Annotated in this window: 53 protein-coding genes and 1 pseudogene (2 of these 54 only partly in view); 28 read left to right on the forward strand and 26 right to left on the reverse strand. The window is 64.0% G+C overall.

The window, feature by feature from the left end; all coding sequences use genetic code 11:
- The 4 genes in view from MESAU_RS26050 to MESAU_RS26065 are tightly spaced (at most 1 nt apart) and all read right to left on the reverse strand, a layout consistent with a single transcriptional unit that may run on beyond the window.
- Positions 1–711, reverse strand: partial view of an aldo/keto reductase gene (locus tag MESAU_RS26050; protein WP_015319020.1) — the 5' portion only. Its footprint begins 345 nt before the window's first position; the window shows 711 of its 1,056 coding nt (coding positions 1–711); the start codon lies at positions 709–711; the stop codon falls past the left edge of the window.
- Positions 708–1,061 carry a TIGR04076 family protein gene (locus MESAU_RS26055; RefSeq protein ID WP_015319021.1) on the reverse strand — a complete coding sequence of 118 codons (354 nt, stop codon included), beginning with the start codon at positions 1,059–1,061 and terminating at the stop codon, positions 708–710. Before MESAU_RS26055 ends, MESAU_RS26050 begins: the two co-directional genes overlap by 4 nt.
- A gap of 1 nt (position 1,062) precedes the next feature.
- A complete protein-coding gene (locus tag MESAU_RS26060; protein WP_015319022.1) occupies positions 1,063–1,545 on the reverse strand; it encodes a DUF3830 family protein in 483 nt (160 codons plus the stop codon).
- Positions 1,542–2,276, reverse strand: coding sequence for a GntR family transcriptional regulator (locus tag MESAU_RS26065; protein ID WP_015319023.1), 735 nt, complete (start codon positions 2,274–2,276; stop codon positions 1,542–1,544). The genes MESAU_RS26060 and MESAU_RS26065 overlap by 4 nt, the downstream gene beginning before the upstream one ends.
- A gap of 126 nt (positions 2,277–2,402) precedes the next feature.
- Between MESAU_RS26065 and MESAU_RS26070 the strand changes: the two genes are divergently transcribed.
- Genes MESAU_RS26070 through MESAU_RS26090 form a run of 5 tightly spaced genes read left to right on the forward strand, consistent with a single transcriptional unit; the run spans position 2,403 to position 7,135 of the window.
- On the forward strand, positions 2,403–3,203 hold the full coding sequence (locus MESAU_RS26070; protein WP_015319024.1) for an ABC transporter ATP-binding protein: 801 nt from the start codon (positions 2,403–2,405) through the stop codon (positions 3,201–3,203).
- Positions 3,200–3,949, forward strand: coding sequence for an ABC transporter ATP-binding protein (locus tag MESAU_RS26075; protein WP_015319025.1), 750 nt, complete (start codon positions 3,200–3,202; stop codon positions 3,947–3,949). The genes MESAU_RS26070 and MESAU_RS26075 overlap by 4 nt, the downstream gene beginning before the upstream one ends.
- Entirely contained in the window at positions 3,946–4,854 is a 909-nt protein-coding gene (locus MESAU_RS26080; RefSeq protein WP_015319026.1) for a branched-chain amino acid ABC transporter permease, read from the forward strand. The genes MESAU_RS26075 and MESAU_RS26080 overlap by 4 nt, the downstream gene beginning before the upstream one ends.
- Positions 4,851–5,834, forward strand: a complete 984-nt coding sequence (locus MESAU_RS26085; RefSeq protein ID WP_015319027.1) for a branched-chain amino acid ABC transporter permease — start codon at positions 4,851–4,853, stop codon at positions 5,832–5,834. The genes MESAU_RS26080 and MESAU_RS26085 overlap by 4 nt, the downstream gene beginning before the upstream one ends.
- Positions 5,831–7,135 carry an NAD(P)/FAD-dependent oxidoreductase gene (locus MESAU_RS26090; RefSeq protein ID WP_015319028.1) on the forward strand — a complete coding sequence of 435 codons (1,305 nt, stop codon included), beginning with the start codon at positions 5,831–5,833 and terminating at the stop codon, positions 7,133–7,135. The genes MESAU_RS26085 and MESAU_RS26090 overlap by 4 nt, the downstream gene beginning before the upstream one ends.
- Before the next feature lie 17 nt (positions 7,136–7,152).
- Here the strand turns inward: MESAU_RS26090 and MESAU_RS26095 are convergent, their stop codons facing one another.
- Genes MESAU_RS26095 through MESAU_RS26110 form a run of 4 tightly spaced genes read right to left on the reverse strand, consistent with a single transcriptional unit; the run spans position 7,153 to position 11,488 of the window.
- Complete coding sequence (locus MESAU_RS26095) at positions 7,153–7,809, reverse strand: GntR family transcriptional regulator (RefSeq protein ID WP_015319029.1); 657 nt, start codon at positions 7,807–7,809, stop codon at positions 7,153–7,155.
- A 15-nt stretch (positions 7,810–7,824) separates the two neighbouring features.
- Positions 7,825–9,126 carry an aspartate aminotransferase family protein gene (locus MESAU_RS26100; protein ID WP_015319030.1) on the reverse strand — a complete coding sequence of 434 codons (1,302 nt, stop codon included), beginning with the start codon at positions 9,124–9,126 and terminating at the stop codon, positions 7,825–7,827.
- A gap of 5 nt (positions 9,127–9,131) precedes the next feature.
- Positions 9,132–10,190 carry a phosphotransferase gene (locus MESAU_RS26105; protein WP_015319031.1) on the reverse strand — a complete coding sequence of 353 codons (1,059 nt, stop codon included), beginning with the start codon at positions 10,188–10,190 and terminating at the stop codon, positions 9,132–9,134.
- Positions 10,187–11,488, reverse strand: a complete 1,302-nt coding sequence (locus MESAU_RS26110; RefSeq protein ID WP_015319032.1) for an ArgE/DapE family deacylase — start codon at positions 11,486–11,488, stop codon at positions 10,187–10,189. Before MESAU_RS26110 ends, MESAU_RS26105 begins: the two co-directional genes overlap by 4 nt.
- A gap of 178 nt (positions 11,489–11,666) precedes the next feature.
- Between MESAU_RS26110 and MESAU_RS26115 the strand changes: the two genes are divergently transcribed.
- The 8 genes from MESAU_RS26115 to MESAU_RS26150 all read left to right on the forward strand — a co-directional run bounded on the left by MESAU_RS26115 (position 11,667) and on the right by MESAU_RS26150 (position 20,688).
- Positions 11,667–12,314, forward strand: coding sequence for a GNAT family N-acetyltransferase (locus MESAU_RS26115; RefSeq protein ID WP_041163520.1), 648 nt, complete (start codon positions 11,667–11,669; stop codon positions 12,312–12,314).
- A 68-nt stretch (positions 12,315–12,382) separates the two neighbouring features.
- The gene (locus tag MESAU_RS26120; RefSeq protein WP_224523776.1) at positions 12,383–15,025 is read left to right on the forward strand and encodes a winged helix-turn-helix domain-containing protein; all 2,643 of its coding nucleotides are present in this window, start codon (positions 12,383–12,385) and stop codon (positions 15,023–15,025) included.
- An 80-nt stretch (positions 15,026–15,105) separates the two neighbouring features.
- Entirely contained in the window at positions 15,106–16,227 is a 1,122-nt protein-coding gene (locus tag MESAU_RS26125) for a class II histone deacetylase (protein WP_015319035.1), read from the forward strand.
- 4 nt (positions 16,228–16,231) lie between these two features.
- Positions 16,232–17,089: an urea ABC transporter permease subunit UrtB gene (gene urtB / locus MESAU_RS26130; RefSeq protein ID WP_015319036.1), complete on the forward strand. Its 858-nt coding sequence runs from the start codon at positions 16,232–16,234 to the stop codon at positions 17,087–17,089.
- Positions 17,086–18,069, forward strand: a complete 984-nt coding sequence (locus MESAU_RS26135; RefSeq protein WP_015319037.1) for a branched-chain amino acid ABC transporter permease — start codon at positions 17,086–17,088, stop codon at positions 18,067–18,069. The genes urtB and MESAU_RS26135 overlap by 4 nt, the downstream gene beginning before the upstream one ends.
- Positions 18,069–18,773: an ATP-binding cassette domain-containing protein gene (locus MESAU_RS26140; protein ID WP_015319038.1), complete on the forward strand. Its 705-nt coding sequence runs from the start codon at positions 18,069–18,071 to the stop codon at positions 18,771–18,773. Before MESAU_RS26135 ends, MESAU_RS26140 begins: the two co-directional genes overlap by 1 nt.
- 2 nt (positions 18,774–18,775) lie before the next feature.
- Positions 18,776–19,477, forward strand: a complete 702-nt coding sequence (locus tag MESAU_RS26145) for an ABC transporter ATP-binding protein (protein ID WP_015319039.1) — start codon at positions 18,776–18,778, stop codon at positions 19,475–19,477.
- A 41-nt stretch (positions 19,478–19,518) separates the two neighbouring features.
- Positions 19,519–20,688 carry a substrate-binding protein gene (locus MESAU_RS26150; RefSeq protein WP_015319040.1) on the forward strand — a complete coding sequence of 390 codons (1,170 nt, stop codon included), beginning with the start codon at positions 19,519–19,521 and terminating at the stop codon, positions 20,686–20,688.
- 37 nt (positions 20,689–20,725) lie between these two features.
- Here the strand turns inward: MESAU_RS26150 and MESAU_RS26155 are convergent, their stop codons facing one another.
- A complete protein-coding gene (locus MESAU_RS26155) occupies positions 20,726–22,372 on the reverse strand; it encodes an acetolactate synthase large subunit (RefSeq protein WP_015319041.1) in 1,647 nt (548 codons plus the stop codon).
- A gap of 93 nt (positions 22,373–22,465) precedes the next feature.
- The gene (locus tag MESAU_RS26160; RefSeq protein ID WP_041163521.1) at positions 22,466–23,368 is read right to left on the reverse strand and encodes a LysR family transcriptional regulator; all 903 of its coding nucleotides are present in this window, start codon (positions 23,366–23,368) and stop codon (positions 22,466–22,468) included.
- A gap of 103 nt (positions 23,369–23,471) precedes the next feature.
- Here MESAU_RS26160 and MESAU_RS26165 point away from each other — a divergent pair, with 103 nt between their 5' ends.
- The 3 genes from MESAU_RS26165 to MESAU_RS26175 all read left to right on the forward strand — a co-directional run bounded on the left by MESAU_RS26165 (position 23,472) and on the right by MESAU_RS26175 (position 26,014).
- On the forward strand, positions 23,472–24,461 hold the full coding sequence (locus MESAU_RS26165) for a zinc-dependent alcohol dehydrogenase family protein (protein ID WP_015319043.1): 990 nt from the start codon (positions 23,472–23,474) through the stop codon (positions 24,459–24,461).
- A 185-nt stretch (positions 24,462–24,646) separates the two neighbouring features.
- Positions 24,647–24,946, forward strand: a complete 300-nt coding sequence (locus MESAU_RS26170; protein ID WP_015319044.1) for a TFIIB-type zinc ribbon-containing protein — start codon at positions 24,647–24,649, stop codon at positions 24,944–24,946.
- Positions 24,947–25,021: 75 nt separating this feature from the next.
- Positions 25,022–26,014, forward strand: coding sequence for a Tim44 domain-containing protein (locus MESAU_RS26175; RefSeq protein WP_015319045.1), 993 nt, complete (start codon positions 25,022–25,024; stop codon positions 26,012–26,014).
- 25 nt (positions 26,015–26,039) lie between these two features.
- Here the strand turns inward: MESAU_RS26175 and MESAU_RS26180 are convergent, their stop codons facing one another.
- Complete coding sequence (locus MESAU_RS26180) at positions 26,040–27,137, reverse strand: lactonase family protein (protein WP_015319046.1); 1,098 nt, start codon at positions 27,135–27,137, stop codon at positions 26,040–26,042.
- Positions 27,138–27,335: 198 nt separating this feature from the next.
- Between MESAU_RS26180 and MESAU_RS26185 the strand changes: the two genes are divergently transcribed.
- Genes MESAU_RS26185 through MESAU_RS26195 form a run of 3 tightly spaced genes read left to right on the forward strand, consistent with a single transcriptional unit; the run spans position 27,336 to position 30,195 of the window.
- A complete protein-coding gene (locus tag MESAU_RS26185; protein ID WP_015319047.1) occupies positions 27,336–27,887 on the forward strand; it encodes a MaoC family dehydratase in 552 nt (183 codons plus the stop codon).
- 2 nt (positions 27,888–27,889) lie between these two features.
- Positions 27,890–29,050: a CaiB/BaiF CoA transferase family protein gene (locus tag MESAU_RS26190; RefSeq protein WP_015319048.1), complete on the forward strand. Its 1,161-nt coding sequence runs from the start codon at positions 27,890–27,892 to the stop codon at positions 29,048–29,050.
- Between the two features lie 17 nt (positions 29,051–29,067).
- Complete coding sequence (locus MESAU_RS26195; protein ID WP_083883112.1) at positions 29,068–30,195, forward strand: extracellular solute-binding protein; 1,128 nt, start codon at positions 29,068–29,070, stop codon at positions 30,193–30,195.
- Between the two features lie 9 nt (positions 30,196–30,204).
- Here MESAU_RS26195 and MESAU_RS26200 read toward each other — a convergent pair whose 3' ends face one another.
- Together MESAU_RS26200 and MESAU_RS26205 are read right to left on the reverse strand one after the other, a co-directional pair.
- Positions 30,205–31,044, reverse strand: a complete 840-nt coding sequence (locus MESAU_RS26200) for an amidohydrolase family protein (RefSeq protein ID WP_015319050.1) — start codon at positions 31,042–31,044, stop codon at positions 30,205–30,207.
- A gap of 63 nt (positions 31,045–31,107) precedes the next feature.
- Positions 31,108–31,893 (reverse strand): IclR family transcriptional regulator, encoded by a 786-nt coding sequence (locus tag MESAU_RS26205; protein ID WP_015319051.1) that lies wholly within the window; start codon positions 31,891–31,893, stop codon positions 31,108–31,110.
- A 168-nt stretch (positions 31,894–32,061) separates the two neighbouring features.
- On the opposite strand from MESAU_RS26205, the gene MESAU_RS26210 reads away from it, so the two are divergent.
- The 8 genes from MESAU_RS26210 (at position 32,062) to MESAU_RS26245 (ending at position 39,346) form a co-directional block, all read left to right on the forward strand.
- On the forward strand, positions 32,062–33,381 hold the full coding sequence (locus tag MESAU_RS26210) for an ABC transporter substrate-binding protein (protein WP_015319052.1): 1,320 nt from the start codon (positions 32,062–32,064) through the stop codon (positions 33,379–33,381).
- A 125-nt stretch (positions 33,382–33,506) separates the two neighbouring features.
- Positions 33,507–34,403, forward strand: a complete 897-nt coding sequence (locus tag MESAU_RS26215; RefSeq protein ID WP_015319053.1) for a carbohydrate ABC transporter permease — start codon at positions 33,507–33,509, stop codon at positions 34,401–34,403.
- A 2-nt stretch (positions 34,404–34,405) separates the two neighbouring features.
- Positions 34,406–35,272 (forward strand): carbohydrate ABC transporter permease, encoded by an 867-nt coding sequence (locus MESAU_RS26220; protein WP_015319054.1) that lies wholly within the window; start codon positions 34,406–34,408, stop codon positions 35,270–35,272.
- A gap of 4 nt (positions 35,273–35,276) precedes the next feature.
- On the forward strand, positions 35,277–36,374 hold the full coding sequence (locus MESAU_RS26225; protein WP_015319055.1) for an ABC transporter ATP-binding protein: 1,098 nt from the start codon (positions 35,277–35,279) through the stop codon (positions 36,372–36,374).
- Between the two features lie 5 nt (positions 36,375–36,379).
- Entirely contained in the window at positions 36,380–37,492 is a 1,113-nt protein-coding gene (locus MESAU_RS26230) for a mandelate racemase/muconate lactonizing enzyme family protein (protein ID WP_015319056.1), read from the forward strand.
- A 9-nt stretch (positions 37,493–37,501) separates the two neighbouring features.
- Complete coding sequence (locus MESAU_RS26235) at positions 37,502–37,831, forward strand: L-rhamnose mutarotase (protein ID WP_015319057.1); 330 nt, start codon at positions 37,502–37,504, stop codon at positions 37,829–37,831.
- A complete protein-coding gene (locus MESAU_RS26240) occupies positions 37,824–38,900 on the forward strand; it encodes a Gfo/Idh/MocA family protein (RefSeq protein WP_015319058.1) in 1,077 nt (358 codons plus the stop codon). The genes MESAU_RS26235 and MESAU_RS26240 overlap by 8 nt, the downstream gene beginning before the upstream one ends.
- Positions 38,897–39,346 carry a MaoC/PaaZ C-terminal domain-containing protein gene (locus MESAU_RS26245; protein ID WP_041163905.1) on the forward strand — a complete coding sequence of 150 codons (450 nt, stop codon included), beginning with the start codon at positions 38,897–38,899 and terminating at the stop codon, positions 39,344–39,346. Before MESAU_RS26240 ends, MESAU_RS26245 begins: the two co-directional genes overlap by 4 nt.
- An 11-nt stretch (positions 39,347–39,357) precedes the next feature.
- Here MESAU_RS26245 and MESAU_RS26250 read toward each other — a convergent pair whose 3' ends face one another.
- The 9 genes from MESAU_RS26250 to MESAU_RS26290 all read right to left on the reverse strand — a co-directional run bounded on the left by MESAU_RS26250 (position 39,358) and on the right by MESAU_RS26290 (position 50,121).
- A complete protein-coding gene (locus MESAU_RS26250; RefSeq protein WP_015319060.1) occupies positions 39,358–40,155 on the reverse strand; it encodes an ABC transporter permease subunit in 798 nt (265 codons plus the stop codon).
- A gap of 2 nt (positions 40,156–40,157) precedes the next feature.
- Positions 40,158–41,018 (reverse strand): 2-aminoethylphosphonate ABC transporter permease subunit, encoded by an 861-nt coding sequence (locus tag MESAU_RS26255; protein ID WP_015319061.1) that lies wholly within the window; start codon positions 41,016–41,018, stop codon positions 40,158–40,160.
- Positions 41,011–42,156, reverse strand: a complete 1,146-nt coding sequence (locus MESAU_RS26260; RefSeq protein ID WP_015319062.1) for an ABC transporter ATP-binding protein — start codon at positions 42,154–42,156, stop codon at positions 41,011–41,013. The genes MESAU_RS26255 and MESAU_RS26260 overlap by 8 nt, the downstream gene beginning before the upstream one ends.
- A gap of 32 nt (positions 42,157–42,188) precedes the next feature.
- Positions 42,189–43,217 (reverse strand): 2-aminoethylphosphonate ABC transporter substrate-binding protein, encoded by a 1,029-nt coding sequence (locus MESAU_RS26265; protein ID WP_083883114.1) that lies wholly within the window; start codon positions 43,215–43,217, stop codon positions 42,189–42,191.
- A 250-nt stretch (positions 43,218–43,467) separates the two neighbouring features.
- Positions 43,468–44,481 (reverse strand): 2-hydroxyacid dehydrogenase, encoded by a 1,014-nt coding sequence (locus MESAU_RS26270; RefSeq protein ID WP_015319064.1) that lies wholly within the window; start codon positions 44,479–44,481, stop codon positions 43,468–43,470.
- A gap of 2 nt (positions 44,482–44,483) precedes the next feature.
- Positions 44,484–45,842 (reverse strand): (R)-1-hydroxy-2-aminoethylphosphonate ammonia-lyase, encoded by a 1,359-nt coding sequence (gene pbfA, locus MESAU_RS26275; protein WP_015319065.1) that lies wholly within the window; start codon positions 45,840–45,842, stop codon positions 44,484–44,486.
- A 73-nt stretch (positions 45,843–45,915) separates the two neighbouring features.
- Positions 45,916–47,373: a phosphonoacetaldehyde dehydrogenase gene (gene phnY / locus MESAU_RS26280; RefSeq protein ID WP_015319066.1), complete on the reverse strand. Its 1,458-nt coding sequence runs from the start codon at positions 47,371–47,373 to the stop codon at positions 45,916–45,918.
- Between the two features lie 267 nt (positions 47,374–47,640).
- Complete coding sequence (phnA, locus tag MESAU_RS26285) at positions 47,641–48,897, reverse strand: phosphonoacetate hydrolase (RefSeq protein ID WP_015319067.1); 1,257 nt, start codon at positions 48,895–48,897, stop codon at positions 47,641–47,643.
- A gap of 24 nt (positions 48,898–48,921) precedes the next feature.
- Entirely contained in the window at positions 48,922–50,121 is a 1,200-nt protein-coding gene (locus tag MESAU_RS26290; protein ID WP_015319068.1) for a 2-aminoethylphosphonate--pyruvate transaminase, read from the reverse strand.
- Positions 50,122–50,385: 264 nt separating this feature from the next.
- On the opposite strand from MESAU_RS26290, the gene MESAU_RS26295 reads away from it, so the two are divergent.
- Positions 50,386–51,255, forward strand: coding sequence for a LysR substrate-binding domain-containing protein (locus tag MESAU_RS26295; RefSeq protein WP_015319069.1), 870 nt, complete (start codon positions 50,386–50,388; stop codon positions 51,253–51,255).
- Here the strand turns inward: MESAU_RS26295 and MESAU_RS26300 are convergent.
- The 4 genes and pseudogenes from MESAU_RS26300 to doeB form a co-directional block, all read right to left on the reverse strand.
- Positions 51,252–53,729, reverse strand: coding sequence for a GcvT family protein (locus MESAU_RS26300; protein ID WP_015319070.1), 2,478 nt, complete (start codon positions 53,727–53,729; stop codon positions 51,252–51,254). The genes MESAU_RS26295 and MESAU_RS26300 overlap by 4 nt on opposite strands.
- A gap of 82 nt (positions 53,730–53,811) precedes the next feature.
- Positions 53,812–54,600, reverse strand: a complete 789-nt coding sequence (locus tag MESAU_RS26305) for a DeoR/GlpR family DNA-binding transcription regulator (RefSeq protein ID WP_041163907.1) — start codon at positions 54,598–54,600, stop codon at positions 53,812–53,814.
- 171 nt (positions 54,601–54,771) lie between these two features.
- Positions 54,772–54,903, reverse strand: a pseudogene (locus MESAU_RS32410) (GntR family transcriptional regulator); the annotation flags it as partial.
- A gap of 20 nt (positions 54,904–54,923) precedes the next feature.
- A protein-coding gene (doeB, locus tag MESAU_RS26310) for a N(2)-acetyl-L-2,4-diaminobutanoate deacetylase DoeB (protein ID WP_015319072.1) crosses the window boundary here: on the reverse strand, positions 54,924–55,794 show its 3' portion. 131 nt of this gene lie beyond the right edge of the window; the window shows 871 of its 1,002 coding nt (coding positions 132–1,002); its start codon lies beyond the right edge, outside the window; its stop codon occupies positions 54,924–54,926.

Consider the following 55,794-nt stretch of genomic DNA (forward strand, 5'->3'; position numbering starts at 1 on the left):
CTTGTACTTGACCAGCGAGCGGTTTTCGAGCGGCGTGCCGGGTTCGGCGACACCAAGCCATTTGTCGCTGAGAAAGCCGCCGGCCACAGAACCGTAGCAGAGAAAGCTGACGCCGTTTTCCTCCGCAAGCCCGGCGAGGCTGTTCGCCGGACGCTGGTCGAGCACCGAATATTGCAGCTGCTGGCTGACCAGCGGGATGCCGGCTGACAGAATTTCGGCAAGCCGGGGCGTATCGAAATTGGTGGTGCCGAGATTGCGCAGCTTGCCCTCGCGCCGAAGCTCGTCGAGCCAACCCATCGCCTCGATATAGCGCGGCTGCGCATAATCCCACCAGTGAAACTGCACGAGGTCGAGCCGCTCGGTCTTAAGCCTGCGCAGCGACTGGTCGACGATGCCCCTGATATAGTCGCGGCTGATCGTAGCGAGCCGTTCAAGGTCGGGCACGAGCTTGGTGTGCACCTTCATTTTGGCGGCTGCATCGAGACCACGCTCATTGGCCAGCCGCAAGCGCGCGGCGCCGATCAATTCCTCGACGCCGGTGTAGATGTCAGCGCAGTCATAGGTCCAGATGCCGGCATCGAAGGTGGCGATCAGGTCGCTTACGGCCTGGCTGCGATCGATGGCGCCATGGCCGCCGGCCAGTTGCCAGCCACCGCGTATGACGCGCGAAATCGCGTAGCCCGGGCTGAGCTCGAAGGTTTTGACACTCATCTCTCGTCATTCCCCTTCGGCAACGGCACGGCCGTGGTTTCGGCATGGCTGAACCGCCGCTTGGCCAGCCTGACGATCCGCAGCCTGCTGGCGCAGTTGGGATCGGGACAGGCGATCTCCGCGTCCGAGGTCATCCAGTCATTCGGGTGGGTCGGGCGCTGCTTCGCCGCCAGCAGCGGCAGCACCGCCGAGATCGAATAGATCGAAAAGCCCTGCCCCGCCGGCATCGACAGCATCTCGCCCTTGAGCTCGAAATAATCGCCGGCCCTGGCGCCGCAATAGATCGGCTTGCCCTGCGGAATGACCGCCTCGACGCGAAGATCGAAAAGCTCGAAACTGTCGTCAGCCATTTCAGGCCTCCACCAGGCTGAAGGTGATGTCGCAGGCGCCGTTGCGGCGGATGATGCCGCAGGCAGCCGCGAATTGATCGCGCTCCCCGGGTCTCACCTGCGCGACGACGCTGCCGGCCAGCCAGCCGATCGGGAACAGCAGACGCGCGCCCTGCCCGTAGAACAGGCCGATGTCGAAGATTGCGTTGGGGTTGCCGCCCCACATGCGCGGCGGCACGTAGGACAACACGATGTCACCTGGCTGCGGCGTCAGGGTCGCGTTCTCCGCCGGCAGCGGCTGGGCATAGGCCTGCCCCTCGAGATCGGCTGATGGAACCGGGCAGGAGATCTCAGGTCCCGTCCACATGGCGTGAATGGCGGGGACGACACGTGGCGTGGCGAGATAGGCTGTGAGAAAGGCCGCATTCTCCGGCGCCTTTTCCGGCAGCAGCAGCGCAGTGACGGAAAGCTTGGAGCGGGGCTCGCTGATCCTGATGGAGGTCATATCTGGCCTTTCGCGGCGGCGGATTGCAGTTTGCTGCGCAGGAAGGTGAAGGGCCGGCTGATGTCGGCGACCAGTGCTTCGCGCGCCGCCCAAGCATCCTGCGTGGCCAGCGCCTCGACGATGCGGCGGTGATACTGGGCGGTGTCGACCTCGCCGGCTTCCGAGAAAGCGTAGATGGCGACGCGGATGCATGGACCTGATTGCAGCCACAGGCTCTCGATCATCGGGATCAACACGGCCGAGCCGCAGGAGCGATAGATCTCGAAGTGAAAGCTCTGGTTGAGCGTCACTTCGCGGTCGACATCCTTCTTGTGTTTCAGCGCCCGCATCTCGTCCCACTCGCCGAGAATGGTTTCGATGGTGGTGATCTGGCGCGGCCCCATGCGGGCGGCGGCCAGCGCGATCGCCTCGCCCTCGATCAGGACGCGGGCACGCAAGAGATCGTCGAGGCGCTCCAGCGTGATTGGCGGCACCCGCACCGAACGGTTGGGCAGCGCCTCCAGCGCCTTTTCCGTGATCAGCCGGCCAAGCGCCTCCCGCACCGGCATGGTCGAAGTGACCAGCGCATCGGCCAGCCCACGGATAGTCAGCACCTGGCTTGGCTCGAACAGGCCGCCGATCAAGGCCCGACGCAGCTCGGAATAGACGCGATCCTGCACCGTCTCACGGCCGACCGGAGCCAGCTGGGCCGCGATCGCCTCGTTGTTTTTCTCGATGGCAGCCTTTTGCATGGAATTCCGTTCTCGGCGGGTTTTCGGCTTGCAGATGAAATTAAAGCCGAATAGCGTGATCAAAGCAAGTGTGATCACAAATCATAATCGGAAGACGGCGACGACCGTCTTCGGCCAGAGGGTTTGATGAGCGAGGCAGCGGAAAGGCAGGGCAAGGAGACCTGTGTCCCGGTCCTGACGGCAAGCAACGTCGTCAGGCGGTTCGGCGGACTTGTCGCCGTCAACAATGTCTCGTTTCATGTCAAAGCGGGCGAAATCCTCGGCCTGATCGGACCCAACGGGGCCGGCAAGACGACCATGTTCGACCTGCTCGCAGGCAGCATCCTGCCGACCAGCGGCGACATCCTTCTCAACGGCACGCGCGTCTCCGGCGAAGCCGCTCATTTGCGCATCGGCCGAGGGCTCGGCCGCACCTTCCAGATCCCGCGCCCGCTGCCCAATCTGACGCTGATCGAAAACATCATGCTCGCGGCACAGGGCCAAGCCGGCGAAAAGCTGCTGGCTAACTTCCTCACGCCGTGGCGGGTGGCGGCACAGGAAAAAGCCGCCCGGACGAAAGCCCTCGAGCTGCTCGAACTCGTCACCCTCAGCCATCTCGCCCATGAGCCGGCGCGCGTGCTGTCCGGCGGCCAGCGCAAGCTGCTCGAACTTGCCCGGGTCATGATGGCCGACCCGGCGATCATCCTGCTTGACGAACCCGCCGCCGGCGTCAACGCGACGCTGCTCGAAGTCATCATCGACCGCATCCGCGACATCAACGCGCGCGGCATCACCTTCCTGCTGATCGAGCACAACATCGACATGGTGACGCGGCTCTGCCACCGCGTCCTTGTAATGGCGAGCGGCCAACTGCTGAGCGAAGGCACGGCAGAAGAGGTCGCGCGCGACCCGCGCGTCATCGAGGCCTATCTCGGAGGCACCGCATGAGCGAGACCGTCCTCGATGTACGCGACCTCGAAGCCGGCTATGAGCCCGGCGTGCCGATCGTGCGCGGCGCCTCGATCACCGTCGACAGAGGCGAGATCGTCGTCGTGCTCGGCCCCAACGGCGCTGGCAAGTCGAGCTTCATCAAGGCGATCGCCGGCCTCGTGCCGATCACCGGCGGCACGGTGCTGCTGGACGGCAGGGACATCACCGCCGCGCCCGCCCACACCATGGTGCGGCTTGGCCTCGCCTTCGTGCCGCAGACCGAGAACATCTTTCCGCTGATGTCGGTGGAGGACAATCTCAAGGTGTCCTGCGGCATCCTCGAGCGGCGCGACATCCCGGCTCGCATCGAGGAAATGTACGCCGCCTTCCCCGACCTTGTCCGCCAGCGCCGCACCGCCGCCGGCAATCTGTCGGGAGGCCAGCGGCAGATGCTTGCCGTGGCGCGGGCGCTGATCGTCCATCCCAAGGTGCTGGTGCTGGACGAGCCGTCCGCCGGCCTGTCGCCGAAGTTCGTCGCGATGGTATTCGAGATGCTGGCCGGCATCCGCAAGTCCGGAGTCACCATCCTTTTGGTCGAGCAGAATGCCAAGGCAGCGCTTGCCATCGGCGACCGCGCCTATGTGCTGGCCGAAGGCAAGGACCGGCACGAAGGCATAGCCTCCGAATTGTGGAACGACCCTGTCGTCGCCGAACTCTATCTTGGCCAGCGCCCTTCTCACGTAGGTAAGGGAGGCGCGGCATGAGCCTGCAATTCATCGTCGACGGATTGCTGACCGGCTCGATGATCGGCCTCGGCGCCATCGGCGTGACGCTCACCTATTCGATCCTGCGTTTCTCCAACTTCGCCCATGGCGACTTCATGGCCTGGGGCACCTATGCGACGCTGGCCGTGGTCAGTGCCATCGGTGCGATGTTCGGCAAGGTGGCGCCGATTGGGCCGCTGTCCTTCGGCTGGCCGCTTCTTGTTGCCCTGATCGTCGGCATGGCATTCACCGCCTTGCTCGCACTGCTGCTCGACAAGATCCTGTTTTCGCGGTTGCGATCGCAGGGCCAGGCGATCATCGTGGTGATGGCGAGCTTCGGTGCCTCGATGGCGCTACGCAGCCTGCTCGAATTCATCTTCACCTCACGGCCGACCTATTTCAGCCGGGCGATCCAGATCGCCATGCCGGTCGGCTTCGGCATCCGCATCACGCCCGACCAGATCGCATTGCTCGTGTTGACCGCCATACTCGTGCTCGGCGTGCATCTGTTGATGACGCGCACGCAGACTGGCCGCGCCATGCAGGCCTTGAGCCAGAACGCGGCACTGGCCCGCGTCGTCGGGATCGACGTTGCCAGCGTGGTGCGGGTGACGTGGATCATCGGCGGCGCGCTCGCCTGCGTGGCTGGCGTGATGATCGGCATCCTGGTGCAGATCCGCCCGTTCATGGGCTTCGACATGCTGCTGCCGATGTTCGCCGCCGCCATCCTCGGCGGCATCGGCAGCATCCCGGGCGCGGTGCTCGGCGGCCTGATCATCGGTCTCGCCGAAGCCGGCGCGGTGCAGCTGATCGGCGCCGAATGGCGCGCCGCCGTTTCCTTCATCATCCTGATGGCCGTGCTGTTCGTGCGGCCGATCGGCCTTTTCGGAGTTCGGGAAAGATGATCGATCTGGTCGGATACGGCGCCTTCTTCCTGACCACGGCGCTGATCTTCTCACTGGTCACGCTGGGGCTCAACCTGCAATGGGGCCTGACCGGCCTGTTCAATGTCGGCCTGGCGGGCTTCGTCGCCATCGGTGCCTACACCTCGGCGCTGCTGACGACACCGGACGATCCCGCGCGGCTCGGCGGCTTTGGCCTGCCCATCCTCGCCGGCTGGGTGGGTGCCATGATCGTTGGCGGCATTGCGGCCGCGCTTACCGGCATGGCGACGTTGCGTCTTAGATCCGACTATCTGGCGATCACCACCTTCGGCGTGGCCGTCGTCGTGCAATTGGTCGCACTCAACGCGCAGAAACTGACTGGCGGACCGTTCGGCGTCGGCTTCATCCCGCGCCCCTTCGGCGGCCTGGCGGAGACGCCGCTGCTGTTCAACCTGTCGAACCTCGCCGTCGTCTGCGCTGTGACGCTGATTGCCTATCTCGCCTTGGAACACCTGTCGCGCAGCCCCTGGGGGCGTGTGCTGAAGGCGCTGCGGGAGGACGAGCGGGCCGCGATTTCGCTGGGCAAGAGCGCGCGCTTCTACCGCGTCCAGGCGTTTGCCGTCGGCGGCGCCATCATGGCGCTGGCCGGCGCGCTGCAGGCGCATTTCACCGGCTTCATCGCGCCGGACAATTACCTGCCGATCCTCACCTTTCAGGTCTGGGTGATGCTGATCGTAGGGGGCTCGGGCAGCAATCTCGGCGCGGTCATCGGCAGTGTCCTGGTCTGGGGGATTTGGGCCGGATCGGGCACGCTGACCAGCGTGTTCTTCCCGCCCGAGCAGCAGGCGCGCGCCGCTTCGCTGCAGATCGTCGCCATCGGCGTGATGCTCTGCGTGATCCTGCTGATGCGGCCGAACGGATTGTTCGGCGACAGGCCGCTGCGGACGCGCTTCGGCAAGCGCACGCGGATCGCGACGGACAAAAGCAGTTCCGGTTCATGAATTCCCTGATCCGGCAGAGTGCGAACGGCACTTCGCTTTGGCATGCCATCAGCCGCGATCGCCGCAAGCGGCCTGCGCTGAGTGGCAACCTCGATGTCGACCTTGCCATTGTCGGCGGCGGATTTTCTGGCCTTTCAACCGCATTGCACGCCGCCGGAAAAGGACTTTCCATCGCCGTTCTCGAAGCCGAGATCATCGCCTGGGGCGCGACCGGCAGGAATGCCGGTTTCGTCGTGCCGAACTTCGCCAGGATGGACCCCGGCAGCATCCTCGCGCATCTCGGCGCCGAGCGCGGCGAACGCCTCATCGATTTTGCCGCCGGCAGTGCCGACCTCGTCTTCGGCTTGATCCGGCGGCACGGCATCGACTGCGACGCGGTGCAGAACGGATGGATCCAGCCGGCGCACTCGCCGGCGGCCCTGGAGAAGGTCAAATCCCGCGCGGACCAATGGGCGCGGCGCGGCCGGCCTGTCGTAACCCTGGATCGGCAAGAGGTCGAAGCGCTGACCGGCGCACGCGGCTATGTCGGTGGCTGGATGGATCGTTCCAGCGGCGTGCTCAATCCGGTCGCCTATGCGCGGGGGCTCGCCGATGCGGCGGAGAAGGCCGGCGCGAAGATTTTCGAGCACACGCCGGTCACCTCGATCGATCGCGTCGCCGATGGTTGGGCACTTCAAACACGGTTGGGCCTGGTACGCGCGGCCAAGGTGCTGATCGCTACCAACGCCTATGGCGGGTCGCTCGATCCGTTGCTGCGGCGAACCTATATTCCGCTGAAGGTCTTCCAGATCGCGACCGCGCCCCTGCCGCATGAAATCCGAACGCGTCTGCTGCCTGGCGGACAAGGCGTCGGCGACACCAGGCGCAACCTCTTCACCTTTCGCTTCGACGCCGACAACCGGCTGATCAGCGGCGGCATGCATATTCTTGGCGCCGGCGCCGATACGCGCGTGCCGCAAACAATCTGGCGACGGCTCGGCCGGCAGCTCGACCTGCCTGATTTGCCCCCCCTTGCCTACAGCTGGTCGGGGATGGCGGCGGTCGAACCGGATTTCCTGCCGCATCTCCTGGACCTCGGACCGGGGCTGATTGCCGGTCGCGCCTGCAATGGACGCGGCATCGCCATGACCACGGCGATGGGCAAGGTGCTGGCCGACTGGGCCGCTGGAGCCGAAGCGCGTGATGTGCCGGTGCCCTTCGCACCGCCGGCGCCAATTCCGTTCCATGCCCTGCTGCGGCACGCGCCCAACATGCTGCTCGGCTGGAGCATCCTGCGCGACCGGATGGACGAGACGGCTTAGGCCGACCGAGCCTGCGGTCAGTGCGCCATGTGAAGATTGTCGCAGAGGACCGCGGCCGCCACGGAGATATCCTCTTCAAGGGAAGCCCGAACGGCCGGGCCGTTGCGCTGTTCCAGCGCGGCGACGATCCCGCGGTGTGCGTCATTGGATTGCGGAATGTAGCGATCGGCCCGCATCAGGAGCTTGAGATAGGGTCCGACGCGCCCCCAGAGATCGCGGATCATGTTCAAGAGGATCGGCGCGCCGGCGTGCTCATAAATAGCAAAATGGAAGGCTTCGTTCAGGGCCAGATAGGCCGTGGCGTCCTGCGCCTCGATGGCCCGCTGCATGTCGCCGAGCGCGGCTTGGATGTCGGCCAGCCCGCTTTCAGTCATCCGTGACGTGGCCATCTCGCCTGCCAGTCCCTCGACGGCGATGCGGATGCGGGTCAGTTCCGAGAAGGCGGGCGCGGAGAGCAAGGGCACGATGATCGAGCGGTTGTTCTGCATTTCCAGAAGTCGCTCGGCGACCAGTCTTTGCAGCGCCTCGCGGATCGGCGTCGTCGAAATGCCAAAGCTCTCGGCAAGCTTGCGGATGACCAGTATCTGGCCCGGGCTGAAGCCGCCCGAGATCAACTCCTGCTTGAGCGCGCCGTAGGCCCGGTCATTGAGGGTTTGATGCTCGAGCTTCAGCATGCGTGCCCGCTCAGCTCACCAGTTCGACAGTGCGCGATCGAGCGCCTCGGCCAGCTGCTCGGCATTGTCCCTGGCAAAGGGCAGTGGCGGCCTGATCTTCAGCACATTGCCGCGTGGACCGCACGACGAGATCAGCACGCCGTCCTCGCGCATGGCTTCAACGACGGATGAAGTCTTGGCAGCAGCAGTGGCCTCATCCTCCGCCATCAGCTCGACGCCGAAATAGAGGCCGTTGTGCCTGACATCGGCGACCATGCCGTGCCGGCTCTGCAAGGCGGCCAGCAATTCTCCTGTATAGGCGCCAACCGTCCGCGCGTTTTCGATCAGCCCCTCGCCCTCGATCACATCGAGCACGGCGATGCCGACCGCGGCGGCGACCGGATTGCCGCCGAAAGTGTTGAAGTAGCCGGTGTTCGAACCGAACGAGCTCACCAGCTGCGGCCGCACGATCACCGCGCCCATCGGATGCCCGTCGCCGATCGGCTTGCCCATGGTGACGATGTCAGGCGCGAGGCCATAGTTGGCGAAGCCCCACATGCCCTGGCCAAGCCGGCCGAAACCGGACTGGACCTCGTCGGCAATGACGATGCCGCCGGCCTTCCTGACATGATCGGCCGCATCGCGCATGACGGAAGCGTCGGGGAAGAAGATGCCGTCGCTGGAAAAGGCGGAATCGAGCAGCAGCGCCGCCGGGCGGATATTTTGCGCCCGCATATCCTCGATAGCGGCGGCGACATTTCTGGCGAAATCATGCGCGGCGCGGCCGCCGTCGCGGAACGTGTCCGGCGCTGCCACGGCCCGATGCCGGGCGGGCACGCCCGCTGCCCCGACCGCAGCCGGCGACAGCTGTGCTGTCGCGATGGTCGCGCCGTGGTAGGCGAAGTCGGTGATGATCACGCCGGTGTTGCCGGTCGAGTGCTGGGCGATGCGGATGGCGAGATCGTTGGCCTCGCTGCCGGTGCAAGTGAACATGGCATGGCCGAGACGGGGGGGAAGCGTGCCGAGCAGCCTTTCCGCGTAGTCGAGAATGATCTCGCTGAGATAGCGCGTGTGCGTGTTGAGCGTGGCGGCCTGCCCAGATAGCGCCTCCACGACGCGCGGATGGCAGTGTCCGACGGAGGCGACGTTGTTATAGGCGTCGAGGTATTTTCGGCCTTGGGCATCGTAGAGCCAGACACCGCTGCCACGCACCAGATGGATGGGGCTGCGGTAGAAGGCGCGATAGGTTGGCCCGAGCAATCTGGCGCGGCGTTCGAGCAGCGCTTGCTCGGATGCCGCCGAGTCGACATTTGCAGGATGTGGCGAGGACAGGGACACGGCATCTACTCCGGCTTGGAATGGTCGAGAAAATAGCGGCGGGCGTCCGCGGACGACAGTCCGTCCAGCCGCTCAAGCGAGGCCCAGACCTCGGTGATGAGGCGCAGGACATAGTCGCGCTTGGCCGGAAAACGCTCGGCCTGCCAGCTGGCGATGTTGGCGATGAGTGCGAGGCGGGCACGAATGAGGTGAAAGAGGATGCCAAGTTCTTCGATCTCGAGCGGCTGCACGGACTGATAGCCGGCGACGAAGCGCGCGGCGGGCGCCAGCGGATGACCTTCGGCCGGCCAGCGATAGACGGCCCCGATGGCGAGATCGCAGATCAGCGGCGAATGGATCATGTCGCCGAAATCGAGGATGCCGTTGACCATTTCCGGTCGCGAAGCGTCCATCACCACATTGTAGGAGTTCATGTCGTTGTGGACGATCTGGGCGCGCAGCCCGGGAATAACCGGCGCCGCGTGCTCCTCGTAGGCGTCGATGGCGCGCTCGACCATGGCGCGATGGCCGGCATCGACGATATGCGCCAGCATCGGCCGCGTCTTGGCGACCTTGCGGATGTCCCACAAAAGGTCACTGCCGGCGGCCGGATGGAAGAAGCCGCGAAGCGCCCGGCCAAGCCGGGCGAGGAAGATGCCGAGATTGCGATCCTGTGCCGATGAGGTGAGCGAGCGCGAAAGCAGCTGTCCCGGCAGATAGGTGACGAGCCGCACGATGCGCGGCGCCGATCCGCCGATGCCGACCATGAACTGCGCTTCGCCTTCGAGGCTCTTGCGCACCGAGGGAACCGGCAAAGCCGGGTCGACCGTCAGTATATGGTCGAGCGCCTTGTTCTGGAAATCGGTGAAATCAGCCTCTTCCGCCGGATGCGAGACCTTCAGGACAAATTCACCCTCGCCTTCTGTCTGGATGTGAAAATTGTGGTCGCGTTCGCCTGGCAGCGTGCGCGCGCTGCCAGTGAGCCCATAGTGGCGACGCAACAGGGCAAGCGCCTCGGCGATCGAGACGTCGGGCGCATCGTCCGCGAGCGTCTCGCCGAAAGCATCCGATACGGCCGCGTTCATGGCCTGACCTCGGCATCGATGGGTTCGAGGCCGCACCAGTCGGCGATGAAGAGCGCAATGGTCTGGGTGACCTTGCGCACGGAATCGAGATCGACAGCCTCGTCATAGCCATGCGGCATGCGGCAGATCGGGCCGTAGACGATTGCCGGCGTGTCGGCATAAAGGCCGAAGAAGCGCGCATCGGTGGTGGCCGAGGTGACATGTTCCGTCAACGGCTCACCCCACACGGCGGTGTGGCTGCGGCGCAGCACGGCTTCCATCTCGTCGGCGCCTTCCAGCACATAGCCCTCGGCCATGAAGCCGTTATAGGTCATCCTGGGCGGGCGATTGGCGAGGAACGGATCGGCGCGGGCGGCATCGGCGATGCAGGCCTCGAGTTCGGCCCTGGCGTCCTCGAGCTTCTGGCCGGGATAGGTCGCGACCCGCATCTCGAAGACGCAGCGGGCGGGAACGCTCGATGTCCATTCGCCGCCTTGGATCTTGCCGAGGTTGAATCGGATCGGGTGCGGGTGATTACAGAAATGCCTGTCGTCAACCTTTCTGGCATTCCAGACGATTTCGAGTTGCTTCAGCGCCTGGATGATGAGAAACGCCTTCTCGATGGCATTGGCGCCGGCGGAAAAGGCGCCCGACGCGTGCTGCGGATCGCCGTCGACCTCGACCTTGAACCAGATCGGCCCAACCTGCGCCCGCATCAATCTTGGTTCCAGCGGTTCGGGAATGAAGGCGGCGTCGGCGCGATAACCGCGCTGCAGGCAAGCGAGCGCACCATTGCCGGTGCACTCCTCCTCGACCACCGACTGCAGGAACACTTTCGCCGCAGGCTGATAGCCGAGGCCGCGCAAGGCGGCCAACGCATAGAGACAGGCCGACAGGCCCGCCTTCATGTCGCCGGCGCCACGGCCATGCATCCAGCCATCCTCGATCGCCGGATCGTAGGGATCTCGCACCCAGCGGTCGAGCGGTCCGGTCGGTACCACATCGATATGGCCGTTGAGGATCAGCGAGCGACCGGTGACGTTTTTCGGCGTGTGGGTGGCGACGACGTTGAACGCGTCATCGTAGGAAACCGCTACGGGCGAGAATCCAGGCAGGTCGCGGATCGCATCGACATCGACACGCCACATATCGACCGCATAGCCATTGGCTTCATAAGCAGCCGCCATGAAGGATTGCGCGGCGTGTTCCTCACCGCGCTGCGAGGGAAAGCGTACGAGGTCCGCCAGGAAGGCGAGCTGGCGGTCAAAGCCCTCGTCGACCGCCCGCAAGATGGCCTCGTCCGCAATTCGTTCAGGCATGATATTCCGCTTCTCTATGGATGGTGTATCATATCTCATATGCCATTCTTCGAAAAGGCAAGGCGACAGGCGGGTCAAAATCATGGCCCACCTCTGGAGCCACTTGGCAGGCGGCCGCAGAGTTGGCATCAGCTTCTTGACATGCCGGCTAGGCTGCGCGGCGGAAGACCGAGGACAGATGCAAGTCACTGAAGGCTCATTGCCGGATGAAACCACCGATCTCGTCCCGGGCTACCGGCGCGTGCCGGCAGGCAAGATCATCAATGCGGTGACGTGGATGGAGGCGCGTGCCCCGGTGCCCGGTCTCGCGCATCCGCTGGCGATGATCCGCGTCACCAAGCCCGATCCCGCCGTCTACCGCGCAGTCTTCCTCGAGATCGGCGCTCCCTGGCTCTGGGACCGCGCCGCCGAAATGTCGGACGCCGACATCGCGGCGCATTTTGCCGACCGACGTCAGCATCTGTACTACGGCCATGATGAGAGTGGGCGGCATGTCGGCATGGTCGAATTCTCGATCGCCGGCAGCAACGAGATCGAGATTACCTATTTCGGCCTGTTTCCCTCCTTGACTGGCCAAGGCTTCGGCAAACGGCTGATGGCAGGCGCGCTCGACCAGGCATGGCGCCTAGGCCCCATCCGCATCTGGCTGCACACCAGCAGCTTCGATCATCACAGCGTCATCGGTTTTTACAGGGCTTGCGGATTTGAACCCTATGCAACCGGTTTCGAAATCACCGATGATCCCAGGATCAAGGGCACCCTGCCGCGCGATTGCGCGCCGCAAATTCCGCTGATCGAAACGGAATGGGTGCCCGGCGCCAGATGAGACCGTCGTCGCAACCCGCCAGCCTGGCATCGCCTCACCATCGCCGGTGGGTACGGCGCGAGAGCATCTTGTCGAGGCTGGAGCGGCATGTCGACACGCGCATCGTGCTGTTCGCCGCGCCCGCCGGCTTCGGCAAATCGACGACGATGGCGCAATGGGCGGCCGAAGTCGCGCGCCACGGCCGGCTGACGGCCTGGCTGTCCTGCGAGGCGACGGACAATGACGAAGGCGCCTTCCTGTCGCATCTGGTGGGGGCGTTGCGCCATCTCGTCCAGAACCCGGCCGAGCTCGACCTCGCCTTCCAGTCGAGCCCCATCCCGCAACTCGACGTGGTGCTTGCGGCACTCGTGTCGGGTTTGGCGGCACGCCACGCCGACATCACCCTGTTCTTCGACGACTATCACGCCATCGATGCACCGGCGGTGAAGCGGTTCATGGAACGGCTGACCCGGCAGGCACCAACCAACGTCGTCTTCGTCATCGGTTCGCGCAACCTGCCCGAGCTGCAGCTCGGCAAGCTCAGGGTGCTCGGCGATATCTTTGAAATCGGCCCGGACGATCTGCGTTTCGCCTCGTCGGAAGCCGAAGCCTTCTTCAACGACAAGCTTGGCCTCTCTGTCAGCAGCGGCACGGTGGAAACACTGTGCTCGCGCACCGAAGGCTGGGCCGCCGGCCTGCAGCTCGCCTCGCTGTCGCTCGGTGCGGCCCATGCGCCCGAAACAGTCATCGGCAATTTCACCGGCGCCAACCGCAACGTCGCCGACTTCCTGATGGGAGAAGTGTTCCTGGAACTGCCGCCGGCGCTGGCGAAGTTCCTGCTCTATTCCTCGATTTTCGAGCGCTTCAGCGCCGAGGCCTGCCGGGCGGTGATGCGGGCGGCGGACGCCGAGGTTGCCATCACCGAGATCGAGACCCGCAACCTGTTCCTGGTGCCGCTCGACGAGGAACGGCGCTGGTTCCGCTATCATCACCTTTTCCACGACTTCCTCAGCCGTGAAATGGAACGGCGCGAGCCGGAGATGATCGCACCGCTGCACCTGGCGGCTTCGGAATGGTTCGGCGAACGCAAGATGCTGACCGAGGCCATCGGCCATGCGCTCGCCGCCGGCGACGAAGCCCGCGCCGCGGTGTTCATCGAGAACAACGCGCTCGAACTCATCGCCCAATGCCAGCTTCTCTATGTGCGCCAGCTGCTGGCGCTGCTGCCAAGGAAACTGATCGATCAGCGCATCCGGCTGCAACTCGTCGTGCTGTGGCTTGCGGTGCACAGCAGCCAGCCCGAGATTGCCCAGCAGACCCTCGCCAATGCGCGCCAGCTCGTCGAAACCGGGCCGACCGATAGCAAGGATCCGGGCACGCTGACCGGCACGACCATCGAGGCGGAACTCGAGGTCCTTGCAGCGGCCGTGCACAGCACGCTGGAACAGTTCGAGGACGCGCGCGACACCGCACTGGCGGCCCTGCGCATCATAGCCCCCGATGCGTGGTTCATGGAAGGCGCGACGGCAAACGTCATCGGCTACAATCTATACGCGCTGGGCGACCTTGAGGGGGCACGCGCTGCTGTGGATGCGGCGCGCAAGGCCCATGAGCGAAGCGGCAGCCTGCTCGGCGTCACCATCGCCAACTGCTACATGGCCGTGATCGAGCGGTCGGCCGGCCGCCTGCCCGCGGCCGAACGGCTGCTGCGCAACGCGATCATCGAGGCCAGGACGCGGATCGGCGCCAACTCCTATGCCGAGGCCCTCGCCGGAACGCTGCTTGCCGAACTCGCCTATGAGACCAACGCATCCGGCGAAGCACTGGCGCTGGTCGAGAATCTCGGGCCGCTGATCGAGGGCGCAGCGGTCATTGTCTATCCCCTGGCCAGCGTGCCGACCTATGCCCGGGTGCTGCAGCTGACCGGTCGCGGCCAAGCCGCCCTCGACATGCTGGAGCGCGTCTACCAGCGCGTGCGCGGCTCCGTCTACCGCCGCCTCGCTTCGGTGCTGGTGCACGATCGCATCCGGCTGCTTCTTGACCAGAACCGCACCCCGGAAGCCCGCGCGCTGCTCGACGAGCATCGCCGCGAAAGCGCTGAAACCGCCTCTACCGTCGCCAATGAATTCGAGTTCTTCGCCGAAGGCCGGCTGCTTACGGCGGAAAAATCCTACGCGGCGGCGGCGGCGATTTTCGACGCGCTGCTGGAGCGAACGAAAAGCAGCGGGCGCATGCGCCGGCACATACTGGCGCTGATCCTGCGCGCCAAGAGCGCCGGCCATGACCAGCGGGAAGCAGACCGCCATCTGCACGAAGCATTGCGCCTTGCGCAACCCTCGGGCTTCATCCGCTCCTTCGTCGACGAAGGCAAGTCTGTCGTCGAGGGTTTGATGCGGCTCCGGGCGGCCCAGGCAAAGGCCGACCCGTCACTGTCGGCCTATGCGACGCGCATCATCGATGCCGCGCAGACGATGCCCGTGACGACGCGCAAAACAGCCGCCCCGACGGTCGAGAAAGAACAGCTCACCCAGCGCGAGTCCGAGCTGCTGCACTTTCTGTCGGAAGGCATGTCAAATCGCGATATCGCCGTTGCACTGTCGGTAAGCGAAACGACGGTGAAGTGGCATTTGAAAAACATCTTCGGCAAGCTCTCGGTATCGAACCGCGTCCAGGCAGTGCGCGCCGCGCAGGTCGCCGCAAACCTCCGCACCCCTCCGAAAGGAGGGGCATAGATGACTGACATGGCCCCTCTTTAGGGTCGGGCCGGGCGATTGTTAGCCTGCTAGCGTCTGGTTTTTAGAGGATGCCGCGGATGGCGACAGGCTACGTTTTTCACGAACAGCTGATGTGGCATGACACCGGCTCCAGCGCCGACATGATGCCTCCCGGCCGTTTCGTGGAACCCGGACGCCACCTGGAATCGCCTGGATCCAAACGACGGCTCAACAATCTCATCCAGGTCAGTGGCCTGGCACGCCATTTGGTTCCGATCATTGCCGAACCGGTAACGGTGGAAGACCTGCTGCGCGTCCACACGCAACGCCACGTCGATGATATCAGGATGCTGAGCGAAGGCGGATCCGGTTTCGCCGGGCCTCAGGCACCGATCGGCCTCAACAGTTTCGACATCGCGCTGTTGTCCGCCGGCACCACCTATGCCGCGATGCGTGCGGTGCTGACCGGCCGCGTCGACAACGCCTATGCGCTGGCGCGGCCGCCCGGGCACCACGCCGAACCCGATCAGGCCATGGGCAATTGCCTGTTCTCCAACATCGGCGTCGCCGTGCGGCGGCTGCAGCACGAGGGCCTGCTCGGCCGTGCCGCCGTGGTGGACTGGGACGTGCATCACGGCAATGGCACCGAGACGGTGTTTTATTCCGATCCGTCGGTGCTGACGATTTCGCTCCATCAGGACAATCTATACCCGACCGGACGCGGCGCGCTCGTCGACAACGGCAAGGGACCCGGCGAAGGCTATAACATCAACGTCCCGCTGCCGGCCGGCAGCGGCACAGGCGCCTATGAAGCCACGTTCGACCGCGTCATCGGTCCTGCCTTGCGCGCGTTCAAGCCCAACCTCGTCATCGTCGCTTCCGGTTTCGACGCGTCCGGCTTCGATCCGCTCGGCCGCATGATGCTCAACAGCGAATGTTTTCGCCGCCTTGCCGCGCGCATGGTGGCGTTTGCGGCCGAAGTCTCGAACGGACGGCTGATGATGAGCCATGAAGGCGGCTATTCCGAGGGCTATGTGCCATTCTGCGGCCACGCCGTCATCGAGACGCTGGCCAATCACCGCACCGAGGTGGTCGACCCGCTGTCGGACCATATCGACGAGTGGGCGGGGCAGGACCTGCAGCCGCATCAGGCGGCGGTGATCGATGCCGCTGAAGGCCTGCTCGCGGGCTTGCGCCAACGCCTCGCCAGCGCGGCCTGAAGCGATGGATTTCGCCATCACGACATTGCTCAATGCGCTGACGCTGATCAGCATCCTGATGCTGGTCGGGCTCGGGCTGGCGATCAGCTTCGGCCTGATGAACGTGACCAATCTGGCGCATGGCGAGTTCGTGACCGTCGGCGCCTTCGCGGTATACTTCATCCAGAGTATGGGCGGCTCGTTCTGGCTGGGCCTGACTGCGGCGCCGATCGCCGGCGCCGTGGTCGGCTGCATCCTGGAATTCGCCATTATTCGCCACCTCTATTCGCGGCCGGTGTCGACCGTGCTCGCCACCTGGGGCGTCAGCCTGATCCTGCAGCAAGGGCTGGAGCTGACCTTCGGGCTCGGCGCCAAGCCGGTGACGCCGCCGGTCGAAGGCACGCTCGACCTCTTCTTCACCGTCTATCCGGCCTATCGGCTGATCCTGATCGGCATCGCCATGGCGACCTTGCTCGGCGTCATCCTGCTGATCAGCCGCACATCCTTCGGCCTCGACATCCGCACCGTCATCCAGAACCGCGAAATGGCGGAGGGCGTCGGCATCAACACGCGCCGCACCTACGCCATCGCCTTCACCTTCGGCGCGGCAATCGCGGGGCTGGCTGGGGGACTGGTCGCGCCCCTGGCGATCGTGCTGCCGCAGATGGGGGTGAACTATCTCGCCAACGCCTTCTTCGTCGTCATCGTCGGCGGGGTCGGCTCGATTGGCGGCCTCGTCGCCGGCAGCGTCTTCGTCGGCGGGCTGACCAGCATCCTCAACTACCAGATCTCGCCATCGCTGGCGCAGGCCATTGTGCTGCTGGCGGCCATCGTCGCCGTGCGGGTGCGGCCCAACGGCCTGTTCAACGGGGCGTCGCGATGATCGCCCGGGACCGCAACTGGCTGCTGATCTTCGCCGTCTGCGTGGCGCTTGCCATCGCCTATCCCTTCTTCGCCGACGGCTACCAACTGACGGTGATCCGCGACGCGCTGATCTTCGGCCTATTCGCGGCGAGCCTCGACTTCTTCTGGGGCCGCACCGGAATCCTGTGTTTCGGCCACGCCGCCTTCTTTGGCATCGGCGGCTACATCATGGCATTGGTCACGCTCAATGACGCGATTCCTTTCGGCAGCCTGCTCGGCATCGTGGGCGCCATTGCGGGGGCTGCCTTCGTCGCCGCCATCATCGGTTACTTCCTGTTCTTCGGCGGCATCCGCGGCAGCTACTTCACCATCGTCACGCTGGCCATGGGCGTCATCTGCCAGCAGGCGGCCATCTCCTGGAGTTCGGTCACCGGCGGCGATAGCGGCCTGATCGGGATCCCGCCGATCGAATTCGATTTTGGCGGCCGGCATGTCGATCTCAGCCAGGACCTGTCGAGCTATATGTTCGTCGCAGCCATCGTGGCGGTGGCCGTTTTGTCGCTGTGGTCGATCAGCCGTGGCCGCTGGGGCACGGTGCTGACCGCCATTCAGGACAATGAGGTCCGGGCGGCGGCACTCGGCCACAATGCGCCGTTACGGCTGCTCGTCACCTTCATCCTTTCGGCAGCCATCGCCGGGCTTGCTGGCGCGCTCTATGTCTGCATGGCCGGGCTGGTTGCCCCCGATCTGTCCGGACTGCTTCTGTCGACGGAGGTCATTGTCTGGGTGGCGGTCGGCGGGCGCGGCACGCTGCTTGGCCCAGTGCTGGGCGCAATCTTCATCCAGCGCGCACAGCAGACGATCAGCAGCTTCAATCCGAGCCTGTGGCCGCTGCTGCTGGGCTGCGTCTTCGTCATCATCGTCTTTGTCCTGCCGGACGGCATCCTGTCGATCTATGCGCGGCTGAAGAGCCTGTTCAAAGGCAGGAGCCAGGCCTGATGAGCGACGTCCTGCTCCAAGCCGAAAATGTCGGCATCCGCTTCGGAGGGTTGCAGGCCCTCGAAGGATTGGACCTGACGGTCCGCGACAAGGCGCTCTGCTGCATCATCGGCCCGAACGGCGCCGGCAAGAGTACCTTCCTCAACGTGCTGACCGGCACGTTGCGCCCGACCAGCGGCAGCGTCCATTTCCTCGGCCGCGACATTGCCGGCCTGCCGCTGCATCGCATCGCCCGGCTCGGCATTGCCCGCAAGTTCCAGATCCCGTCGGTCTTCCCGAGCCTCTCGGTTGAGGACAACCTCAAGGTCGCACGATGGGGTGCCCCCTCCCCGGCGCGGCCAATCGGTGAATTGATGGAACTGGTCGCGCTGACCAATCGTGCTGCCACATTGGCCGGCGAACTGGCGCACGGCCAGAAGCAATGGCTGGAGATCGGCATGGCGCTGGCCATCGAGCCACGGCTGCTTTTGCTCGACGAGCCAACCGCCGGCATGACGCCGCAGGAGACGCTGGCGACGGCCGAAATGCTGCTGCGGCTGAAGGGCGAGTTCTCGATCGTCGCCGTCGAGCACGACATACGCTTCGTGCGGGCGCTGAATTGCGAAACGCTGGTGCTGCACCAGGGTCGCCGGCTTCGCAGCGGTCCCTTCCACGACATTGAGGCCGACGAGATGGTCCGCGACGTCTATCTGGGGAGGCGCTGACCATGCTGCGGACACTTGCCGTGTCGGCCGGCTACGGCCTGCTCCCGGTGCTGAACGGCATCGACCTCGGCGTCGCGGCGGGCGAAGTGGTCGGCCTGCTCGGCCGCAACGGCGCCGGGAAGACAACGCTGCTGCGCGTCATCGCCGGGGGCCTGAAGGCGAGCGGCGGTGCGGTGGTTCTCGGCGACCAGGATCTCACCAACGCCCCGGCCTTCCGCCGCGCGCGGGCGGGCATCGCCCATGTGCCGCAGGGCCGCGGTATCTTCAACCAGCTGACGGTGCGGCAGAACCTGGAAGTCGGCACGCGCGCCGCCAGGGATCGTGGCGACGGCGACATTCCAGCCGACATCTTTGGCTATTTTCCCATCCTTCGCGAGCGCGAGGCGCAGACCGCCGGTACGCTCTCGGGGGGCCAGCAGCAGATGCTGGCGATAGGCCGCGCACTGTGCGGCCTGCCGTCGGTGCTGCTGCTCGACGAGCCTTCGGAAGGCATCCAGCCGAACATCGTGCAGTCGATCGCCGAGCTGGTGCCGCGCATCGCGCGCGAGCGCGGCATCGCCATCGTCCTGGTCGAGCAGAATCTCGATCTCGTCCTTAAGGCGGCGGACCGCTGCCTGGTGATGGAGAAGGGCAGGATCGTGCATGAGGGCACGCCGGAAGCATTCGCCGACGAGACCCTGCTGAAGGACCTCTTGGCTTTGTAAGGCGTGCATGGGGCGCGCCTGGACTGGAAGGGAACACAACAATGATAAACAGAAGAACTGTTCTGAAATCCGGCGGCGCCGCGGCCGCCTTCGCAATGGTCGGCGCGCCGGGAATCCTGCGCGCCGGAGACACGGTCAAGGTCGGGCTGTCGATCCCGATCACCGGGCTGCAGGCGATCCTCGGCGAGACGCTGCTCAACTGCTACAAGCTCGCCGCCGCCGAACTCAACGCCGCCAACGGCATTGGCGGGCGCCAGGTGGAGCTCTTCATCGAGGACAACCAGACCACGACCAAGGGCTCCATCGACAAGGCCCGCAAGCTCCTCAACGAGGACAAGGTCGACGTGATCATGGGAACGATCATTTCGCCCGAGCGCAGCGCCACGCTTTCCGTCACCTCGAAGGCCAAGAAGCTGTTCTTCTACCCGACCAATTTCGAGGGCGGCGAATGCAATCGCTACTTCGTCGCCACCGGACCTATCCCGATGCAGCAGGTAGACCCGATGATGCCGTGGGTGGCCGAAAACCTCGGCAAGACCATCTACATCATGGCGTCCGACTATGCCTGGCCGCAGAAAATGACCGAGGCGATCACAGCCGCCTATGAAAAGGCCGGCGGCAAGATTGTCGGCGCCGACTATTATCCGTTCGGCACCACGGATTTCGGCCCGGCCTTCCAGAAGATCAAGTCGCTGAAGCCCGACGTCGTGTGGTCGATGGTGGTCGGCAACGACGCCGTCACGCAGCTCAAGCAGTATCGCAGCTTCGACATCAAGCAGCCTCTGATCGCACCGCTCGACGAGGTCTTCAACAAGGACGCGCTGCCGCCTGGCGTCGCCGCCGGCACCTACGCGCCGCAGCCCTACTGGATGGCGCTCGACAACCCGGTCAACAAGAAGTTCATCGCGAACTTCCGCGAAAAATTCGGCCAGGAGAAGATGGTCAATGGCATCGGCGAGGCCGGCTATAACGGCCTGCATCTCTACGCGCTGGCGGCGGAGAAGGCCGGCTCGCTGAAGGACGACGATGTGCTCAAGGCGCTGCCGACGATCGAGTTCGATGCGCCACAAGGCAAGATCCGGGTCGATGCCAGCAACAACCACACGCTCTGCCATTCCTATGTCGGCAAGGCGGCGGCGGACGGCATCGGCTACGAGATCGTCAAGGATTTCGGCACGATCGCGCCGGTAACGCCTTACTGCAAGCTGTAGGCATCAACCGATCCTGACGGCGGCTTTGCCGCTGCCGTCAGGGTGCCTTTGGCGCCGGCAGTCGCTCTCGCAATTCGTCGACGAGCACCCTGGTGTTTTCGGAATAGTCGATGGGCACCACGACGAGATGCACGCCGCCGCCGGCGAAGGCCTGTTCCAACGCCGGTTGCAGGTCGGCTATCGCGCCAACCCTGGTGCCCCTGGCGCCATAGGCTTCGGCGTATTTGACGAAGTCGGGATTGCCGAAGGTCATGCCGAAATCCGGGAATTCGTCGACAGCCTGCTTCCAGCGTATCATGCCATAAGCGTGGTCTTCCAGCAGCAGGATGACGAGGTTGAGCTTGAGCCGAACAGCAGTCTCCAGTTCCTGGCTGTTCATCATGAAACCCCCATCGCCAGCGATAGCCATGACACGACGCTGGGGATAGAGCAGTGCCGCCATCATCGCCGACGGCAGGCCGGCACCCATGGTGGCCAGCGCATTGTCGAGCAGCAGCGTGTTGGCCATGCGCGTGCGGTAGTTGCGCGCGAACCAGATCTTGTACATGCCGTTGTCCAGCGCGAGGATCCCATCCGCCGGCATCACGGCGCGCACGTCATGTACGATGCGCTGCGGCGTGAAACGGTCTTCGGTGGCGCGCGCGGCGATGCGGCTCAAAATGCCTTCGCGCAGCGGCAGCAGGGCCTGCGCGTTGGGAATCCTGCCCTCGATGCGGTCCGCCAGCAGCGCCAGCGACGGGCCGAGGTCGCCGACGATCTCGGCTTGCGGGAAATAGACCTGCTCGACATCAGCCGTCTGGTAGCCGACATGAATGACCTTCGGTCCTTTCGCCCCCATGATGAAGGGCGGCTTCTCGACCGTGTCGTGGCCGATGGTGATGATCAGATCGGCCTGTTCGATGGCCTCGTGCACGTAGTCGCGTTCCGAAAGAGCCGCCGTTCCCATGTAGAGCTCGGTGCCGCCGGGCACCGTGCCCTTGCCCATCTGCGTGGTGAAATAGGGAATCTGCGTTCGCAGCACGAACTGGGCGACATCGGGAGTCACGCGCGGCCGTGACGCCGCGGCGCCGAACATCAGCAGCGGACGCTTGGCCTCGATGATCATGCGGGCGGCGCGATCGAGCGCGCCAGCGCTGGCCAGGGGCAATTCGACCGGATGCGTCGGCACCAGCGCGATCGGCTCGCATTCCGCCGCCGCGATGTCTTCCGGCAGTTCGAGGTGCACGGGGCCGGGGCGCTCTTCCTGGGCGACGCGGAAGGCTTCGCGCACCAGCGACGGGATCATCCTAGGCGAGACGATCTGGCGCGACAGCTTGGTCAGCGGCTTCATCGCCGCGACGATGTCGACGATCTGGAAGCGCGCCTGCCGGGACGACAGGATGCCCTTCTGGCCGGTGATCATGATCATCGGCATCGCGCCGAGCAGCGCATAGGCAGAGCCGGTGGTCAAATTGAGCGCGCCGGGGCCAAGTGTTGTGATGCACACACCCGGCTTGCCGGTGAGCCTGCCATAGGTGGCGGCCATGAAGGCCGCCGCCTGCTCGTGGCGCGTCAGGATCAGCTGGATCGACGAGCGGCGGATGGATTCGACGATGTCGAGATTTTCTTCGCCCGGAATGCCGAAAATTCGTTCGACCCCTTCATTTTCGAGGGCCGCCACGAACAGATCCGAACCCTTGGTCATCAACCGTCTCTCCTGCGATGCGCACACCCATCAGCCACCTTCATATGGCACCGGAACGTCACGCCTCAAAGAGCGCAAGCCGTCTGTTGGCGATCACGCCATCATTTTCGGCAAGGCGGCCGCCAATGCGTCGACGGCCAGCCGGACCTTGAGCGACAGATGCGGCGTCCGAAGCCAGAGCGCATGGCAATCGTAGGGATAGCGCGGCTGGTCCAGCAACAGCTCGACCAGCGTGCCGGCCTGGATGCGCTCGCGAGCCAGCCAGTAAGGCAACCACGCCAGCCCCATGCCGTCGACGGCGGCATCGGCGATGGCATCCAGATCGTCGAGCCGCAGCCGGCCGTTTGGGGTTACCTCGAGCGCAGTCTGCCCCTCGCGCGGAAATAGCCACGGCTGAACGATCATGCCGAGCCGGCGGTAGACAATCGCCTGGTGATCGGCGAGGTCCTCGATCCGCCGTGGCTCGCCATGAATTTCAAGATAGGAAGGCGCGGCACAGACGACCATGTCCTGGCGTGCAAGGCGACGCGCGATCACGCCAGCCTTGTCGTTCAGACCGCCGGTCCGGATGGCGAGGTCAAAACCGTCCTCGGCGAGATCGGCGAAGCGGTCGCTGAGCGACAGGTCGAGTTCCAGCATTGGATATTGCCCTGCCAGCTTCAGCAGCACGGGGGTGACGCAATGGCGCCCGAAATGCGCCGGCATGGTGACACGCAGTTTTCCGCGCGGTTCCGAGAGCTGATCGGCGGCGAGCGCATCGGCGGCTTCGGCCTCGGCCAGCACCAGGCGGCACCGCTCATAATAGGCGCGGCCGAAATCGGTCAGGCTCTGGCGGCGCGTGGTCCGGTTGATGAGACGCACGCCAAGCCGCTCCTCGAGAAACCGGACATGCTTGCCAACCATCGGTCCGGATAGATCGAGCGCGGTGGCCGCCGCCGCGAACGAGCCAAGATCGACCGCCCTGACGAACACGGCCATGCTCTCGAGCCTATCCAAATTCGAAACTCATGGTTTCTACTGAACAATCCAAACAGCCGTTTATCGCACAAAGCTTTCGCGTCATAGCTCATTCAGTGTCAAATATTTTGGAGTGAGCCAAATGGCCCGTATCATTCGCTTCCACCAGCATGGCGGTCCCGAGGTCCTGCGCATCGAGGAGGTCGACCTTCCGCCACCGGGTCCGGGCGAGGTTCAGATCCGCGTCAAGGCGCTCGGCCTCAACCGCGCCGAGGCGCTGCTGCGCGCGGGCAGCTACATTGAGACACCCGTCCTGCCCTCCGGGCTTGGGCTGGAAGCGGCGGGCGTCATCGAGGCAATTGGCGAAGGCGTGATGGGGCTGGCACATGGTGACGCCGTGAGCGTCATCCCGCCGCAATCGATGGTTCGCTGGCCGGCTTACGGTGAGCTTGTCACCTTTCCCGCGGGGCTCATCGTCAAGCATCCGGCGTCCCTCGACTGGCAAACCGCGGCGGCGGTCTGGATGCCGTACCTCACCGCCTACGGCGCCCTGATCGACATCGCCAGGCTGCGCCGCGAAGAGGTCGTCGTCATCACGGCGGCTTCGAGCAGCGTCGGGCTTGCGGCGATCCAGATCGCCAACAGCGTTGGCGCGATAACGATCGCGGTGACGCGGACATCGGTGAAGAGGCAGGCTCTGCTCGACGCCGGCGCGGCGCATGTCGTGGTCCTTGAGGAAGAGGAACTTGCCGACAGACTGAACCAGATCGCCGGGCCGCAAGGCGTGCGCGTGGTGCTGGATGCGATCGGCGGGCCGATCTTCGAGCCGCTGACGGCGGCGATGTCGCGCGGCGGCATTCTGATCGAATATGGCGGCCTCAGCAGCCAGCCGACGCCGTTCCCGTTGCCTGCGGTACTGGGCAAGGCCCTGACGTTGCGCGGCTATCTCGTGCACGAGATCACCGGCAACCCGGAGAAGTTGGAGGCGGCCAAGGCATTCATCCTCGAAGGCCTCGCGGACGGCGCGCTCAGGCCGATCATCGACAGGATCTTTCCCTTCGACCGGATCGTCGAGGCGCATCGCTATCTCGAATCGAACGGGCAGTTCGGCAAGATCGTGGTGACTGTTTGAGCAGCAAATCGTTCTCACCGGCAACATTGCCCCTTGAAGGCTTCGCCCCGCATTCCTAACTCCCGTGTGCGGGCCGGGCCCCTCTGACTGTCGCTTTGGCGACCGTGATGTCGGACCGCTTCAACGGGCCCGTTTCCATTCCTTTCGGTTAAGCGGGCTCATTCCTTTCTGGTTAGGAGCCCCACATGACATCTTCCCTCCTTGGCATGGTTTGCCCCTCCTGCCGCGTCGCCCTCGTGATGAGCGAACGCCAGGGGATCGAGATCGACTACTGTCCGCAGTGCCGCGGCGTCTGGCTCGATCGTGGCGAACTCGACAAGATCATCGAACGGTCCACCAGGGACGCGTCTCCCGCGCCGCAGCCACAGCCGGCGCCGTTTGCCCAGCCGCAACACGGCCGGGACCGCGATGACGACTATTCCCGCTCGCATGGCCACCGCTATCCGAAGCGAAAGAAATCATTTTTCGAAGAGCTGTTCGATTGACCATATGAGGCCGGTCTTTCCAAGGCCGGCCCTTTGCCGAAAACGCCCGAAACCACAGCGATAAAGGTCACCCCGATGATTTCCCGCACAAGCCGATTTGCCACCCTCTTTGCCGGCCTGTTCCTTGCATTCTCCATGGTCGCGATCGATCATGCCGAGGCGCGGCGCGGCGGCAGTTTCGGCAGCCGCGGCACACGCACGTTCCAATCGGCACCGCCGACCCGGACCGCGCCGGCGCCGACCGCTCCGGTCGAGCGTTCGATGACACCCAACGCCGGCGTCAACAATGCTGCCCGGCAACCACAGGCCGGCCTGCAGAGGCCCGGCTTCATGAGCGGCTTCGGTGGAACGATGATGCGCGGCCTGCTGATCGGCGGCCTGATCGGACTGCTCCTTGGCCAAGGTTTCGGCGGCCTCGCCGGCATGTTCGGATTCCTGCTCCAGGCCCTGCTCATCGGTGGCGCGATCATGCTGGCCATCAGGTTCTTCCGGTCGCAATCCGCGCGTGGCCCCGCGCCCGCGCTCGCCGGCATGGGTGATGCCCAAGCTTCACGGTTCGAGAACCGCGCAACGGCACAGCAGAACACGAGCAGCGCTGGCTCCTTCACAATTCCCGGGTTTGGCGGCGGATCGGGCGGAGGCTACGAGACCACCCGATCCGAAGAGATCACGCTGGCCCAGGCCGACCTTGACGCGTTCCAGCAGCTGTTGACCGATGTCCAGGAAGCGTTCGGGCGCGAAGACCATGCGGCATTGCGCCGGTCGGTCACGCCCGAAATGGTATCCTATCTCTCGGAAGAGCTGGCCGACAATGCCCGGAAAGGTTTCAGGAACGAAGTGTCCGACGTCACCCTGCTGCAGGCCGACATCGCGGAAAGCTGGCGCGAGGATGACCGCGACTACGCCACGGCGGCGTTGCGCTACGAGTCTCGCGACGTGATGCGCGAACGGGCGAGCGGCAAGGTCGTCGAGGGCGACGAAGAGCATCCGACGGAGACGACCGAGTTGTGGACGTTCACGCGCCAGAATGGCTCGACCTGGAAGCTCTCGGCCATCCAAGAGGCTTGAGCCCGGCTAGTCTGCTGGCCGGCGGTCACGCGACGATCTTGACACACATCGGCGTGCCGATCTCGATGCTGCGCCCGGTATTGGTCAGCATGCCGTTGCCGGCGTCGCGGACGAAGATCGAAATGCGGTCGGCATTCTGGTTGGCGGAGAACAGATGGCCGCCCGAAGGCGTCAGCGCCAGGTTGCGTGGCGTGGCGCCTCCGCAAGGGACATAGCCGACAAGACTTAAGCTGCCGGTCTGCTGGTCGACCGCCATGATGACGACGCTGTCGTGGCCACGGTTGCCGCCATAGACGAAACGGCCGTCCGGCGAGATCTGGATATCGGCGCAGTGATTGCTGTCGCGGGCCTCGGCCGGCACCGCCGGCTTGGTGTCGATGATCGATAGCCTGCCGGTCGCATTGTCGAGCGCCATCGACGCGACGGTCGAATCCAGCTCGTTCATGACAAAGACAAAGCGGCCGTTCGGGTGCAAGGCAATGTGACGCGGGCCGGCACCCGGAGGGAGCGCGGACTCTGCGAGCTTCACCAGACTTCCGTTCTGTCCGATCCGATAGGACACCAGCCGGTCGATGCCGAGATCGGCGACGATTGCCGTTCCACCGGCAATGGTTTCGGTGACGCTGTGGGCATGCGAGCGTTCCTGCCGCGTCGCGTTGGGGCCGGTGCCTTTGTGCGAAACGCTGGCCAATGGCGCGGACAGTGCGCCCTCCCCGTCGAAACCATACACAGCCACCGCTCGGTCCGGACCACCCTCGCCCATGCCGTAATTGGCGACGAGGAGTTTGGTGCCGTCGCGCGTGATGGTATTGTGCGCCGTGATGCTGCCCAGCGATGGCTGTTTGTTCAAATAGGCGAGCGTGCCCGAGCCGCGATCGAAGCTGTAGGCCGAGACCGTGCCCTCGCGCCAGGAGAAGACTTCCGAATTGGCGTAGATGCGCGAGCCATCCGGCGTCAACGACAGGAAGGTCGGGTTGTCAATATCATTCGTCTCGGCCAGCTTTCTTGTTTCCAGCGTTTCCTCGTCGAAGCCGTAGACACCAAGGCCGACGCCTCGCGCACCCTGAAAATAAGGCGCTTCGCGGTTCAGGCTGCCGACGAAGACCAGACAGGCTTTGCGCATGTTTTCCCTCCCTGCCCGCCGGTGCTCAGTACCGTGGGACCGCCAAAATTTCGCTTGTCCTCGCTTGCAACGCAACCCCATATGTGAAAATAGTATTTACAAAAGAAGATTGACGGGAGGAGACGTCGTGCACCCAGGCGCTTTGAAGCGTGCTCGAATGGCTGGATGGGCGCTCTCGCGGGCCCGGTGGACTACGCCATGAGCGATTTCGCGCCAACCGTTGGCGTTGTCTCGACGCATCCCAGGAATATGCCCGCCGATCATGCCGCCCTCCCGGTGTGGAACGCCGAGAACTGGTTCTATGAGGACTGGCCGGTCGGCCAGAAAATCCGCTCGCTGCGTCGCACCATGGCCGAGGGCGACTGTCACCTTTTCAACACGCTGGTGCTCGACATCCATCCTTACGTGCAGGACCAGATGTTTGCCGAGAGCGAGGGCATTTTCGGCAAGCGGCTGATTGCCGGCGCGTTCGTCTTCTCGGCGGGCCTCGGGCTGGTCGCCACCAACTGCGTCAACGCTTTTTCCTATGGCTATGACAAGCTACGATTCATAAAGCCTGTCTTCATCGGCGACACGATCTATTCGATCCGTTCCAACCTCGACAAACACCCCCGCTACAAGGAGATGGGGCTGATCCGCGCCAGCTACGAGGTGTTCAAGGGCGAAGGCGAGCTCGTTCTTTATTGCGAGCATCTGCAGACGGTGAAGTACCGCAACCCTGCCGATTTCGTCGGCAAGACGGAGAAGTAGAAATGCCGGCAGCAGCCGAATTGCCGCTTGCCGGTCTCGTCGTCGTCGACATGAGCCAATTCCTGTCCGGACCCTACTGCTCGCTCAGGCTGCTCGATCTCGGCGCCCGCGTCATCAAGATAGAGCGTCCTGACGGCGGCGACCTGTCGCGCCGGCTCTATCTCAGCGACACCGAGATCGGCGGCGATTCCACCATCTTCCATGCCATCAACCGGGCCAAGGAAAGCCTCGCCATCGATCTGAAGAACGAGGCGGACCTCAATACATTGCGCGGGCTGCTGGCCAAGGCCGATGTGCTGATCCAGAATTTCCGACCGGGCGTCATCGAGCGCCTTGGGCTCGACTACGAGACCGTCCGCCAGATCAATCCGCGCCTGGTCTATGCCTCGATCAGCGGCTATGGCGAGGATGGCCCGTGGGTGAAGCGCCCGGGCCAGGATCTGCTGGCGCAGTCGCGCTCCGGCGTGATGTGGCTGAACGGCGACGAAGACCAGGGACCGGTGCCGTTCGGCCTCGCCATCGGCGACATGCTGGCGGGTGCGGCCTGCGCGCAAGGCATCCTGGCCGCACTGGTGCGGCGCGGCATCACAGGCCAGGGCAGCCATATCGAGACCAGCCTTCTGGAAGCGCTGGTCGACTTCCAGTTCGAGGTGCTGACCACGCATCTCAATGACGGGCGCCGCCTGCCTAGGCGCTCGAGCTTCCGCAGCGCGCATGCCTATCTCTCGGCGCCTTACGGAGTCTATCCGGCCAAGGACGGCTATCTCGCCATCGCCATGACGCCGATCCCCAAGTTGGCCGACCTTTTGTCGCTCGATGAATTGGCTCCCTATCGCGACAAGCCGGCATCCTGGTTCACCGCGCGCGACGATATCAAGGCAATCATCGCCCAGAGGATCGCGACCAAGACCATCGACGACTGGCTGGCCATTCTCGAACCCGCCGACATCTGGTGCGCCAAGGTGCTGACCTGGCCGGAGATGCTGGCAAGCGAGGGTTTTCAGGCCCTCGACATGCTGCAGACGGTGACGCGCGAGGACGACGTCTCGATCCTCACCACCAGTTCGCCGCTGAGGGTCGACGGTATCAGGGCCAAGGTCGACCGCGCGGCACCCCGTATCGGCGAGCACAGCGCAAAAATCCGCGAGGAGTTCGACCTGTGAGCCTCAAGCTTAGGGGTATGACCTGGAGCCATCCGCGTGGCTATGATCCCATGGTTGCCTGCTCGGCGCTATGGCGCGAGCGGACGGGAGTTGCCATCGAATGGGACAAGCGTTCGCTGCAGGATTTCGAGTCCTTCCCTGTCGAGGAGTTGGCGCGCGCCTACGACCTCATCGTCATCGACCATCCGCATGTCGGCCAGATCACCGCGGAGCGCTGCCTCGAGCCTCTCGACGTCGCCGGCCGCGAGGCGGAACGCGCCGCGCTTGCGTCGGGGAGCGTTGGCCAGTCCTATCCGAGTTACACATGGCAAGACCGGCAATGGGCGTTTCCGATCGATGCGGCCAGCCAAGTGCAGGCCTGGCGGCCGGACGCGCTCGATGCGCCGGCAGCGACGTGGAGCGAAGTGCTCGATCTCGCCCGGCAAGGCCGCGTGCTGCTGCCGCTGCGACCGCCGCATTGCCTGATGACCTTCTACACGCTGGTCGGTAATCTCGGGCATCCCTGCGCGACCGATCCGTCGGGCGATCTCATCGCTGTCGAGACGGGCTGCGAAGTCTTCGAGACGATGCGTGAGATCGCCGCGCTGGTCGACCCGACGTGCTTCGACATGGACCCGATCGCCGTTTCGGAACGCATGGCCGAGGCTGGTTCCCGCATTGTCTGCGCGCCGCTGATCTATGGCTACGTCTCTTATGCGGCGTCGGGTTTTCGCGCCAACAGGTTGGCTTTTGCCGACATCCCGGCGGTCGGTTCCAATGGTCCGATCGGCTCGGCGCTCGGCGGCACAGGCATAGCCGTATCAGCCTTCTCCAAGGCTAAAGAGGCAGCGATCGATTTTGCCTATTGGGTCGCCAGCGGCGATGTCCAGCGTGGCATCTATGCCGCCGCCGGCGGCCAGCCGGGCCATGCGGCTGCCTGGGAAGACCAGACTATCAATGAAGTGGCCGGCAACTTCTATCGAGGCACGCGCGCGACGCTGGAGGGCGCCTGGGTGCGGCCGCGCCATGACGGCTACATGGCGTTCCAGCAGGCGGCGTCAGACCGCATCAATTCCGGCCTGACCTCCGGCCATCCTGCCGGCCGGGTCGTCGCCGATCTCATCAGCCTGTTCCGGGCCAGTTCCCCCTCGCCTGGCGAGAGCTGAGCGAGGTCGCTATTTCAACCGCCAAAGCTTGCGGGCATTGCCCGACAACAGCCTGTCACGCTCCGAAACGCTGCAACCCGAGAGCAGCGCATGGGTCGCCGCCACCCAGGTCGAGAGACCGCCACCAAGCGTGCAGACCGGCCAGTCGCTGCCCCAGACGACACGGTCCCAGCCGAACGAATTGATGGTGTGTTCGACGTAAGGCCGCAGCGTATCGACGGTCCAATTGGCGGCGTCGGCATAGGCGACCACGCCGGAAATCTTGGCCATCACGTTCGGGCGCCGTGCGATCTCGCTCATGTGTTCGCGCCAGGGATGCTCGGCTCCGCCCTTGATGTCGGGAACGCCGCAATGGTCGAGGACGAACTGGACGTCGGGCGCCAGTTCGGCGAGCGCGATCGCCTTGGGAATCTGATGCGGCAGCACGACGAGGTCGAAGGTCAGGCCGGTGCCGCCAAGCCGCTTGATGTTGTCACGGAACAGCGCGCCTTCCGAAAGATCGTCCGGCACGACGTGAAGGACGCGGCGGAAACCCTTGACGAAGGGGTTTGTCCGCTGGCGTTCGAGATAAACGGCAAAGTCAGCGTCTTCGGGACGGCAGGATGCTATTGTCCCAGAGAGCATGCTGCCCGCTTGCCGCGAGAGGCCCTCGACACGGGCGGTCTCCGCCTCGATGTCGGCCGGGTCGACATCGACCTCCATGTGCAGCACGCGTTCGACACCGGCACGCTTTGCCTCCGTGGCGTATTCCTCATAGGAGAAATCGCGGTTCAGTGCCGGTACGCCGGCAAGCCAGGGGTAGCGAAGCGCCGAGCGATCGATGAGATGCAAATGGGTGTCGATGATCATGGCGGGCTCCTCCCTGTAGCTTTTTCGATCCTCTCACGAAGGAATTCTTCATTCAAATAAGAATTATGTCGATGAGCCGACGGCCGACCCGGCCAAACGCGAAAGCTTCTCACACGTTGCCAGCAGCAGCTCGATGGTGCGCGTTATGTCCGGCGCGGACGGAGCGTTGACGACGGTGATGTAAGGAATTGAAAGCGCCGCGATGGCCTTGCCGTCGGAACTGCGCACCGGTGCCGACAGATTGTAGACGCCGGCGGTCTGCATCGAGGCCATCATCTCATATCCCCGTTCCCTGATCTGGTCGAGGCGGGCAAAGAACTCGGGCGGCTGCGCCGTATTGTCGGTGCTGCGGACATGTTCGGAGATCATCATCTGGCGCTCCTCCTGCGAACGGAAGGCGAGCAGCACATGTCCCGAACCGGTGTCGAACAGGCTGATGTGGGAGCCGACCCGGATCGAAATCCCCCAGTAGTTTGGCGCTTCCTGCTGGCCTATCACCACGGCGGAACCACGATCAAAAACAACGAGTTGATTGGCCTGCTGCGAGGTCTCGGCCAGCTCCCGCATCAGCGGCGTCGCATAGGAAACCAGCCGCCGCACCGGCGCGTGCAATTGTGCCAGGCCAAACAGCTTGAGCGTCAGCGAATAACGGTCGCCATCGAGCCGCGTGACGTAGCCGCGCCGTACCAGCCGGTCCAGCATGCGGTAGAATTCATTGGGGCTGCGGTCGAGCTTCTTGGCGATTTCCGCCTGGGTCAGGCCACCGTCCACGCCCGCTAGAAGCTCAAGGATGTCGAGCCCCTTGTCGAGCGCCGGCGCGCGATAACGCTCGTCTTCGCTGTCGTCCATGGTTCATCCCTCCAGTGAATTCAACTCTTCATATACGCAGGAACGCGGCCGGCGGAAACAAATTTCGCCTTGACGTACGGATGAATGTTTTGTTTGTATATAAATGTAGCATTTCTTGTCACGTGACGAGTTGCGGGCGCCACCGAGGCGCACCCAGGGAGGATACCAATGAACAGACTGCTTTCCGGCGTATGCGCCGGCGCATTGATGCTTGCGTCAGGCGCAGGCACCGCCCTTGCCAGCGACCTGCCCGGCAAGTTCGACGGCGTGACCGTCGACGTGAAGCTGATCGGCGGCCAGCAATATGAGAAGCTCTACGAGCGCATTCCCGAATGGGAGAAGGCGACAGGCGCCAAGGTCAACATCCTGACCAAGAAGAACGGCTTCGACATCGACAAGGAATTGAAGTCCGACATCGCCTCGGGCAGCACCAACTGGTGCGTCGGCTGGAATCATTCCTCCTTCGCGCCGCAATACACCGGCCTCTACACCGACCTCAGCAAGCTCCTGCCGAAGTCGGAGATCGACGCCTTCGTGCCGTCGACAATCAAGGCGGCGACCATCGACGGCAAGCTGGAAATGCTGCCGCGCGCGCAGTTCGACGTCTCGGCGCTCTACTACCAGAAGAGCCTGTACGAGAACGCCGACAACAAGACCAAGTTCAAGGCCAAATACGGCTATGATCTGGTGCCGCCGGACACCTGGAAGGAAGTCACCGACCAGGCTGAGTTCTTCGCCAACCCGCCGAATTTCTACGGCACGCAGTTTGCCGGCAAGGAAGAAGCGATCAATGGCCGCTTCTACGAAATGGTCGTCGCCGAGGGCGGCGAATATCTCGACAAGGACGGCAAGCCGGTCTTCAATTCCGAAGCCGGCATCCGGGCGCTCGACTGGTTCGTCAACCTCTACAAGGCCAAGGCCGTGCCGGCCGGAACCACCAACTACCTCTGGGACGATCTCGGCCAGGGCTTTGCCTCGGGCACCGTCGCCATCAATCTGGACTGGCCGGGCTGGGCCGGCTTCTTCAACGACCCGAAATCGTCGAAGGTTGCCGGGAATGTCGGCGTCAAGGTCGCGCCGAAAGGCTCCGCCGGAGTGCGCACCGGCTGGTCGGGCTTCCATGGCTTCTCGGTGACCGAGAACTGCCCGAACAAGGAGGCAGCGGCATCGCTCGTATGGTGGCTGACCAACGAGGACAGCCAGAAGCTCGAGGCCACCGCCGGCCCGCTGCCAACGCGCACCGCGGTCTGGGATTGGGACCTGCAGCAGGCCGCCAACGACCCTTACAAGAAGGAGGTTCTGTCGGCTTTCCAGGAAGAAGCCAAGCACGCCTTCGCCGTGCCGCAGACGCCTGAGTGGATCGAGATCTCGAACGCCGTCTATCCCGAGTTGCAGGCCGCGATCCTCGGCGACAAGACCTCCAAGCAGGCACTGGACGAAGCCGCCGACAAGGCGACGCAGATCCTGCAGGACGCAGGCAAACTGTAAGCATTGCTCACAAGATTGCCTCCCTCATCCTCAATGGGGGAGGTAATCGCCTTTTGCCGGCGTTGTCCGTTTCATCATATCGGGCCTCGGGCCAAAATCTGAATGCCAGACACCAGAGGAGCCCGATGAAGGGCCTCAAGCCACCCGCGCCGTTCCTGTTGCTGCTTCCGGCCATCGTCGTTCTGGCGGTCGTCGTCGTGGTGCCGCTGCTTCTGTCGCTCTATTCAAGCTTCACGCCGTTCCGCCTGACCAAGCCCGAGACGTTCTTCGTCTTCATCGGCCTCAGGAATTACCTGTCGATCCTGGCCAACACCGATTTCTGGTGGGCATTCGGCCGTACCGTTCTGTTGCTGACGATCGCGCTCAATCTTGAAATGCTGCTTGGCCTTGGTCTCGCCATGCTGGTTGAGAAGGCGACGCGCGGCCAGCGCATCCTGCGCACGCTGATGATGTTTCCGATGATGTTCTCGCCGATCCTCGTCGGCTTCCAGTTCAAGTTCATGTTCAACGACAATATCGGCCTGGTGAACAATGCGCTGCAGTCGCTTGGCATCACCAGGGACGCCATCCCGTGGCTGATCGAGGGTCACCTCGCCTTCATCGCCATCTCGGTTGCCGAGATCTGGTCGTCGACGGCGATCTTCGCCATCCTGATCCTCGCCGGGCTGCTCGCCATGCCCAAAGAGCCGATCGAGGCGGCGCGCGTCGATGGCTGCACGCCGTGGCAGACCTTCCGTTATGTGACCTGGCCGTTCGTCATGCCCTTCGCGTACATCGCCATGACCATCCGCTCGCTCGACGTGGCGCGTGCCTATGACATCGTCAAGATCATGACCGATGGCGGTCCGGCCGGCCGCACGGAGCTTTTGTGGACTCTGGTCGCACGCACCGCCTACAGCGACGGGCGCATGGGCATGGCCAACGCCATGGCCTATTTCTCGATCCTGCTGTCGATCGCCTTCACCGTCTATTTCTTCAACAAGCTCGCCGCGGCGCGCACGCAAATCGGCGCGGAGTGGTGAAGATGGACGAGAATTCTTCCGCCCGCCTTAAGCGCAGGCTGCTTGATATCGTCTATCGCATCGGCCTGTTCCTGGCGATGCTGACCATCTGCCTGCCGGGCCTGTGGATCGTGCTGTCGTCGCTGCGGCCGACGGTCGAGATCATGGCCAAGCCGCCGGTGTGGATCCCGCAGGATATTTCGTTCGACGCCTATGTCGCGATGTTCTCAGGCATCGGCAAGGGCGGCATCCCTGTCATCGAATATTTCCGCAACTCGCTGATCATATCGGTGACTTCGACGGTGATCGCGGTCGCCATCGGCATGGCGGGCGGCTATGCCTTCGCGCGCTATCGCTTTCGCGGTAAATCGAGCGCCTTCCTCGGCCTGATGCTGACACGCACGGTGCCCGGTATCGCGCTGTCGCTGCCGCTGTTCTTCCTCTATGTGCGGCTCGGTATCATCGACACGCATTTCGGGCTGATCCTCGCCTATGTCGCGCTCAACGTGCCTTTCACCATCTGGCTGATCGACGGCTTCTTCCGCCAGGTGCCGAAGGATCTCGCCGAAGCCGCACAAATCGACGGCTGCACGCGCTGGCAGGCCTTTTGGCAGGTCGAGTTCCCGCTCGCCGGACCAGGCATCGCATCAGCCGCGATCTTCGCCTTCCTGACCTGCTGGAACGAGTTCGCGCTGGCCTCCCAACTGACCCGCTCGGTCAGCGCCAAGACGCTGCCGGTCGGCCTGCTCGACTACACGGCCGAGTTCACCATCGACTGGCGCGGCATGTGCGCGCTCGCCGTGGTGATGATCATTCCGGCGCTCACCCTCACTTTCATCGTCCAGAAGCACCTTGTCGGCGGCCTGACCTCCGGCGCGGTGAAAGGCTGATCTCATGGCAACGGTTTCCCTCAAAAAGCTGACCAAGCGCTACGGCAATATCGAGATCGTGCATGGCATCGACCTCGACATCACCGACCGCGAATTCATCGCGCTGGTCGGTCCTTCCGGCTGCGGCAAGTCGACGACGCTGCGCATGATCGCCGGGCTGGAAGAGATCAGCGCCGGTTCGATCGAGATTGGCGGGCGCGTCGTCAACGATTTGCCGCCGCGTTCGCGCAACATCTCGATGGTGTTCCAGTCCTATGCGCTCTACCCTCACATGACGGTGCGCGAAAACCTCGGCTTCTCCTTGAAGATCGCCGGCGCCGCCAAGGACGACATGGATCGCCGCGTCGCCGAGGCCTCGGCTATCCTGGGGCTCGATGCTTTGCTCGACCGTCGACCGTCGCAACTGTCCGGCGGCCAGCGCCAGCGCGTCGCCATGGGTCGCGCCATCGTGCGCGACCCCGACGTCTTCCTGTTCGACGAGCCGCTTTCCAATCTCGATGCCAAGCTCAGAACGCAGATGCGCACCGAGATCAAGAAGCTGCACGCCAAGGTGCAATCAACGGTGATCTACGTCACCCACGACCAGGTCGAGGCGATGACGCTTGCCGACCGTATCGTCATCATGCGCGACGGACATATCGAACAGGTTGGCACCCCAGATGAAGTGTTCCGCCGGCCAGCCACGCGCTTCGTTGCCGGCTTCATCGGCTCGCCGCCGATGAACCTGCACGAAGCGAGGGTCGACGACGGCCAGCTGGTTTTCGCCAGCGGCGCCAAGCTGCCCCTGCCCGGTCAGTTCAAGGCCAATGTCGCTGGCGGCGACAAGGTCGTGTTCGGGTTGCGGCCAGACGACATCTATCCGACCGGCCATGGTATCAGCTCCGGCGGCGCGGCCGACGTGCATCAGATCGAACTGCCGATCACCGTCACCGAACCGCTCGGCAACGAGACGTTGGTGTTCGTCGAGTTCAACGGCGGTGACTGGGTGTCTCGCATGCTGAACCCCAGGCTGCTGAAGCCAGGCGAGCGCGTCGCCATGAGCCTCGACCTGTCGCAGGCGCATCTGTTTGCCGCTGAGACCGGAAAGACATTGCGGAGCTGACCGACATGGCCAAGATCGAAAAGATAGAATTGCGGATGGTCGACCTTGTGCCCAAGGTCAAGCGCACCGACGCGATCCAGAGCTTCGTCAGCCAAGAGACGCCAATCGTCACCATCACCGATTCCGATGGCGCGGTCGGAACCGGCTACAGCTACACGATCGGCACCGGCGGCTCGTCGGTGATGCGGCTCCTGTCCGATCACCTGGCGCCGCGCCTGATCGGCCGCGATCCTGATATGATCGAAGCGATCTGGCACGATCTCGAATTCGCCACCCACGCCACCACGATCGGCGCCATCACGGCAATCGCCATCGCGGCGATCGACACAGCGCTCTGGGACCTCAGGGCGAAGAAACAGGGCCTGCCGCTATGGAAGCTCGCTGGCGGCGCCAAGGACCGCTGCCCGCTTTACACGACAGAAGGCGGCTGGCTGCACATCGAGACGCAGGCGCTGGTCGACGATGCGGTGGCCGCCAAGGCCAAGGGGTTTCGCGGCTCGAAAGTGAAGATCGGCAGGCCGAATGGCTCCGAGGATCTCGCGCGGCTGTTGGCGGTGCGCAAGGCGGTGGGCGACGGCTACGAGATCATGACCGACGCCAATCAGGGTTTCTCCGTCGACGAGGCGATCCGGCGTGCGGCGAGGCTTCGAGAACTCGATCTCGCCTGGATCGAGGAGCCGCTGCCGGCCGACGACATAGACGGGCATATCAGGCTGTCGAATTCGACGCCGACGCCGATCGCCATCGGCGAGTCGCTCTATTCCGTCAGGCACTTCCGCGAATACATGCAGAAAGGCGCCTGCTCGATCGTGCAGGTCGATGTCGGCCGCATTGGCGGCATCACGCCCTGGCTCAAGATCGCCCATGCGGCGGAGGCCTTCGACATTCCGGTCTGCCCGCATTTCCTGATGGAATTGCATGTCAGCCTGACCTGCGCTGTTCAGAACGGCAGGTATGTCGAGTACATTCCGCAACTCGACCAGTTGACCGGCAAGCACATGCGCATCGAGGATGGGCATGCGCTGGCGCCCGACGAGCCCGGTATCGGCATCGATTGGGACTGGGACGCGGTCAAGGCCATGAGCATCGCCGAATTCACCACGGCGATCACGAGATAAGGAGCTGATATGCAGCGGATGGGATTTGTGCTTGGGCTGAAGCCGGAGAAGGTCGAGGACTATGTTCGCCTCCATGCCGCCGTCTGGCCGGACGTGCTGACCATGATTTCGGCATGCAACATCAAGAACTATTCCATTTACCTGAAGCGGCCGGAGAACCTGCTGTTCAGCACCTTCGAATACCACGGCACCGACTACGAGGCCGACATGGCCAAGATGGCGGCCGATCCGAGGACGCAGGAATGGTGGGCCGTCTGCATACCTTGCCAGGAGCCGCTTGCGACCCGCAAGGAGGGTGAATGGTGGGCTTCGATGGACGAGGTCTTCCACCATGACTGAGGCCGGTTTCGACCCTGCCTCACTCGTCCAGGCCTGGGCCAAACCCTCACAACCCCGACCGATCGTCACTTTCGGTGCAGGGTCGATTGTCGGCGACGCGCATTTCCCGGCCTACCGAAAAGCGGGGTTTCCGATCGCCGGTCTTTACGATCCGGACCAGGCCAAGGCGCAGGCCCTGGCCGATAAATGGGACGTGACGGCGTTCCGTTCGGTGCAAGAAGCCGCTGGAGTTAAGGACGCGATCTTCGATCTGGCAACCCCACCGGGGCGGCACGCCGATATCCTGAAGGCGCTGCCCGGCGGTGCGGTCGCCCTGATCCAGAAGCCGATGGGCAATTACCTCGGGGAGGCAAGCGAAATCCTCGAAATCTGCCGCGCCAAGAAGCTCAAGGCGGCTGTGAATTTCCAGCTCCGCTTCGCGCCGATGATGCTGGCGCTGAAGGACGCCATCGCCAAGGGCTGGCTCGGCGAAGTCGTCGACTTCGATGCCTGGCTGGCGCTGGCGACGCCTTGGCAGTTGTGGGAATTCCTGCTCAAGGCGCCGCGCGTCGAGATCGCCATGCACTCGATCCACTATCTCGACCTGATCCGGCAGTTGCTCGGTGACCCCAAGGGTGTGCATGCCAAGACGCTCGGCCATCCCAATCATTCCGTGGCGCAGACGCGCACCAGCGCCATTCTCGACTATGGCGACACCGTGCGCTGCGCCCTGTCGATCAACCACGACCACAGGTTCGGGCGCCGGCATCAGGCCTGCGAATTTCGCGTCTGCGGCACCGAGGGTGCCGCCTATCTCAAGCTCGGTCTCAATCTCGATTATCCCCGGGGCGAGCCGGACATTCTGGAAATCTATCCGAAGGGCGGATCGGACTGGATCGCGGTGCCCTTGGCCGGCGAGTGGTTTCCCGACGCCTTTGTCGGGCGCATGGCAAATGTCCAACGCTTTGCATCCGGCGAAGACGCCGAACTGATCAGTTCGGTCGAGGATGCATGGAACACAATGGCGCTGGTGGAAGCCGCCTATCGTTCGAGCGCGGCGCCGGCGACGCCGATCGCGGAAAGGCCCTGATGGAACAGATCCAGTATTTCGAGGAGTACGAGATCGGCTCGACGCGGCTGACCAGCGGCCGCACGATTACCGAGACCGACTTCATCGTCCATGCCGGTCACACCGGCGATTTCTTCCCGCACCACGTGGACGCCGAGTTCATGAAGACAACGCCGTTCGGCCAGCGCATCGCGCATGGCACGCTGGTGTTCTCGGTCGGCATCGGGCTGACGGCAACGGTCATCAATCCCGTCGCTTTTTCCTATGGCTACGACCGGCTGCGCTTCATCAAGCCCGTGTTCATCGGCGACACGATCCGCACACGCACCACCATCGCGGCCAAGGAGGACGACCCCAAGCGACCGGGTTCCGGACGCGTGATCGAGCGCTGCGAAGTGATCAACCAGCGCGGCGAGGTGGTGCTGGCGGCCGACCACATCTACATCGTCGAACGCCAGCCGGCCTGAGGCAATGTCCGCTATGCGCCGGTAGCGCGCTTGGTGATGCGCTCCAGACCGAGCAGCAGGACCAGCGTTGCCGCCACCAGGATCATGGTGAGCGCCGCCCCGGCAAAGATGTCGCCGCGATCGGTCAGTGAGAAAATCGACACCGGCAGCGTCACCCAACCCGGCGGATAGACCATCACGGTCGCGCCAAGCTCGCCCATGGACAGCGCGAAGCTCAGCCCGAAGGCCGCGACCAGATAGGGTGCGAGCAAGGGCAGCGTGACATGCCGGAGCCGATAGGCAGGGCGTGCGCCAAGGCTCGACGCGACCTGCTCGAAGTCGGGCGACAGCCGCGCAAGCCCGGCCGAGACATTGCCGAAGGTGAAAGCCGAGATCAGCACGAAATGCGCGATCATGACGATTGCGATCGTGCCGTTGAGCAACAGCGGGGGATGGCTGAACGCAACCAGCAGGCCAAGGCCGACCGACACCGAAGGCACAGCGCTCGGGATGAAGAACAGCAGGCCGAGTGCCCTCGCCAGCGTGGCGCCCTGGATGCGCAGCGCAAGTGCTGCCCAGGTGCCGCTGACCAGCGCCAGCGCGCTGGCCAGGAAGCCGGTGACGAGGCTGGCCTTGACCGCGTTCCAGGCCGCGCCGCGCGCGACATCGGTGTAGTGCTCCGTGGTCAAGCCATTGGGCAGCACGCCGTTCCACTGGTCGGCGAGGCTGGACAGCAGGATCACCGCCAGCGGCGCCAGGAACAGCACGCCGAAGATCAGCGCGAAGATCACCCAGATGACGAAGCGACCGGAACGCGACCAGACCAGCATCGCTAGACTCCCAACCGGCCGGCGGCGAAGCGGTAGAGGCCGAACAGGCCGAGCGACAGGGCTATGTTGACCACGGCGATGATGCAGGCGACCTGGTAGGCCGATTCCTGGATCGCCTTGCCATAGATCAGCAGCGGCAGCGTGATGACGCCCTTGGCGCCGATGAACAGGACGATGCCGAATTCGTTGACGGTGAGGAGCAGGCAGAGGCTGCCGCCGGCGATGAGCGCGGGTACCGCCGCCGGCAGAATGACCTGGCGGACAATGCGGAACGGTCGCGCGCCAAGCACGCTTGCCGCTTCGATCTGGCCGCGATCGACCAGCGAAAAGGCGGCAAGCAGCGGCCGCAGGATGAAGGGCGTGTAGACCGTGACCTCGGCCAGAACGACGCCCCATGTCGAATAGAGGAAGTCGACCGGCGGCAGCGGCAGCGAGAAGGCTTCCATCAGCCCGGAGTTGAGCATGCCGGCGGAGCCATAAAGGAAGGTGAAGGCCAGCGTCACCAGGAAGGTCGGCAGGGCGATGAAAGTGTCGATCAGCCTGGCGATGAAGCCGCTGCCTGGAAACGGCACGAAGGCAAGGATCAGCGCCAGCACCAGGCCGACGACCAGGCATCCGGCCGTCGCCGTGACCGAGATCGTCACCGTGTTGACCAGCGCGTTGAGGAAGAAGCGCGAATGCAGGACGCGGACGATCTCGGCGACATTGGCGACGCCGCTGTCGTCGAGGAAGGCCTGGCGTACAATCAACGCCAGCGGGTAGAAGAACAGCAGTGCCAGCAGGGCCGCCGGCGGCACGATCCACAGCCGGCCCGGCTCTCGCTTTCTGGCCGTCGGCATACCAATGGCGAGCGCTTCAGACACCGGCGTCTTCCGGGAGAAGCGACGTATCGGCCGGCGCAAAGAACAGCGGCACCTCTGTGCCGGGTTCCGGCAAGGCCATCGGCAGTTTCGTTGCCGAGACGCGCACCGGCGTGCCGTCGACATCGAGCACCAGATGCGTGAGTTCACCCTGCCAGTGCACTTCCCTGAGCGTGCCGACAATGCGGTTGGTGTGCTCGCTGTCGGCCGTCAGGCTCAGATGCTGCGGCCTGATGCAAAGCAGGCTCTTGTCGCCAACCTTCTCGCCGCGACCGGCACCGGTGAGCACGGCATCGCCATGCCTGGCCGTGGCGAAGCCCTTCGGGCCGGCAGCCTCGGCAACCGTCACCGGCAGAAGGTTGGCGCGGCCGAGAAACTCGGCGGTGAAGCGGTTTGGCGGACGGCGATAGAGTTCGGTCGTCGGCCCATGCGAACAGACCCTGCCGTCGCGCATGATGGCGATCTTGTCGGCAAGCGTCAGCGCCTCGGTCTGGTCGTGGGTGACGTAGAGGATGGTCAGGCCCGGCAGGCTGCGGTGCAGACGGGCGATCTCCTCGACCATGTTGCGGCGGATCTGCGCGTCGAGCGCCGAAAGCGGCTCGTCGAGCAGCAGCACGCGGGGCCGCACGGCAAGAGCGCGCGCAATCGCGACGCGCTGCTGCTGGCCGCCCGAAAGCTCGCGCGGATAACGCCGGGCAAACGTCGCCATGCCGACGGTGGCGAGCGCATCTTTCACCCGTTCGCCGATCAGCGCCTTGTCGGCGCCTTGTGCCCTGAGGCCAAAGGCGACGTTGTCCTCGACCCGCATATGCGGGAACAGCGCGTAGTTCTGCACCACCATGCCGAGCCCACGCTCATAGGGCGGCAGATCGGTGACATCGGTGGCGCCGATGCGGATGCGGCCGCTTGCCGGCCGCACGAAGCCGGCAACGGCACGCAGAGCTGTCGTCTTGCCGGAGCCGGACGGGCCTATCATCGCCAGGATTTCGCCAGGCGCGATGTCGAGGGTCAGCGGATGCAGGACGACATGGGCGCCATAGGCGACAACGACCTTGTCGAAGTGGACGTTCGAGCCGGCGCCGCGAACCTTCGCGGCGTCGATGTCCGTGACACTAGGGCCCGTGAAGGCGGCGGCCGACATGGCATTGTTCTCCGGATTGCTTCCCGTGCGGATCAACTTCCGGTCGCTTCGTTCCACTTCTTGACGTAGTCGGGAAGCTTGCTCAGCGCCTCGTCCCAGTTCGGCGACCAGATGGTCAGGCCTTTCATCGCCTCCTGCAGCTTGGCGAAATTGGCGTCGGACGGCGTCACGTCCTTGCGGGCCGGCATGCCGAGGGCAACGGAACTTACAGTCGACTGTGCCTCCTTGGACAGCAGGAAGTCGATCAGCTTCTTGCCGTTGTCGCTATTTGGCGCACCGGTGACCAGGCCGATTTCATAGGGCAGCGCAAAGGTGGAGCGGGTGCCATCGGGGCCAGCGGGCCAAAACACCTTGATGTTGGGATTGTCTGCCATCTGCGACATGTTCATCTGCAGGTCGCCATTGGCCACATGCAGCTCGCCCTTGTTGACCAGCGCGGTCAGCTTGCCGGTCGAGGCGGACGGGCCGACATTGTTGTCCTGCAGCTTCTTCATGAACTCGAAGCCGGCATCCTCGCCGCCAAAGGCATGGATGATCTGCAGCATGACGGCCGTGCCGTCGCCAGCCTGGCCGGGGGTCGAGTACTGGATCTTGCCCTTGAACTTCGGATCGAGCAGATCGTTATAGCTCTTCGGCGCTTCCGACAGCACGGCGCTGTTGTAGATGAAATTCATGTAGTTGTTGACCAGCGGCCGGTACTTGTCGGTGCCGCCGTCGATCTGGGATGCGGCTTCGGGTTTGTAATCCTGCAGCAGACCGTCCGCGGCGGCGCGCTGGATGAAGGGCGGCAAGGTCACCAGCACGTCGGCCTGCGGGTTCGACTTTTCCTTGGCGACGCGCTCGACGACGCCGCCCGAGCCTGCCTCGATATACTGAACGGTGATGCCGGTGGCCTTGGTGAAGGCTGCGAATTCGGTCTCGTACCAGCTGCCATTGCCGTCATGCAGCCCATCGGCGGAGTAGACGGTGACGACGCCGTCGGCGAGTGCCGGCCCAATGAGAGCCGCCGATGCGAGCAATGCGGCGAAGGCCGCGACCATGGTTGCGTTCCTTGATTTCATAACCAGTTCCCCTTTGATTGAAGGCACATTCTGCGATGCACTAGGACCAACCGGCCTTTGGGTCTCTGGCGGACGTTGAGCCGGTTGGATGTCTTCGTTGTGACAACTCTGGGGATTGGGCATCGATAAGTAAAATCTATTTATTTTATGATAGCCAAACTTTCTCTGATATTTGTCATGGAACTGTCGCATCGATGTCGTGAATACAAATATGCTGCGCCGATGGCGGCTATCCGTTTGAAAATACAGGTTATCGGCCGAACACAATGCCTGCGGTCTGCGCCCGCAATCGCGGATCATGCGAGCGGATGGTCACTGGCCGGCCTTCGAGAATTTCGAAACAGCGCGCGAGCGTGTCGTCTTCCAGCCGGCGCATCGCCTCGTAGGTGAAGAAGGTAAGATGCGGAAACAGGATCACATTGTCGCGACCGAACAATGCGCTCATCGGATGGCCTGACCTCGCCAGCGGCTCGACCGAATAGACGTCGAGCCCGGCACCACCGATGCGACCGGCAACGATCGTCTCGACGAGCGCCGCCTCATCGATCAGCGCACCGCGCGAGACATTGACGATGATGGCCGAAGGTTTCAGGCAGGCGAGCTCATGCTTGCCGATCAGGCCGCGTGTCTGGTCATTCAGCACGCAATGCAACGAAACGAAATCACAGGCACGCAACATGGCGTGCAGGTCGTCGGCCTTCTCGATGCCGGCGGCGCGCATCGTCGCGGCATCGACACCGGGATCAAAACCAACGACGCGTGCGCGAAACCCCTGGCCGGCCATGCGCGCCATGCTGCGGCCAATCTTGCCGCAGCCGACCAGCCCAAGCGTGGCGCCTGATATATCGCGTCCCAGCCAGCGCTGTTCGGGCCAAATCCAGCCGTCTCGCGTCATTGCCTGGGTGATCCCCGGCAGCCGCTTGGCGAGCGCAATCATCAGCGCGAAGGCACCTTCGGCAACGGTTTCCTCGGCATAGTCGGGCACGTTGACCACGGGAATGCCGCGCCGCATCGCTGCGGGAATATCGATGGCATCGATGCCGACGCCGTATTTGACGATACCCTTCAGCCTGGGAGCGGCGTCGATCACCCGCGCGGTGATGGGCGTGTAGCACATGAGCAGAAGATCCGCGTCGGCGACCGCGTTGGCGAGATCGGCTTCGGGAATGCCATCCGGCAGCGTCACCAGGTCGACGCCCCTCGCCCGTAGGCCGGTATCAATTTCAGGACATTCGAGTTCGCGGTCTGTGCGGACGACCTTCATGGTCAGGCCGCCAGAACCGCGGTCTCGACGATGTCGAGCGCGCGGTCGAGATCAGTTTTGGAGATAACCAACGGCGGCGAGAGCGTCAGCACATTGCCGTGGCTCACCTTGAAGCTCAGGCCTTGTTCCAGGCAGGTGTAGAAGACACGTTCGGCGAGGTCCCGCGCCGGCTGTCGCGAAGCACGGTCCTCAACGAGTTCGACGCCGACCATCAGCCCCCTGCCCCTGACGTCACCGACATGGGGCGAGCGCGCCATCAGGTCCTGCATACGTGCAAGCATATGGCCGCCAAGCTCAGCCGAACGCTCGACCAGCCCCTCCTCCAGGATGATGTCGATGGTCGTCAGCGCCGCACGCGTTGTCACGGGGTTCTTTTCGTGGGTGTAGTGACCGATGGCAAAGCCGCCGGTGACGTCGAGATCGCGGCGGGCGATGACGGCGGCGATCGGCAGGATGCCGCCGCCGAGTGATTTGCCGAGGACAAGAATGTCGGGCGTTACGCCGTCATGCTCATGGGCGAAAACTTTTCCGGTCTTGCCGAGGCCGGTCGGGATCTCGTCGAAGATCAGCAGCGTGCCGTGCCTATCGCAGGCCTCGCGCACGCGCTTCCAGAAGCCAGGCGGAGGTGGATTGGGCGTCGCGCGCATCGGCTCGGCAACGACAGCCGCCACGTCCTGCTCGCGGCCGAGAACGTAGGCGATCATGTTGGCGCAAGCGAGCCCGGACGCTTCCAGCGTGTCGTGGCCATAGGGGCAACGATAGCCATCCCAGGACGCGACATGCTCGGTGCCGGTCATCATCGGGCCTGCGATATGCGAGCGGAACGTCGCCTCGCCGCCGACGCTGGCAGCGCCGAAGCCGGCGCCATGGAAAGCATCCCAGAACGACACCGTCTTGAAACGGCCGGTGGCGGCGCGCGCGATCTTCAGCGCGACCTCGATGGCATCGGAGCCACCGGTGGTGAACAGCACCTTGCCGAGATCGCCGGGAGCCAGCGCGGCCAGCTTCTCGGCCAATTCGACGGCGGGCTCGCAGGTGAAACGGCGCGGCGCGAAGCAGAGGTCGTCGAGCTGCTTCTTGATCGCCGCCACCAATCTCGGGTGGCCGTAGCCGAGGTGATGCACGCTGTTGCCGTGGAAATCCATGAAGCGGCGGCCGGCGGTGTCCTCGATCCAGATGCCTTCCGCCCTAGCGATCGTCGAAAGACAGGGGCTGGACAGGCTCTGGTGCATGAACGCGGCGGCATCGCGATCGAGCAGGCCGCGAATGCGGGGATCGTTCTGGCCGGTATCCCAGCGGCCGCGCGCCGCCGTCGTGTTGGAATCGCCTTCGGTATGCACAAGCTCTGGTATCGCGGCCATCATTGTCTCCGAAATGCGAATGAGGGAGCGTGGGATGCTCCCTCGGTTTGTTCCGCCAGCTTATGTGATCCGGTCAGGACCAAGGCAGCGAAAATGTCTTCACATTGGTGTAGCTCTTCATCGCCTCGATGACGCCTTCCTTGTAGCCATTGCCGCTGTCCTTGATGCCGCCGAAGGGCGACATCTCGATGCGGTAGCCCGGCACTTCCCAGATGTTCACCGTGCCGACCTGCAGGCCGGCGATGTATTTCTGCATGCGGGGAAACGAATTGGTGCAGACGCCCGACGACAGGCCGAAGGCGGTCGAGTTGGACAACGCGATCAGTGCTTCATCGTCATCCGGCGCGCGCACGATCGGGATGATCGGCCCGAACGTTTCTTCCTTCACCAGTTCGGATGTGTGCGGCACGCGGTCGACGACGATTGGCGGCAGCAGCGCACCCTGACGACCCGGGTTGTAGAGGATCTCTGCCCCCTGCTCGGCCGCCATGTGGACGCGCGCTTCGAACAATGCCGCCGCCTTCTCATGCACGACGGTGCCGAGATCGGTCGAGCGGTCCATCGGATCGCCGAAGCGGATCTTCTTGGCCCGCTCCAGCACCAGCGGCACGAAGCGGTCGGCGACGCTTTCCTGGACGAGGATGCGCTTGACCGCCGTGCAGCGCTGGCCGGAGTTTTTGGTCGCACCGGCGACCGCGAGATCGGCGGCCTTGGCCAGATCGTCATCGGAGAGATCGTTGAGGATGATCAGCGGATCGTTGCCGCCGAGTTCCAGCACCTGGCGCCTGTAACCGGCGGTGCGGGCGATCATCTTGCCGACCGGCACGCCGCCGGTGAAGGTGATCAAGTCGATATTCTCGTTGGTGATCATCTCGTTGCCGATGTCGACCGGCCAGCCGGTCACCACCGAAAGCATTTCCGGCGGCAGGCCGGCTTCATAAAGAATGTCGGCCAGCACCAACGCCGTCATCGGCGTCAGTTCGGTCGGCTTCACCACCACGCAATTGTTGGTGGCGATGGCCGGCGCCACCTTGTGCGAGACCATGTTGAGCGGATGGTTGAATGGCGTGATCGCCGAGATAGCCTTCAGCGGCTCGCGCGTGGTGAAGATCTTGCGCGCCTTGCCGTGCGGGGTGAGGTCGCAGGAGAAGATCTGGCCATCGTCCTGGATGCACATCTGCGCCGACAGCGTGAACACATCATAGGCGCGGCCGACTTCGTAGAGCGAGTCGGCCTTGGAGATACCGAGCTCGAGCGTGATCAGATCGGATATTTCTTCCCGGCGCAACGCCAGTGCTTCCGCCGTGCGGAACAGAATCTGCTGGCGCTCGTAGCGCGTCAGCTTCGACTTGTAGCCTGCAGCGATCTCGAACGCCTGGCGGGCGTGTTCGGCGCGGCCGGCGGGGACGGTGCCGATGACGGTGTCGTTCCAGGGGTAACGCACCTCGACAACACCACCGGCATCGACCTTCTTGCCGGCAATGCGCATCGGCTCGTGGCGAACTTTGATGGCGGGGTCAAGTTGGGTCATGTGCTCTGCTCCAGCAGATTCTTGGGTACGTCGCGGCGAGGGGTCGACCCCCACTCCGGCCCTTCGGGCCACCTCTCCCCCCGATCGACGGGGGAGAGGAAGGCCGCCAGGGCTAGCGGCGGCTTAGCCTAAAAGCGTGGTGGCGCCGACCTCGCCTGATTTCCTCTCCCCCGTCGATCGGGGGAGAGGTGTCGAGCGAAGCTCGACGGAGTGGGGGTCGACCAGCGCCATCATGGAGGCGACACCTACCGGCACCCGACCCATCCGTCACGCGAGCGCCGCGGCAAGCGTGGCGTAGTAGAAGGCGTCGAAGTTCCTCAGCGCCGGCTCATCAGGCAAATCCGGCAGCACGCGGTTGACGATGAACGGCACTTCCTGCTCGGTCAGTCCGCCATGCGAGCGCAGCGGCTCGTTCAGCGCCGCCAGATCATGGCGATGTTCCGATGTGCCGATCGTCTTGTTCTCGGTCGAGACCAGCACGATGTCGCCGATGCGGTCAGCCGGCAGTTCGAAGCGCTCGCAGGCCGTCCGGCTATCGACGACCAGCATGATGCCGTCAACCTTGGCCAGCCGCGCCATGATGCCCGCCTGGTCCGCGCCATCAGGCAAATAGGCGGTGGCGAAAGAGCCCAGCGCGCCATGGTGCACGACATAGGGGTCGGTGATCGGCAGGATGACGCGGGCGGCATCCTTGCCCAGCCATTCGTCAAGCAGGTCCTGGACGTAGACGACGTCGGGCGCACCGCCGGCCTTGTGCTTGGGCTTCATGCCATGGTCGGCGGTGACAACGATCGCGGCGCCCAGCGCATCAAGTTCGGTCAGGTACTTGTCGAACATCTCGTAGAAGGCGTTGGCCTGCGGCACGCCCGGTGCGTATTTGTGCTGCACGTAGTCCGTCGTCGTCAGGTACATGATGTCGGGGCGGAATTCCCGCAGCAACTGGACGCCGGCGGCGAAGACGAATTCCGACAGTTCGGCCGAATAGACTTCTGGCACAGGCAGGCCGAAATGCTTCGAGGCATTGTCGATGCCGTGCTCGCCAACCGTGGTTGTATCGGACTTCTCCGCCGAAAAGCACAGCGCGCGCCCTTCGTCGAAAGACAGACCCTTGCCGAGCAGCGCACGCAGTTTGTCTTTGGCGGTCACAACGGCAACCTTGGCGCCCGCATCATAGAAGGCCTGAAAAATGGTCGGCGCGCGCAGGAAGCGCGGGGCGTTCATCATCACTTCCTTGCCGGTCTCGCGCTCGTAGAGATAGTTGCCGCAAATACCGTGCACCGAGGGCGGGCGACCGGTGGCGATCGACAAATTGTTGGGATTGGTAAAGCTCGGAATGACCGAGTGTGCGAAACGCACCGTGCCCTTCTCCTTGATCCTGACCAGGGCCGGCATCAGCCCGGCCTTGACCGCTTCATCGAGATAGGCCGGCTCGCAGCCGTCGAGGCAGATGGCGATCGCCGGCACGCGCGGCCAGGCGTAGGTGCGGCCGTTGACCGCGACGTTGATGGGAGACATCTGGTTCATCAAAAATCCTCGAAATCGGCCGCTTCAGGCGGCGAGTTTAGCGCGCTCGGCGATTGCCGCGGCGGGTGGAGCGGCGGTGTCGACGCCCATTTCATCAAGCGATTGCGCCGCCGCCTCGACGACGCGACGCATGACATGTTCGTCCATTTGGCCGATGCAGCCGACACGGAAGGAGTCCACGACCGTTAGCTTGCCGGGGTAGATGATGAAGCCCTTGTCCTTCATCAGTTCGTAGAAGCGATCGAAGGCGAAGTTGGCGTGGGCCGGGTTGAAGAAGGTGACGATGATCGGCGACAGCCAGCGGTCCTTGAGCAATGTCTCAAAGCCGAGTTCGCGCATGCCCGACACCATGACGTCGCGGTTCCTGGTGTAGCGGGCACCACGGCCGGCGACGCCGCCTTCAGCCTCATGCTGGCGCAGCGCCTCCAGGAAAGCGGCGACGACATGCGTCGGCGGCGTGTAGCGCCACTGGCCGGTCTTGTTCATGTGCGCCCACTGCGCGTGGACGTCGAGCGACAGGGAATGGCTGCGCCCCTTGGCTGCCTCGAGTTCGCTCTTGCGGGCGATGATGAAGCCGAAGCCGGGCACGCCCTCGATGCATTTATTGGCCGACGAGACCATCGCCTCATAGCGGATCTCGTTGACGTCGAGCGCGACGGCGCCGAACGCGCTCATGGAATCGACCAGCAGCTTGCGGCCCTTGGCATGGACGGCCTCGGCGATCTCGGCGACCGGGTTCAAAATGCCGGAGCTGGTCTCGCAATGAATGGCGATGACGTGGGTGATGGCGTGGTCGGCTTCGAGCGCTGCCGCCACCTCGTCGCCGCGCGGCGGCAGGTAATCGCCCTTGTCGATCAGCGTATAGGCGCGGCCGAGATACTGCATGGTCTGTGCGGCGCGAAGGCCGTAGGCACCATTGGCCAGCACCAGAACCTTGCCATCCCTGGGCACGAACGACCCCAGCATCGCCTCGACGCAGAACGAGCCTGAGCCTTGCATCGGCACGCAGTCGAACTCGCCATTGGTGTCACCGGTCAGCGCCAGCAGGCGGCGGCGCATGTCTGATGTCATGGCGCGGAAGTCGCCGTCCCACGATCCCCAGTCGCGCAGCATCGCCTGCTTGACCGAATAGGCCGTGGTGAGCGGCCCGGGGGTCAACAGATAGGGCTCGCCCAGCGCCGGCCTGGCCAGCGGCTCCGCGGCAAATTTCGTTTCGGCGAGCATGATGTCCTCCGACAGGTCGCTGCTTTTTTGATCTGGCGCATTGTTGGCTGAGGGCACATATTTGTAAAATCGTTATTTTGTATCGACGTATCGATTTCATTGATGATCCGATACAGACAGCAGAAGCTGCATGGCGCTCGTGACAGCTTCGTGAAACCCGGCAGGCCCATTCCAAGACATAAACCGAATCGTTTGTTTCCGGCTTTTGCATAGCAGGGCTTATGATAGGCTGCTGGTAACCAGAGAGGCTCGGGAGCGAAGAAGATGCGCTATGTTCAGTTGCGGGCCTTTCATCAGGTGGCGATCTCCGGCGGCTTTTCGCGGGCGGCCGAAGCGCTGTTCCTGACCCAGCCGGCGATATCGGACCAGGTCCGCAAGCTCGAGGAAGAGTATGATGTCCTGCTGTTCAATCGTAACAAGAAGCAGGTCACGCTGACCCATTCCGGCCAGAAACTGCTCGAAATAACCCACCGCATGTTCGACACCGAGCAGCAGGCGCTTGAGCTTCTGACCGAGTCGCGCGCGCTGCGCTCCGGCACGCTGCGCATCGTCGCCGACGCCGCGCATCATCTGCTTCACATTCTCGGCAGCTTTCGCGCCCGCTATCCCGGAGTGCAGGTCTCGGTGCGTGCCGGAAACACCGAGACGGTGATCAGCAGCCTCTACAGCTACGATGCCGATATCGGCGTGCTGGGCGAGGTGCCCGCCGGACGCGACTTCGAGGTGCTGAAACTGAACTCGACGCCGATCATAGCCTTCACCTCGATCGATCATCCGCTGTCGGGGAAGAAATCGCTGACGCTCGCGCAGCTCGCACAGGAATCCCTGGTCATGCGCGAGCGCGGCTCGAAGACGCGCCAGAAGCTCGAAGACCTGGCCGCCGCGTCGAAGGTCGAACTCAGGCCTGTGATCGAGGCAGAAGGCCGCGAAGCCGTGCGCGAAATCGTCGCCTCGGGCGCCGGTATCGGCTTTGTCTCGGCGGCCGAATTCGGCCAGGATTCGCGGCTCGTCCCAATCACCATCGACGCGCCCGAGACCTTGATGGACGAGGCGCTGATCTGCCTGCGCGAGCGCAGCGGCGGCAAACTGGTGCGCGCCTTTCTCGACATGGCGCGCTCTATGTCGACGGATTAAGCCGCGGCACGAACCTCCACCACATCGGCTTTCACCCGCTCCGATTTCGGATCGTAGGGGCTGCGCAGATGCACGGTAGCCGCATGGCGTACGCCGGCTAGATCGATCTCGAAATGGCCGCCGCTCAGGAACACAGCATCCACGCCGGTTTCGTTTTCGATCAAGCCGAGCGCCACTGACCGGCCAAGCGTATGGCCGTAGGCGGCCGAGCGGACCTCGCCGACCGGCCTGCCGTCGCGCAGGACCAACTCACCGCCCCACAGCATCGGCTCGGTGTCGTCGAGCGTAAGGAGCACGATACGCTTTGCCGGTCCCGACGACGACTTTGCCTCAACAAGCGCGTCATGGCCGATGAACCCACCCGGTTTGTCCATGGCAACGGCAAAGCCAAGCCCCGCCTGCCAGGGATTGATATCAGGCGTCAGTTCCCGACCCCAGGCCCGAAAACCCTTTTCAATGCGCAAGGCATCGAGCGCGTAGTAGCCGGCGTCGGCCAAACCGAATTCGCGGCCGCCCTCATGCAACGCCTCGTAGACGCCGACGGCGAATTCGGCCGGCACGATCAGTTCCCAGCCGAGTTCGCCGACATAGGTCATGCGGTTGGCATAGGCAGTGGCGTAGCCGATATCGATTTCGCGAATGCTGGCGAAGGGGAAGCCGGCGTTGGAAAGATCGGCCGACGACAGTTTGCAGAGGAGATCGCGCGAACGCGGCCCCATCAACGCCAGCACCGCGTAAGCAGAGGTAACGTCGGTCAGGACGGCGTGGGCATGGGCCGGAATGTTCTTGACGATCCAGTCGGCATCGTGGACCGCCTGGGCGGAGCCGGTAACGATGAGGAATCTTTCCGCGCCAAGCCGCATCACGGTGAGATCGCTTTCGTAACCGCCGCGCGCATTGAGCACGCCGGTGTAGACCGACGTGCCGACCGGCACATTGATGTCGCCGGCGCAGATGCGGTTCAACACGGCACAGGCATCGCGGCCCTGGACAAGAAGCTTGGCGAAGGAGGTCTGGTCGAAGATGGCGACGGCTTCGCGCGTCGCCTTCATCTCGCGCCGCACGGCCTCGTGCCAGTTCTGGCGACCGAAGGCATAGTCGTTCCCGGCTTTCTCTCCCGGCGCCGCGAACCAGTTGGCACGCTCCCAGCCCATCTTGGAACCGAAGCAGGCGCCCTTGGCGGCGAGCCGATCATAGAGCGGCGAGCGGCGGAACGGCCGCGCGGTATCCAATTCGCGGTTCGGCCACGGCATGGCGTAATGCAGGCCGAGCGTCTCCTTGACGCGGTCATGCAGCCAGCGCGGATTGTTGTTGAAAGCGGCGAAGCGCCTGATGTCGACCGGCCACAAATCCATGGTCGGCGCGCCGTTGACGATCCATTCGGCCAGTGCCTTGCCGGCGCCACCGGCACTGGCAATGCCCATCGAATTGAAGCCAGCGCCGACATAGAAATTCTTCAACTCCGGCGCCTCGCCGAGGAGGAAATTGTTGTCCGGCGTGAAGCTTTCGGGTCCGTTGTAGAATTTCTTGACTTCGGCCTGCGCCAGCTGCGGCACGCGCACCAGCGCGTTTTCCATCAGGATCTCGAACTGGTCCCAGTCGTCGGGCAGCAGCGCGAATTCGAAATTTTCGGGAATGCCGTTCATGCCCCACGGCTTGGCGTGCGGCTCGAAGCCACCCATCACCAGACCGCCGACCTCCTCCTTGAAGTAGATGAAGCCATCGGGGTCGCGCATCACAGGCAGGTCCGGATGCACACCCTCGATCCGGCCGGTGACGATGTACATGTGCTCGGCCGAGTGCAGCGGCACCGAGACGCCGCACATCAGCCCGACCTTGCGGGCCCATTGGCCGGCGCAGTTGACGACGATCTCGGCGGCGATGTCGCCGCGGTCCGTCTCGACGCCGCAGGCGACGCCGTTTTTCACCGTGATGCCGGTGACCTGCACCCGCTCGAAGATTTTGACGCCACCATTGCGCGCGCCCTTGGCCAGCGATTGCGTGAGATCGGTGGGATTGGCCTTGCCGTCTCCGGGCAGCCAGACGGCGCCGACCAGATCGTCTGTCGCCATCACCGGCCAGAGCTCGGCTGCCTCGCGAGGCGAGATGACGTCGATCTCGACCCCTTGGGCACGCGCCGACGCGGCCGTGCGCTTCAACACCGCCATGCGGTCGGTGGTGCGCGCGACGGATAGCGAACCGCAGTTCTTCCAGCCGGTGGCGAGGCCGGTCTCGGCCTCCAGTTCGCTGTAGAGCTGCGTGGAGTACCGGATCAGGCTGGTCATGTTGGAATGGCTGCGCAGCTGACCGACAAGACCGGCCGCGTGCCAGGTGGTGCCGCCGCTGAGCTGTCCCTGCTCAAGCAGCACCACATCGCTCCAGCCCAGCTTGGTCAGATGATAGGCGACCGAGCAGCCGATGATGCCGCCGCCGACAATGACAATTCGAGCCTGGGTGGGAAATTCATGTGCCATGAGCGTTCCGCCATTTGAGGGATGGCCGAGACATTACCATGGGAAAACCAAATATCAACTCATAATATCACAAAATATCACATCAAGCTGCAACGATGAGTTCAGGCCCCCTGTGCGAAAGCGCCTCGGCAAGCGCGAATTCGGGGTCGGTGTCGACGATTACCCCAGCGGCACGTTCGAAATTCGGAATTCTGAGCGGCGTCAGCTTGCCGAATTTGCTGCTGTCGAGCACGAAATAGGCCTTGCCGGCGAGGCTGATCATCCGGCCCCGCTGTTCGGCCCCGGCGCGGGTGAAATCGGTCACCTCGCCGACCGGAGACAGCGCTCCGCCACCCAGAAAGGCCATATCGACGCGAAAGCGCGCCATCGCATCGAGCGTGTCGATGCCGGAAGCCGCCTCCTCGCCCGGGTCGACTTCGCCGCCCAGCATGTGCACGCGCATGCCGGGAACATGGCATAGGTGCAGCGCTATCTTCAGGCTGGCCGTGCAGATCGTCAGATCGCGCAGTTCCGTCATTGCATGCGCGATGGCCAAAGTGGTGGTGCCGGAATCGAGAAAGACCACCATGCCATCCCGGACCAGCCCGGCGGCCGCCCTGCCGATCGCGGCCTTGCCTTGGGCATTTTCCTGGCTGCGCTGGCTCATCGCGGGTTCGCTCGGTTCGAAGCGGGCGGCCCCGCCATGCACGATGCCGAGCCTGCCCTGGTCGGAAAGCAGCTTCAAATCGCGGCGGATGGTTTCGCGCGAGACGTCGAAGAACCCAGCCAGTTCGGCGACGCTAACGGAACCCTGGGCGCCCAGCCGCCGCAGGATCTCGTCATGGCGGCGCGGGGCAAGGGCACGTGCCGGCAGGCGGCTGACGGGAGACATGGCATCCTCGTGTCGAGCATTGATGTTGCAATATGTGGCAGCGAACCGGCGCGGTGGCAACCACGCGCCACGCTTGCGGGCGGCCCCCTGCCCTTCGGGCTTAGAATTTTCGCGACAACCGCCGCCATCCGTCGCGTTGACCAGCGTGTCGCTTCCCTCGCGAAGATGCTGTCTCAGAACGCTCACCGCCTTCTTGCCATCGCGCCGGCGGCAGGCGGTCAGCAGATCGCGGTGTTCGCTCTGCGAGCGGGTGCGATAATCCGGATTCGACAGCTCGAGCAGAAGAGTGGGTCCGCCCGGCATGGTCCGGGCGGAGAAATCAGTCAATCGACCTTTACGGCGACCACCGCGGCGCAGTCGCCGGCCTTGACCAGGCCAGGGAAATGCCGCGCCGCCAGCATGCCCGACATTTTGGCCCGGATTTCCCGCGGCGCGACGCCGGTGCGGCCGGTGGAATGAATGCGGGCCACCACCGCGCCTTCTTCGACAGGTTCGCCGAGATCGACCATGGTTTCGATCATGCCGTCATCCTCGGCGAAGCAGAAGCAATCGCCCGAGGGCATGTCCAGCCACTGCGTTCTGCCCGTCTCGACCGCCCCGGCGACGATACCAGCATGACGCAGCACGTTGAGGATGCCGCGGCGCGCGATCCGCACCGTCTCGGCTCGCGACGTACCGCCACCGCCGAGCTCGGTGGTGACGAAGACCTTGCCCATCTCTTCGGCCGCCGTGTCATACATGCCGATCGCATCGATCTCGGTCATGCGCATCGAGAATGGTGCCGAGAATGCCGCCACCGCGGCAAAGGCTTTCTGCTCCAGCGCCTTGTCGGGCAAAGTGTGGGCGGCACAGAACGGTACGAAATCCAGCGTCCTGCCGCCGGAATGGAAGTCGAAGACGATGTCGGCGTGGGGAAGCAGCTCGCGTTGGAAATAATCGGCGATCTTCTGCGTCACCGTGCCGTCGGGCCGGCCGGGGAAACTGCGGTTCATGTTGCCCTTGTCGATCGGCGAGGTGCGCGTGCCGGCCCGAAAAGCAGGATAGTTCATCGCCGGCACGATTATGACGGTGCCGCTGACCTGGCTGGGATCGAGCGTGCGGGCGAGTTCGTAGAGCGCCAGCGGCCCTTCATACTCGTCGCCATGATTGCCGCCGGTCAGCAGCGCCGCCGGCCCCTTGCCGTTGCGGATGACG

This window comes from Mesorhizobium australicum WSM2073, assembly GCF_000230995.2.
GTDB lineage: Bacteria > Pseudomonadota > Alphaproteobacteria > Rhizobiales > Rhizobiaceae > Mesorhizobium > Mesorhizobium australicum.

Bases quoted from the DNA above. Each gene is read 5' to 3' on its own strand.
- MESAU_RS26055 (WP_015319021.1), bottom strand. From the start codon at position 1,061: ATGGCTGACGACAGTTTCGAGCTTTTCGATCTTCGCGTCGAGGCGGTC.
- MESAU_RS26060 (WP_015319022.1), bottom strand. From the start codon at position 1,545: ATGACCTCCATCAGGATCAGCGAGCCCCGCTCCAAGCTTTCCGTCACT.
- MESAU_RS26065 (WP_015319023.1), bottom strand. From the start codon at position 2,276: ATGCAAAAGGCTGCCATCGAGAAAAACAACGAGGCGATCGCGGCCCAG.
- MESAU_RS26070 (WP_015319024.1), top strand. From the start codon at position 2,403: ATGAGCGAGGCAGCGGAAAGGCAGGGCAAGGAGACCTGTGTCCCGGTC.
- MESAU_RS26075 (WP_015319025.1), top strand. From the start codon at position 3,200: ATGAGCGAGACCGTCCTCGATGTACGCGACCTCGAAGCCGGCTATGAG.
- MESAU_RS26080 (WP_015319026.1), top strand. From the start codon at position 3,946: ATGAGCCTGCAATTCATCGTCGACGGATTGCTGACCGGCTCGATGATC.
- MESAU_RS26085 (WP_015319027.1), top strand. From the start codon at position 4,851: ATGATCGATCTGGTCGGATACGGCGCCTTCTTCCTGACCACGGCGCTG.
- MESAU_RS26090 (WP_015319028.1), top strand. From the start codon at position 5,831: ATGAATTCCCTGATCCGGCAGAGTGCGAACGGCACTTCGCTTTGGCAT.
- MESAU_RS26095 (WP_015319029.1), bottom strand. From the start codon at position 7,809: ATGCTGAAGCTCGAGCATCAAACCCTCAATGACCGGGCCTACGGCGCG.
- MESAU_RS26105 (WP_015319031.1), bottom strand. From the start codon at position 10,190: ATGAACGCGGCCGTATCGGATGCTTTCGGCGAGACGCTCGCGGACGAT.
- MESAU_RS26110 (WP_015319032.1), bottom strand. From the start codon at position 11,488: ATGCCTGAACGAATTGCGGACGAGGCCATCTTGCGGGCGGTCGACGAG.
- MESAU_RS26115 (WP_041163520.1), top strand. From the start codon at position 11,667: ATGCAAGTCACTGAAGGCTCATTGCCGGATGAAACCACCGATCTCGTC.
- MESAU_RS26125 (WP_015319035.1), top strand. From the start codon at position 15,106: ATGGCGACAGGCTACGTTTTTCACGAACAGCTGATGTGGCATGACACC.
- urtB (WP_015319036.1), top strand. From the start codon at position 16,232: ATGGATTTCGCCATCACGACATTGCTCAATGCGCTGACGCTGATCAGC.
- MESAU_RS26135 (WP_015319037.1), top strand. From the start codon at position 17,086: ATGATCGCCCGGGACCGCAACTGGCTGCTGATCTTCGCCGTCTGCGTG.
- MESAU_RS26140 (WP_015319038.1), top strand. From the start codon at position 18,069: ATGAGCGACGTCCTGCTCCAAGCCGAAAATGTCGGCATCCGCTTCGGA.
- MESAU_RS26145 (WP_015319039.1), top strand. From the start codon at position 18,776: ATGCTGCGGACACTTGCCGTGTCGGCCGGCTACGGCCTGCTCCCGGTG.
- MESAU_RS26150 (WP_015319040.1), top strand. From the start codon at position 19,519: ATGATAAACAGAAGAACTGTTCTGAAATCCGGCGGCGCCGCGGCCGCC.
- MESAU_RS26155 (WP_015319041.1), bottom strand. From the start codon at position 22,372: ATGACCAAGGGTTCGGATCTGTTCGTGGCGGCCCTCGAAAATGAAGGG.
- MESAU_RS26165 (WP_015319043.1), top strand. From the start codon at position 23,472: ATGGCCCGTATCATTCGCTTCCACCAGCATGGCGGTCCCGAGGTCCTG.
- MESAU_RS26170 (WP_015319044.1), top strand. From the start codon at position 24,647: ATGACATCTTCCCTCCTTGGCATGGTTTGCCCCTCCTGCCGCGTCGCC.
- MESAU_RS26175 (WP_015319045.1), top strand. From the start codon at position 25,022: ATGATTTCCCGCACAAGCCGATTTGCCACCCTCTTTGCCGGCCTGTTC.
- MESAU_RS26180 (WP_015319046.1), bottom strand. From the start codon at position 27,137: ATGCGCAAAGCCTGTCTGGTCTTCGTCGGCAGCCTGAACCGCGAAGCG.
- MESAU_RS26185 (WP_015319047.1), top strand. From the start codon at position 27,336: ATGAGCGATTTCGCGCCAACCGTTGGCGTTGTCTCGACGCATCCCAGG.
- MESAU_RS26190 (WP_015319048.1), top strand. From the start codon at position 27,890: ATGCCGGCAGCAGCCGAATTGCCGCTTGCCGGTCTCGTCGTCGTCGAC.
- MESAU_RS26195 (WP_083883112.1), top strand. From the start codon at position 29,068: ATGACCTGGAGCCATCCGCGTGGCTATGATCCCATGGTTGCCTGCTCG.
- MESAU_RS26200 (WP_015319050.1), bottom strand. From the start codon at position 31,044: ATGATCATCGACACCCATTTGCATCTCATCGATCGCTCGGCGCTTCGC.
- MESAU_RS26205 (WP_015319051.1), bottom strand. From the start codon at position 31,893: ATGGACGACAGCGAAGACGAGCGTTATCGCGCGCCGGCGCTCGACAAG.
- MESAU_RS26210 (WP_015319052.1), top strand. From the start codon at position 32,062: ATGAACAGACTGCTTTCCGGCGTATGCGCCGGCGCATTGATGCTTGCG.
- MESAU_RS26215 (WP_015319053.1), top strand. From the start codon at position 33,507: ATGAAGGGCCTCAAGCCACCCGCGCCGTTCCTGTTGCTGCTTCCGGCC.
- MESAU_RS26220 (WP_015319054.1), top strand. From the start codon at position 34,406: ATGGACGAGAATTCTTCCGCCCGCCTTAAGCGCAGGCTGCTTGATATC.
- MESAU_RS26225 (WP_015319055.1), top strand. From the start codon at position 35,277: ATGGCAACGGTTTCCCTCAAAAAGCTGACCAAGCGCTACGGCAATATC.
- MESAU_RS26230 (WP_015319056.1), top strand. From the start codon at position 36,380: ATGGCCAAGATCGAAAAGATAGAATTGCGGATGGTCGACCTTGTGCCC.
- MESAU_RS26235 (WP_015319057.1), top strand. From the start codon at position 37,502: ATGCAGCGGATGGGATTTGTGCTTGGGCTGAAGCCGGAGAAGGTCGAG.
- MESAU_RS26240 (WP_015319058.1), top strand. From the start codon at position 37,824: ATGACTGAGGCCGGTTTCGACCCTGCCTCACTCGTCCAGGCCTGGGCC.
- MESAU_RS26250 (WP_015319060.1), bottom strand. From the start codon at position 40,155: ATGCTGGTCTGGTCGCGTTCCGGTCGCTTCGTCATCTGGGTGATCTTC.
- MESAU_RS26260 (WP_015319062.1), bottom strand. From the start codon at position 42,156: ATGTCGGCCGCCGCCTTCACGGGCCCTAGTGTCACGGACATCGACGCC.
- MESAU_RS26265 (WP_083883114.1), bottom strand. From the start codon at position 43,217: ATGAAATCAAGGAACGCAACCATGGTCGCGGCCTTCGCCGCATTGCTC.
- MESAU_RS26270 (WP_015319064.1), bottom strand. From the start codon at position 44,481: ATGAAGGTCGTCCGCACAGACCGCGAACTCGAATGTCCTGAAATTGAT.
- pbfA (WP_015319065.1), bottom strand. From the start codon at position 45,842: ATGGCCGCGATACCAGAGCTTGTGCATACCGAAGGCGATTCCAACACG.
- phnY (WP_015319066.1), bottom strand. From the start codon at position 47,373: ATGACCCAACTTGACCCCGCCATCAAAGTTCGCCACGAGCCGATGCGC.
- phnA (WP_015319067.1), bottom strand. From the start codon at position 48,897: ATGAACCAGATGTCTCCCATCAACGTCGCGGTCAACGGCCGCACCTAC.
- MESAU_RS26290 (WP_015319068.1), bottom strand. From the start codon at position 50,121: ATGCTCGCCGAAACGAAATTTGCCGCGGAGCCGCTGGCCAGGCCGGCG.
- MESAU_RS26295 (WP_015319069.1), top strand. From the start codon at position 50,386: ATGCGCTATGTTCAGTTGCGGGCCTTTCATCAGGTGGCGATCTCCGGC.
- MESAU_RS26300 (WP_015319070.1), bottom strand. From the start codon at position 53,729: ATGGCACATGAATTTCCCACCCAGGCTCGAATTGTCATTGTCGGCGGC.
- MESAU_RS26305 (WP_041163907.1), bottom strand. From the start codon at position 54,600: ATGTCTCCCGTCAGCCGCCTGCCGGCACGTGCCCTTGCCCCGCGCCGC.